We start from the raw sequence: 57671 nt of genomic DNA, 5'->3' as shown, positions 1-57671 counted from the left end.
GCGCTTACTAAAAGCTAATCATAGAGTTTTATTTTTTTCTATAGTTCACTTTATTTGCGCCAATTTACTTAATCTATGGGATAATGATACACTTAATTTATTATTTATTATCCTACTAGATATCCACTTAGAAAATATTGTTTAGTCATTAATTTTCCATCGCCAGGAGCCAACATAGTTAAATAATTCGTAATGACGCTCCTGCGTCGCTAACGCTGCGCTAACGTAATTCGTAATTCGTAATTCGTAATGGGCTTTGCCCCGCAACGCTTTCGTAAATTTTGTTTTGTAATGGGGATTTAACCCCAACACAAAACAAAATTTTTATTGAACCGGGGGACTTAAATCCACGGAACTAGTTAAAGATACTTAACCCTACAATCCTAAATTATGGTGACAGCATGACATTGGCACTAGGCATGATTGAAGTTTATGGAGTTCCCACAGCAGTGGAAGTCGGAGATGCCATGTGTAAAGCTGCCCGCGTCACTCTTGTTGGTTATGAAAATACTGATTTGGGAAGAATTACTGTGTTAATTCGGGGGGTTATAGGCGAAGTGAATGTGGCGGTGATAGCAGGATTAAAGGCGGTGCTGCGAGTTAACGGTGGCGAAGTGATTTCTTATCATATTATTCCCCGCCCCCACCAAAATTTAGAATATGTTTTACCGATTCATCGCAGCATTAATGTGGAGCAGTTCAGTGCAGATATCCGATTTCCTCCACCCCTATCAGTTTAGCTTTAAATTTCTGCTGGTAAAGGTTGCCAAATATCCCCATACTGATCCTTTAAAGTTTGCCAAGCCTCTACTTGACCGGGTTCATATTCGCCAGGTTTACCCCATTGCAAAAACAGGCTTAAGGCAGGTTCTTGTTTATCATCTAAAAACCGAATAGCATAGGTTGTAAAATTACCCCTCTTCGCTTCACCTGTTTCAAATTTCACCTGAGTAATTTTGTCCATATTCAAGTGAAACTCAAAGCCCTCGGTATGCATATTTGCATACTTCCCTTTAGGCAATTCTGCATAAAATAACTTTTCTATTTTGCCTCGTGCTTCTAATACAGCAGCGCTGCTAGTAACAATTAAACGCAAAGTTCCCAAAGTCTCACAAGCTGCTAAAAATTCTTTCAAAGTAGTAGTCATAAATTGCTATCCTTTCTCAGTTTTTTGACCAATAACAAATGACAAATGACCAATGACTAATGACTATTTTTCGTATTGTTCATAAGCAGCAACAATGCGCTGAACTAAAGGATGGCGCACGACATCTTTTTGGGAAAATTCGCAAAAGGCAATGCCTTCAACGTGTTTTAAAATTTGTAAAGCCACTCCTAAACCAGATTGTTGGTGAAGTGGCAAATCAGTTTGTGTCATGTCGCCTGTAATCACCATCCGAGAACGGAAGCCCAAACGAGTCAAAACCATTTTCATCTGAGCGGGTGTAGTATTTTGCGCTTCATCCACAATTACAAAGGCGTTATTGAGGGTGCGTCCCCGCATATAAGCGAGTGGTGCGACTTCAATCACACCGCGTTCCATTAAGCTGGGTACTTTTTCGGGGTCGATAAATTCATAAATAGCATCGTAAAGTGGGCGAAGATAAGGATTAACTTTCTGTTGTAAGTCTCCAGGCAAAAAACCGAGTTTTTCACCAGCTTCGACGGCAGGGCGAGTTAAAATTAGCTTTTCGAACTGGTTAGCAAGGAGTGCTTGCACGGCGACAACAACAGCGAGATAAGTCTTACCAGTACCAGCAGGCCCAATACCAAAGGTAAGATCACGTCTACGGAGTGCATCAATATATTGACGCTGGCGGAAGGTTTTGGCACGAACTTCTTCACCCCGGCGACTTTTGGCGAGGACATTTCGCTGTAAATCTTGCAGTTCCCCTTGCCGATCGCTATCTATGGCTTGACGAGCTGTTAAAATATCGGCACTGGAAATAGTATTGCCTTTAATCCAGAGGTCTTCAAGCGATCGCACTAATCGAGAAGCCAGATCAATTTGCCCTTCGGTACCAGAAATCACTAATTCCTGTCCGCGTAGCACTAAAGTGGCTCCTGTTTGCCGAGATAGGATTTTGAGATTTTCTTCTCCATCTCCTCCAAGAGCGATCGCACTGGGAATATTGGGCAGCTGAATTGTTAAGGCACCTGCCATAGTATTTCTTAATTGGTGAGGATCTGTGTTTGACAAAGGTTAATGTTTTTTCGCTCTTGGCGAAATTACGCTTTTATTACTTACATTTTGGAAAAATCTTTGCAACAAATGAATTGGCTGTAGGGGCATACAGTTGTCATGCGTGTCAACTTAACGTTAAAAGGGCGGTTATAAACCGCACGCCAGTTGCAACAAGAGTGGCTCGCCGCCCAACGCACTGGCTTGTCTACACGAGACTTTACCCACCTCCGTGGGTTAAAAATCTTTGATTTTGTATTAGTCCACGGAGGTGGACGAGAGTTTGTGTAGCCGCGAATTCCATTCGCCAAGGCAAAAGTTGACACCAATGTACAGTTGTACGCCCCTACTGGTCAAAAAGAGGAAAAGGGGCAGTTCTTGCGGGGAATAGGGGGGGAATCCCCATACATGAATGTAGGGCTGCTGAAAGTAAGGACGTATTATTTCTCATGTTACACATCTCGAAATAAATACTTTTACTTTTGGCATAAATAAATTTAGTTGCTCTCTAACCCTTGTGGCAGGGTAATTCCATTATTTTTCTCCCTGCCCCCTACCCCCTGCCCCCTGCCCCCTGCTCCCCTGCCTCTTCGGTGAAGAGTTCAAAAAAAGATCCAAAAATCTTTTTGCTACTTTCCATCTTTATAAAAATTCTGAGCGGAGGTAACCACAACCGCTCAGACTTGCTCCTAGTTTCAACCTAGCGGAGACGGGGTTTAACAATGGGTTTAGGCCCATCATTTCCACGCGGTTCTCTTCTAGTCGGCGGTGGCGATCGCTCTTCTGTCTCTTCATCAAAAGACATACCCTCGCGGCCCGGCGTAGTGCTGCCGTAGATATCCAGATATACTGATTGCCCAGTAGCGGCTGCGGCTGCGGCAATTACTGTACGAATCGCCTGAATATTGCGTCCCCCTCGACCAAACACTTTCCCTTTATCTGTGCTTTCAAAGGCGATGCGAATCCAAGCCCGGTTGAGGGCTTGAGAAATTTCACAATCGACGCTTAAAGTCTCTGGAGATTCCAAAAACGGCTGCACTAAAAACCGAACCAGCCCAACATAGTTGGGACTAGCTGTTGGGGATACTGTTCCGGAATTATGATGCGGCTGTAGGTGTGGCACTGACCTGTTCAAAAACATTGGCTTTTACTAAAATGCGACGGACGGTGTCAGTGGGTTGAGCGCCTTGTTGTAGTCGCTTGACGATGCCGGGAACGTCTAGTCGCACTTCATCGGTTCTGGGGTTATAGAATCCCAATTCTTCTAGGGGACGGCCATCGCGGCGAGCGAGGTTGTTAATGGCGACAATGCGGTAACTTGCTTCCCGCTTTTTACCGAATCGCTTCAAGCGCAGTTTGATCATGGTTGAAGAATCATTCTCCTAATTGGTAAGTATGCCGAAATGCTAATTTTAGCACTCGTCTAGCATTTGGTGCTATTAGTCGTTAGTCATTAGTCATTAGTCGTTAGTCATTAGTCATTAGTCATTAGTCATTAGTCATTAGCAAATTATCAATGCCCCATGCCCAATGCCCAATGACTAAAGATTACCGAAGCCTTTTTTCTTTTTATCTTTGGTTTTTTTCTTTTTCGTGCCTGTGGCATCACCGCCATAACCCCGCCATCCTGGGGCTGGGGGACGATTGCCTGCGCCTGCGAAGGCGTTGCCCATGCCGCCACCGCCGAACATTCCCGGCATTCCAGGGAAGCCACCTTGACTCATTTGCTGCATGAGCGATCGCATTTTTTGGAAATCACCTACCAGTTTAGTCACATCTGACTCTCTATAGCCGGAGCCAGCAGCAATCCGCCGCCGCCGACTGGGAGAACTGGCTAATAAATCAGGGTCGTGGCGTTCTTGGCGAGTCATGGAGTTAATCATCGCCTCACAGCGTTTCAGCTGGGTTTCTCCCTGCTTGAGCTGATCGTCTGAGAGCTTGTTCATCCCTGGAATCATCTTGATGAAGCCTCCCAGAGATCCCATGTTCTTCAGCATCCGCAACTGCTTGAGAAAGTCAGTAAAGTCAAACTTCGCTGACAAAATCTTCTCCTGCATTTTCTCAGCATCGGCTAAATCAAACTCTTCTTGGGCTTTTTCTACCAGGGTCAGCACATCGCCCATTCCCAGAATTCGGGATGCCATGCGATCGGGATAAAACGGTTGCAGTGCCTCGACTTTCTCACCCACGCCCACAAACTTAATCGGCGCTCCCGAAATCTTTCGCACCGAAAGCGCTGCACCACCACGGCTATCACCATCCATCTTAGTGAGAATCGCCCCAGTAATTCCGATTTGCTCATGGAAGGTGCGGGTAAGATTCGCTGCCTCTTGACCAGTCATCGCGTCCACCACCAACAGAGTTTCATGGGGTTGGACAGTTGCTTTGATGCGGGCTAATTCCGCCATCATATCTTCGTCAATTTGCAGGCGTCCAGCAGTATCAATAATTACTGTATTTACACCTTCTGCCTTGGCGCGTTCTACACCTTGCCTTGCAATTTCTACGGGATCTGCGTCGCTTCCTAGTTCAAATACTGGTACATCAATTTGCTTACCCAATGTCACCAACTGGTCGATCGCTGCTGGGCGATATACGTCTGTCGCCACCAACAAGCAGCTACGATCTAATTTTCTCAGATGTAAGGCTAACTTAGCGGTAGCTGTGGTTTTACCAGTACCTTGCAACCCAGCCATTAGCACAATAGTAGGCTGTTCCTGGGCTTCTGCGATGGGAACATTTTCGTCTCCCATCACCTGCACCAGTTCATCGTGAACAATTTTGATGAACTGTTGATCGGGTCGCACGCCGGTAATCACCTCGGCTCCCTGTGCCTTGGCTTCGACTTCGCTAATAAAATCTTTGACTACCTGGAGATTGACATCTGCTTCCAACAAGGCGCGGCGCACTTCGCGCAATGCATCTTGAATGTTGGATTGAGAAATTTTGTCCTGTCCCCGTAGTTTTTTCCAGGCGGCTTCTAAACGGTCAGATAGAGCATCAAACATAATGTAATTACAGGTAGTTCGCCAATGGGGAACTCTAAACCGCCGATGAATGCGATTCTGAATTTCCGCTAAAGTTTTAACGTGCTATTTACCAGCTTAGTATTTTTCACCCCGACTGTAGCAACCAGATACCTACCTTTATAGAAGATTGAGCTTAAAGTACAATGAGGGCAAGAAGGGCTATTGTACAGCGAGAACCAACATCACATAGTAATGTTCGACTGAATGGCGATCGCATTCTTGAGTTAATCCACGGGGAAGCAGCTAAAACTTGCAGCAGTGGCAGCTTTAGCAGAATACGAGCAGTTTGGCTGTCCCTAAGTCCCAACCTAGGTAGTGGAAGGCGAAAGGTTTTGGCGTAAAGATCGTGTTGATTGGGTCAATACGCTTGGGTTAAGCATTTTTTCTCTTCTCTCTGCTTCCTCTGCGCCTCTGCGGTAGCCTGCGGCAAGCCCTCCGGCTTGGTGCAGTCGCTCATGGGGGAAACCCCCATCGCCCTTGGCGTCTCCCCTTGGGAGAAGACCGCGCTGCTTCACCGCTTTGCGTCTACGTTAAAAATTTGACTTTGATAAAGAGTTTTAGCCTTAACCCAAACGTATTGGTTGATTGGGTTACTGAAAAGGTAAAACAATTATGTAATACTGTCGTCACCAAAACAGTAGTGAGTGCTGAGTAAAAAAGTGATAATTTTTCCCGTGAACGGGTAAAAAATCATCACTTTGCTTCCTTGCTTATTTCTGGTCTAACACCTTGATTTTAGCTACTGATTTTGTAGCTGTTACCTGACGAATCGGCAACTCAACCACAAACTCTGTACCTTTGCCAAGTTCAGATTGGCAGTATATCTTGCCGTTGTGTTTTTCTGTGACTATTTGATAGCTGATAGATAATCCCAGTCCTGTACCTTTACCGACAACCTTGGTAGTAAAAAATGGATCGAACAGTCGAGAAAGGACTTTTTCATCTATGCCGAGTCCGTTGTCGGCGATGCGAATTACAATCCAATCTTTATTGAGCAGGGAGGTAGAAATTAGGATTTTGCTGGGGTTTTTTGCGTTGGCGTAGCCCGCCTTTGGCATCGCTTCAGAAGATTCCTGCGTGGTTCGTTCTTCTAGAGCATCAATGGCATTGGACAGCAAATTCATAAATACCTGATTCAACTGACCGGGATAGCATTCTATTAGAGGTAAAGTACCATAATCTTTGCTCACATGAATGGTGAGGCTATCGGCTGAGGGCTTTAAGCGGTTTTGCAAAATCATCAATGTACTGTCGATGCCTTCGTGAATATTTGCTGGCTTGAAGTCAGCTTCATCTAGGCGTGAGAAGTTCCGCAAAGAGGTGACAATTTCGCAAATCCTTTCAGTACCGACCTGCATAGACTGAAATAATTTAGGTAAGTCCTCGAATAAATACTCTATTTCAGCTTTATTAAAAAACTCTTGGATCTCTGGTGCGGCATCGGGATAATGATGCCAAAAAAGCTCTACATAACGAAGTAATTCTTGCGTATATTGGTGGGCGTGTTCCAAGTTGCCATGAATGAAATTAATCGGGTTATTAATTTCATGGGCAACTCCCGCCACCAGTTGACCCAAGCTGGCCATTTTTTCAGCGTGGATAATTTGCATTTGGGCTGTACGCAGCTCATTCAGTGTCTGGGCGAGTTGATTCGCTTCTTCACGAGTTTGACCCAACAAACTGGATTGTTGAAACAAGTTGGCTTGACGCAGCGCTACACTGAGTTGAGCCGCCACTTGGGTGACAAATTCCAATTCAGCCTCTTCCCAATTACGTGTATGGGTACATTGATGAATGCACAATAACCCCCACAGTTCATCACCTTCCATCAACGGCACAATAATCTGTGCTTTGACTTGGAATCGCTCAATCACATCAAGATGAGGTACTTTGGAGCCAACGCTGTTGACATCAGACATCACTTGCACTTGCCCTTGGCGATATTGCGGTGCGTATTGGTCACCGAAGCAATAGTCTTGCACCTTTACGGCGAGGGCAGAATCGAACTTGGGTAACACATCTTCAGCAATAAATTCACCACTGCAAAAACCGACATTAGGATCAAAGCGAAAGATGCCGACTCTATCTGTACTCAGCGATCGCCGCACTTCCTGTACTGTGGTATTAAGGATCGTCTCTAAATCCAACGATTCCCGAATTTTGACGACCAAATCAAATAAAATCCGGCGCTGTTCAGCCGATTTGTGTAGTTCATCAGCGCGAGTTTGGATTTGGGTCACCATTTGAGAACTTTGCAGCGCCACTCCGAGTTGACTGGCAACCTGTCCCAAAAATTCCACTTCCACACTATCCCACTGGCGCGGTGCAGAATGTTGATAGGCAGCCAGCAATCCCCACAGATTCCGTCCTACAAAAATTGGGGTCAAGGCATAGGCGCGAATCTTGAACTGCTCCAAAATATCTAGGTGACAACGTGAGTGTCCGGCTTGGTAGATGTCATTTACAGCAAAATTTTCGTTGTTGCGGTAGCGTCCGCCTTTGGTTTCTTGAAGGTGGGTATCTTCCCAAACGAGATTTTTGCCAAAAGGATTGATGCTGTCCCACTGTGCCTCAACCATGCCGAAATGACTGACGAATTCACCACTCCAGTCTGGATTAAAGCGATAAACGCCGACCCGCTCAACTCGCAGCAATTTACACACTTCCTGGCAAGTAGTTTTCAGGATTAAGTCAATATCCAGGGAGGAGCGAATTTTCCCGACAACTTCAGTTAGTGTTCGTTGCCGAGCGATCGCATCTTGTAAGGCGATCGCCTGTTGTTTTGACTGAGTTAAATTCTCGGCTTGCTGAATTGCAACCCCTAATTGTGCCCCTACCTGTCCGAGGAACTCAACTTCGTAATTTGCCCATTGCCGTGGCCCAGAGTGTTGATACGCCGATATCAGTCCCCACAGTTTTGGTCCAATGAAGATGGGCGCTAACATATACGCCCGAATCTTGAATTGCTCTAGAATGTCAATGTGACAACGCGAGTGACTAACTTGATAAATGTCGTTTACGGTAAAACTTTCGTTATTGCGGTAGCGCCCGCCTTTTGTCTCTTGGAGGTGGGTATCTTCCCAAACGAGATTTCTGCCAAATGGATTGATTCGCTCCCACTGCGCCTCTACCATACCGAATTGGCTAACAAATTCACCGCTCCAGTCTTCATTGAAGCGATAAACCGCCGCTCGCTCTAGCTTTAAGAGTTTGCAAAGTTCCTGACAGGCGGTATTCAGAATAATTTCGGTGTTCACAGACGAACGAATATTCCCTACCACTTCCGTCAAGGCGCGTTGCCGCGCAATTGCATCTTGCAGTTCTGCTGTGCGTTGTTTGGTTTGTTCTAGGTTTTCTGCCTGCTGCATTGCCACACCGAGATGGCTTGCAGCTTGCATTAAAAATTCAACTTCGTTAGGATGCCATTGTCTAGGAGTGGAGTGTTGATATGCTGCAAGCATTCCCCATAGTTTTGCACCAATGAAAATAGGCGCGATCGCATAGGCCCGAATTTGAAACTGTTCTAGTACCTCAATATGACACCGAGAATGTCCTGCATCATAAATGTCAGCCACGGCAAATGGCTCATTTTTGCGATATCGCCCTCCCTGAGTTTCTTGCAAATGTGAATCTTCCCACACTAAGCCCTGCCCAAAGGCGGTAAGTCTATCCCAAGGAGGTTCTGCAAAGCCAAAATGATTGATGAAACTACCGCTCCAGTCTGGGTTGAAGCGATAAATTCCAACTCGCTCAATCTTCAATTGCCGACAAATATCTTGACAAGAAGTCGAGCATAAAGATTCTAGGTTTACAGATGAGCGAATCTTAGCCAGAATTCTCCCCAAGATTTTTTGGTACTGAACCGTTAGCTGTAGCTGTTTGTGGCAATCTTGCAGGTCTAATAGGTTCGACTCATAACTGTTTGTTGTCATAAAGTATAGAGAAAATGAAATACCTCCTTTTAGTATTCCCTTCTTGATTTTTCAGATCACAGACAGTATGAACTAGATTGCCAATATTATGGGATCATACATACAGTAGAATTCAGAACTCAGAATTCAGGATTCTGGCTCCTGGCTCCTGAATTATTTTTATTAAAAATTGCTGTAATCACCCTTTTATGATTGAGTTGCTGCTGGTTTTGAGAGCTGTTGTTGATAAAAGCGGACAACTTTTTGTACATACTCAGCAGTGAAACCTTTGTTGCAGCCTGTATAGCTACCAGTCATCCACCAACAAGCTGCGCCACGCACAGATGCAATCTCATTATTGTTGGTAGCACGGAACTGATTGGTTAGCTCACGGCGCGTGATACAGGATACAACTTGGCGGGCGATCGCAGGGCTGTTTTCAAACTGCGTCGGTGTCAGTTCTCGTTTGAGACAAGTTCTTGACCAGCCTTTGAGGGTTTCTGGTTTAACTTGCCATTGGCTGTAAAGTCCATCGTTGGGATTTTTTGTCTGCGGTGCAGCTTGTCGCAATGCCTCTACCATCGCCGCAACTTGGGTATCAGAAATCGGCTGCTGTGCTTGAGCTAATAATGGTAATAGTCCTAAGCTGACAATAACTCCGTTGAGTAGTAATTTTATAGGTTTTGTGATCATAAGTTAACATCCTATGCTTTTACGCTATCAATTAGCAAGGCATGATGCACAGATTAACAACCTACTAAATTTTCTATAGTATCGGCATCATTTGGTAATGCGGCTGTTAAAACTTCGCTACCTTCTGCGGTAACTAAAACATCATCTTCGATGCGGATTCCGCGCACATCGGCAAATTCAGATAAACGCTGCCAATTCACTACATTCTGATATTTTGAGCGGACATTCGCATCATTTAAAATTGCTGGCACTTGATAAAACCCAGGTTCAATTGTGACTAGCATTCCTGGACGCAAAGGACGATTTAAACGCAGGTAGCCTAAGCCAAAGCGATCGCTCCTAGAACGTCCCTCTTCATACCCTGCTAAATCACCCAAATCTTCCATATCATGAACATCTAAACCCAGTAGATGACCGATACCATGAGGGAAAAACAGCGCGTGGGCATCCATCTCTACTAAATCTTGGGGATTTCCTTGTAAAATGCCTAACTCTACTAAACCTTCAGCTATAACCGTAGCAGCTAACAAATGAATGTCCCCATACTCTGCACCAGGGTGTATTTTGGCAATACAAGCATCATGGGCTGCAAGTACGACATTATAAATATCTCTCTGGGTAGATGAAAACTTACCAGAAACTGGCCATGTGCGAGTGACATCACCAGCCCAACCCATCTCAGTTTCAGCGCCAACATCGGCAAGTAATAAGTTACCTGGTTGTAGAGGATGGTGATACTGTTCGTTATGCAAAACTTCACCGTGAACGGTGACAATACTGTTGTAAGAGGTAGTCATATTATGAGCAATAATTACCCCTTCCATCGCTGCACGAACTTCTGCTTCTAGCTTGGCTTTAGGTGTTATTGCCATACCAGCTTTGTGCGCCTCAACAGTGACAGCAGCAGCTTTTCGCAACTGGGTTAATGCAGCTTCATCATGAGTGAGGCGTAGGGTAACGATCGCCTTAGCTAACTCCAAGTCAATTCCTTGGGGAGGACTTTGTGGTAAAACCCATCTATTTAATAGCTGCGATTGTTGCGTCCAAGTAGCTGCATCTTGTACAGCAAGTGTGGCGGCATCTTCTACCCAAGACTCTAATTCTGCCATTGGTCGAGCCACATCCGCCCCAATTTTCTGAGCTATTTCCTGGCGCGTTGGCATTTCTCCATGCCAAAGGGCGCTACTGGGTGATGGATCGTCTATAAATAGTTCTAGTTTGCCCGCTTCTAAACGAATTGCCGCCTTTGATAATGGTAGTCCGGCAAAATAGAGGAAATGACTGCTAGCGCGAAACGGAAAGGGATTTGCAGGGAAGTTGCGTGGACTGTTGCTACCTGACCAGAGAATTGCTGGAAAATCAATGAGGTTAGCTAATTGTTGCCTACGGAGGCGTAAAGTATCAATTAGGGAAGTAAAAGTTTGTTGGATCAGCATAAATGGAAACTCAAAGAGAAGGATAAAGGTTATAGCTTTGCCTTTATTTAGTCGTTATCGTCTTTATCATCCTTGCGATCGTCATTTTTGTCGTCGCCATTTTTGTCGTCATCATCTTCGTCGTTCTGGTTTGTCTGGTTAGGCTGTTGGTTAGGTTGTAGGACTGGTTTTTGTTGCTCAGTTGGAGCAAGTGGCTGCGGTACTTCAACACAACTAACTAATCCTCCAGAAATTAGCGCTAAATTGACAGCAGCAAAGATGCTTCTGAAGATTTTTATTCTCATGTTTCCGTTTTGCTTTAACATTGATTTTTGCGAAAATAAAAAGTCGAATTTACTTGAGATTGAATGTAGAGAGGCGTTAACAAAGCGAAAGTGCAATTTTGCTTCTCTAAAAGTTGCATTATCTACGAAAAGAAACCGCCGTGTGTGGGCAAAACCATATTCTAGACGATAGTGAAATTAGTGGCAGTCAACGTCGTGGTATTAATACCAGTCAGCGTTGCCAAAATTTCATTAGTGGCAGTGACGATGATGTTGTTACTAGAGAAACTTAATTGCTTGAAGGTCAAACCACCAGACAAGCCAATCAAGTCTGTGTACTTGCAGAAGTCGGTAATAGTATCAGTACCTTCTCCAGGGGCAAAGATAAATTTATCCTGACCATTGCCACCCGTGAGGATATCGCTACCAAAACCACCAGACAACCTATCGTTACCATTACCACCAACAAGGGTATCATTACCATTACCGCCACTAAAAGAGTCTTTGCCATTACCGCCACTAAGGAAGTCATTTCCAGGAGTGCCGTTGAGATGGTCGTTGCCGTTGCCACTAAAAAGGCGATCGCCTACTTGTACAGTAACCTTTGCAGTGCTGGTAAGTTGACCATCGCTAATGGTGTAGTTGAAGCTAGCCGCACCACTAAACCCGCAAGTTGGGGTAAACACGATGAAGTCATCTGCCGAGTTGTTAGCAGTGCCGTTATTTTTCAGCACCGCAGTACCGTTGGTTGTAGCGCTGACACCAGTTATCGTCAGGTTGGTGCTATCGATATCGCGATCGTTAGCCAGCAGGGTATTTGCTTGAATAGAAAAGGCAGTATTTTTGGCAGCGGTAGCAGTATCATTGACAGCAACTGGTGCGTCATTAACTGGCTTAACGTTCAGCTTAAAAGTACCAGCAATGGTGCCGCCATTACCGTCAGTGACAGTGTAGCTGAAACTGTCAGCGCCGTTGTAGTTGGCGTTGGGGGTGTAGATGAAGTAGTCATCACTGGCATTGCCAACAGTACCATTGTCGTTGAAGGTGAGTGTGCCGTTGGCAGGGTTGGTGAAGCCACTGATATTTAGGGTATCGCCATCAATGTCTGAATATCCCTTGAGAATGGTGCTGGCAAGGATGTTAACGGCGGTATCTTCTTGGGTGCTAGCTGTATTCGCAAAGCCGTAGATGACGTAGCTTTCTCCCTTTTTAAATGGGCCGTAGGGGCCTCGACTTGGTGCCCCAATAATCAAGTCATCGGAGCCATCACCGTTGAAGTCTCCGGCATTGCTAACGGAGCGCCCTGAGAAGTCACGTACATCAATGCCGTTGATCACAAAGCCGTTGCTGCCATCCAGGGACGAGAGGTCAAAGCTAGCTCCAAAGCCACTGCTGCTGCCAAACACTACATAGCTTTCCCCAGTAGCTCGGTTGTCGTTGCCGGAGGCATCTGGTGCTCCAATAATCACGTCGTCGAAGCCGTCACTGTTGATGTCTCCAGCACTGCTAACTGAGATGCCTACGCCATTCCCATTGATCGCGAAGCCGTTGCTACCGTCTAAGGATGAAAGGTTAAGAACCGAACCAAAGGCACTGCTCTTGCCAAATACTACGTAGATATTCGCAGAAGGACCGATGTCGACATCATTTATGTAGCGGGAACCGGATGCCCCGATAATTAGATCATCAATGCTATCACCGTTAAAGTCTCCAGCACTGCTGACAGAGGAGCCTAAGGAGTCATATTGATTAATGCCGTTGATCACGAAGCCATTGCTGCCGTTCAGGGATGAGAGATTGAGGCTAGCTCCAAAGCCGCTGCTCTTGCCAAACACGACGTAGCTCTCCCCAGCACGGAATTTGCCGTTGGGGGAGGCACTTCTTGCTCCGATAATCAGGTCGTTGAAGCCGTCACCGTTGATGTCCCCCGCATTGCTAACAAAGTCGCCTGAGAAGTCACCTGTATCAATGCCGTTGATCACAAAGCCGTTGCTGCCGTTCAGGGATGAGAGATTGAGGCTAGCTCCAAAGCCACTGCTGCTGCCAAACACAACGTAGCTCTCCCCAGCACGGGATTTGCCGTTGGGTTCGCCACGAGGTGCCCCGATAATTAGGTCATCAAAGCCGTCACCGTTGATGTCTCCCGCATTGCTGACAGACCAGCCTGAGAAGTCACCTGTATCAATGCCGTTGATCACAAAGCCGTTGCTGCCGTCTAGGGATGAGAGGTTGAGGCTAGCTCCAAAGCCACTGCTCTTGCCAAACACAACGTAGCTCTCCCCAGCACGGGATTTACCGTTGGGGCCGGCACCAGGTGCCCCGATAATCAAGTCATCGAAGCCGTCACCGTTGATGTCCCCCGCATTGCTGACAGAGTAGCCTGAGTAGTCACCTCCATCAGTGCCGTTGATCACAAAGCCGTTGCTGCCGTCCAGAGACGAGAAATCAAAGCTAGCGCCAAAGCCACTGCTGCTGCCAAACACTACGTAGCTCTGCCCAGCACGAAACTTGTCATCGTTATCGGAGGCATCTTGTGCTCCGATAATCAGGTCGTCGAAGCCGTCACCGTTGATGTCTCCGGCATTGCTAACGGAGGAGCCTAAGCGGTCATATGCAGGAAATTGATTAATAATGTTTTTGAGCAGGAAGCCGTTGCTGCCATTGAGGTCAGAGAGGTTGAAATCAGAAACAATCCTGGGTGCATCATTCACTCCGTTGATGGTCAGGTTGACGCTAGCTGTACTGGTGAAGCTGCCATCGCTGATTGTATAGGTAAAGCTGTCGCTGCCTGTTTCACCCACACCCAAAGTTTCAAATCGACCATTGGGGTTGTAAGTAAAAGTGCCATCAGCATTGAGAGTCAGTAAAGCGCCAGAACTCAAGGTAATAGGAGTGCCAACAGTTACACTACTACCGTTGACATTTGTCACTGTTAAGGGGTTGCTGTCTGGGTCGCTGTCATTGGCTAAGACCGAAATGTTAACGGCAGTGGCTTCGTTGGTGATAGCTGTGTCGCTAACTGCTACTGGAGGTTGATTAGGAGCTGTAGTAGTCGCAAAGCCATAAATGAAGTATCTCTCCTGAGAGGTTTGGACGTTTCGGGAAGAACTTGCCCCGACACTCAGGTCGTCAAAGCCGTCACCGTTGAAGTCTCCAGCACTGCTAACGGCGTAGCCTGATAGGTCATCCTTATCAATGCCGTTAATAATAAAGCCGTTGCTGCCGTTGAGGTCAGATAGGTTGAAGCTAGCTCCAAAGCCACTGCTGCTGCCAAACACCACGTAGCTCTCCCCAGCATCAAGCTGGCCGTTGGGGTCGGCATATCTTGCTCCGATAATCAGGTCGTCGAAGCCGTCACCGTTGAAGTCTCCAGCACTGCTAATGGAGTCGCCTGAAAAGTCATCCTGATCAATGCCGTTAATAATAAAGCCGTTGCTGCCGTTGAGATCGGAGAGGTTGAGGCTACCTCTAAAGCCGCTGCTGTTGCCAAACACCACGTAGCTCTCCCCAGCACGGGATTTGCCGTTGGGGTCGGCATTACTTGCCCCGATAATCAGGTCGTCGAAGCCGTCACCGTTGAAGTCTCCAGCACTGCTAATGGAGTCGCCTGAAAAGTCATCCTGATCAATGCCGTTAATAATAAAGCCGTTGCTGCCGTTGAGATCAAAGAGGTTGAGGCTAGCTCCAAAGCCGCTGCTGTTGCCAAACACCAGGTAGCTCTCCCCAGCACGGAATTTGCCGTTGGGGGATGCATTACTTGCCCCGATAATCAGGTCGTCGAAGCCGTCACCGTTGAAGTCTCCAGCACTGCTAATGGAGTCGCCTGATCGGTCATCCTGATCAATGCCGTTAATAATAAAGCCGTTGCTGCCGTTGAGGTCAGATAGGTTGAAGCTAGCTCCAAAGCCACTGCTGCTGCCAAACACCACGTAGCTCTCCCCAGCATTAAGCTGGCCCTTGAGGTCGGCACGTGGTGCTCCAATAATCAGGTCGTCGAAGCCGTCACCGTTGAAGTCTCCAGCACTGCTAACGGAGTAGCCTGATCGGTCATCCTTATCAATGCCGTTAATCACGAAGCCGTTGCTGCCGTTGAGATCAAAGAGGTTGAGGCTAGCTCCAAAGCCGCTGCTGTTGCCAAACACCACGTAGCTTTCCCCAGCATAATACTTGCCGTTGGGGGATGCATATCTTGCTCCGATAATCAGATCGTCGACGCCGTCACCGTTGATGTCTCCGGCACTGCTACTGCTGTTAGAGAAGAAGAAAGACCCAAAGATCGCAAAGCCGTTGTTACCGTTGAGGTCGGATAGGTTGAAGCTAGCTCCAAAGCCACTGCTGCTGCCAAACACAACGTCGTATTTGGCAGCACCGCCCTTGTCGTTACTTGCCCCGATAATTAGGTCGTCGATGCCGTCGCCGTTGAAGTCTCCGGCACTGCTATCGGGGACACCCAGGAAAGACCCAACGATCGCAAAACCATTATTGCCGTTCAGGTCAGACAGGTTGAAAACTGCTGGATTAGATGCCATTATTCTTGATTCCTCTTATTGCTTCGTAATCAGCTAATGAACATTTAGCGTTGTATAAAAGCAAAGATGGAGCCGCTTACTACCAGCCAATCATTTTGGAAAAATAAATGACGATTAATTTATACAATATACCAATATGTATGATTTCTGATTTTCTATTATATATCTGTCTCAAGATAGGCGATTTCATACATTACTAAAACTTGTGTAAAATTTATCTTTGGCAACCCTGAATCTCGTTTCAAGGATTTCCGAACAGCGACTAATACTACTTGAGAGTAATTTTATGGGACAAATCATTACTCAGGTTGATGCTTTCACTAATATACCGTTTGCAGGTAATCCTGCTGCTGTCTGTGTTTTGCCTACTCCCCAAGATGATGCTTGGATGCAAAACATAGCGCAGGAAATGAATTTATCTGAGACGGCTTTTCTAGTCAAACAAAACGATCGCTTTAATCTGCGGTGGTTTACGCCGACGGTGGAAGTACCGCTTTGTGGTCATGCAACTTTAGCTAGTGCCCATGTACTTTGGTCAGAGGGACATTTATCACCTGATGAAGTTGCGCGTTTCTATACCAAAAGTGGAGTACTCGTTGCCAAGTTACAAGATGAATGGATTGAGTTAGATTTTCCCGTGAATCACTCCAAAGCAACGATCGCTCCTCCAGAACTGGGCCAAGCTTTGGGTGTACCATATAAATCTGTTTGCCAAAATTCCCTTGGCTATTTAGTAGAATTGGAATCTGAAGAATTAGTACGGCAAATACAGCCAAATTTTCAAATATTGAAAACCTTGCCGATTTCTGAGATCATTGTCACCAGCCTCACTCACCCTGATTCCCAATATGATTTCGTCTCACGCTTCTTTGCACCGGGATTAGGTGTTAATGAAGACCCGGTGACTGGGGCTACTCATTGCTGTCTCGCTGCTTTTTGGCGCGATCGCTTGCACAAAAATGAGTTATTGGCTTATCAGGCATCCAGCCGTGGTGGGGTGGTGAAGGTGTATTATGACGGAGGCGATCGCGTCTTTCTCAGTGGACAAGCCGTAACTGTTATGCGAGGTGAGTTAATTACCGGATAAACCTAATAATTACAAATCAATCGCATCCGGTAAAAACTCATCATCAAGAACTTGGGGAATGGAATAAGGATACTCCATAAGAAAATTGATGAAGAAGAATAACTTGTCTGCACCGGAGTCTACAACTACAAGCTTGGAAGTACGCCGTTTCCGATTATCCTTTGTTTATGCCGTGCCAATTGGGCTGTTAGGAGGGCTGATTGGCTTAGGAGGTGCAGAGTTTCGGCTGCCAGTCCTTGCTGGAAAATTGGGCTATTCAGTGCGGCAGGCTGTGCCTCTGAACTTGGCTATCAGCTTGATTACGATTGCTGCATCCTTAGTAATCCGGGGCAGTACGCTTTCCTTCAGCCCCGTTATTCCATTATTTTATTTATTAATAATCAAAAAAATAGCGCCACCTTAATGACAGGCTGGCGCTATTTTTCGGATTTAATTCACAATAGTTAAATGAATTTTTTAAATTCCCCTTACTCCTTGTCTGCATTATTGCTTTTATACAGCACTGCGACGGGTTATTAAGTTCCACAAGAAAACCGCAACAATTGCACCAAGAACTGCTAGCGCAATACCAGGGATGCTAAGAGTAGGAGCTGCTAAAGTCAACGTTCCTGTACTGAAAAATACGCCTAAGCTACCGCCAACAAAAGCACCGATAATTCCTAGTAAGATTGTTCCCAGAATTCCGCCACCTTGATGACCGGGGTAGATAGCCTTAGCGATCGCACCAGCAATTAGACCTAAAACAATCCAAGCAAGAATATTCATTGTTATTAATTTGGTAAACGTTTTTCACTCACAAGTGCATATTATCAATCTTAATCTTTTGCTCCATCTACCATCAGAATTAATCATTAATAACCATAAGGAAGAGTTTAATTGCAACTAGGTTTTTTCATGTGTGCCCCATTGAGCTAGATAATCACTTAAAAAAAGCTCCTAGTTGGTCTTTAACTAGGGGCTTATCAAACTATTGCTTGGTAATTGCAGTATATGCATTTTTAAGTAGCTCTCTCCTCTACTAGAAGAATTAAGCTGAGTTTTTAATGACTGTCTCTAAAGTAATGTAAAGCAAGCAAAATTAGGCGATGTCTACCACGGGCGTAGTTGCTGCAACTTTATTACCAACATTCCAGGCTTGGGTATCGCCAGGATAACTGCCACGATGCATTTCTTCTCTACCAGACAGGAGGCGAACATTTCTAGTTTTTAATTGCTTATCCCAATTACTATCAATGACCAAATAATTACTAATTCGTAATTCGTAAATTTTGTTTTGCATTAGCGTTCGCGTAGCGTCTCTAAGAGGTTGTTTGAAAAGTCTAATTTATTACTAGCCCTGGCGACTGGAAGTCGCGGCTACACAAACAAAACCCACCTTTCCTGCGGAACGCTACGCGAACGTGGGTTAAAAACCTTTGATTTTTCCTTAGTCCACGGAGGTGAACTTCGTTTGTGTAGTAGCGAATTCTATTCGCCCAATACTTTTCAAACATCCTCCAAGAGTTGCGTTAGCGAGTCCGCGTTCGCTTTTAGCGTCTCTTCGAGAGCGTTTGGGGATTTTAACCCCACCGCAAAACTTGTCGCGATTTAGAAGCGAGGGACTTAGACCCCTCAAAAATGTTAATAATTAATTCATTAAGGATACAGAGCAACTTAATTTATTAATGGAATCAATAAATTCATTCCTTATTCAGAGCAAGCGACTGAAGTCGCTTGCTCTGAATAAGGAATTACTGTCTTCGCAGCGTTAGCGAGTCCTCGAACGTCATTATCAATTATGAATTATGTTGACTGGATGGTTGAGAAATGGGAACAGTCTGCGATAAGACCAATGCATACTTAGGAAAATCAGACTCACCAAGGTTAGCAATATAACCCCTAAAATCGTTCCGTATGCCTTAGTACGCCACCAAAATCCGTTTATTTGTACTGCACCTAGTCGGACAAGCTTCCGCAGTCTGCCTATATCCATGCTTTTGGAATCATGAATGGTAATTGGTAAATATCCTGCTGTGTTTTGTCGTGCAATTGTCATTTTAATTACTCCTTTAGTCCCAAAAGCTGAGGTATTTAATTTAAACTACGGTAAATCGATAGATTTAATGACATTTGTAATATCTCATAACTTGATACGAGAAGCAAGTTTGAGAGCCGATCGCTGTTATTATGTCAGGCTTGTATTGGGGAATGGGGACTGGTGAGTGGGAAAATTTGCTTGTATTAGCCCAATCCATAATCCCTAATCCCTAATACTTCGGTTCCTTTCGACTTACTTCGACTACGCTCAGTACAAGTCGCTCAAGGCAAGTTGCTCAGTACAAGTCTCCCATCTCTAATTCCCAGTGAAAATGCCTAATCAAATTTGGTTATCACAATTGCAAAAACATCGTGCGATCGCAGTCATCCGCGCTCCTAAAATCGAAGTGGGACAGCAAATGGCAATGGCTGTAGCATCTGGGGGAATGCAGTTAATTGAGATTACCTGGAATAGCTCGCGGGCTGGGGAATTAATCACTCAACTACGTTCGGAATTACCAGCCTGTACTATTGGCACTGGTACGCTATTCAATGTGCAACAGCTAGAAGAAGCGATCGCATCCGGGGCGCAATTCCTCTTCACACCCCACGTTGATCCAGCAATGATTCAAGCAGCACAAGAAGAAGATGTACCCATCATCCCAGGAGCTATGACTCCTACAGAAATTGTTACCGCCTGGAGTCAGGGTGCTAGTTGTGTAAAAGTGTTTCCCGTGCAAGCAGTGGGAGGGGCTGATTATATCAAAAGTTTGCAAGGGCCACTAGGTCAGATTCCCTTAATTCCTACTGGTGGCGTCACTGTGGAAAATGCCAAAGAATTTTTACAAGCCGGAGCGATCGCTGTAGGTTTGAGCGGTGAATTATTTCCCAAAAAGCTTGTCACAGAGGGGAATTGGGAAGCGATCGCATCTGGGGCAAGAAAGCTGATACAACAGTTAAGTTAACTTAGAATCAAATCATTAAAAGTTCACGTCTATTAAAGTAATAGATAGGAAAATAAAGGTGAAAACTGATAAGTTTTTCAAGACCCCATGATTTAAGTGTGAGTGTATCTCAAATGAAAAAACTGATTAATCCTGACTGGGTGCGTCGCTTACAAATACTCCTTACTGGTACAGCACTGTCCGTAAGTGTTTTTACTACTACTGGAACAAGTGAAGTTTGGGCGAATTCCAAAAATCAAGTAATTGCACAAACAATCCAGACATTACAAAAATCGGATAAGCGCTGGATTCAAATTGATCTTTCAAAGCAACGGTTAATAGCTTGGGAAGGTGACAGAGTGGTTTATGGAAGTGCCATTTCCTCTGGCAAAAAAGCTACTCCCACTCTGGTTGGTACTTTTAATATTCAATCCAAGTTCAAAACTACGCGGATGCGGGGAGAAAACTACAATGTTCCCAACGTTCCTCATGCGATGTTTTACCAAGGTAATTACGGTATTCACGGTGCTTACTGGCATAAAAGGTTTGGCACTCCAGTCAGCCACGGCTGTGTAAATCTCCCACCTAAACATGCTAAATGGCTATTTGAGTGGGCATCGGTAGGGACACCAGTAGTTATCCAGAAATAGTAGGTGAAGCAACCAAAAGGCAATTTAGAGAAAATCATTAATAACAACAAATCAAGACAATTGAGTGATTCCCAGCAATATTTTATGCTGGGAATCTTCGGAGTCGGAATTAGGGAATTTGAAATAAAATATAGAAGAGGGCATTTAACGATTTGCCCAAGAAAATAAGCGTAAATCCTGACAATTGCTGTGTGAAATTAAAAATGCAAATATAAATTTGGGGAAAGTTTGTATTTAGGCATTTAAATGACAGATTTTTTTTAAAGATGTCCTTTGTAGTTAGTCATTAGTCATTGGTCATTAGTTAGAACTCATCATTTGATTAAGGACAAATGACAAATGTGCAAATTGGATGCAGATTAGCTTAGGACTTGTTTTGAAAAGCATTAGCGGATGAATTGCGTAAATCCTCAACAGGAAGCGAGTAGTCGATCTGGAAATTTGTAGTTTTCTAGAAAATTACTTCACTTCATAATTTTTGCGTAGTTTAGAAGGTGAGGCATAATGCAATCTTGGATTCGCAGTGGTAGGATTCGTTCTTCAGGAACTTTTTGTACAGGCGTGGCGCTGATGGTGGCAACTCTATTTTCTTGGTCATCACCTTTAGCAGGTACACCCAACTTTACTACAGCAACAGCCGCGTCAGTGGATGAAAACAGCATCACTGCATCTAATATCAGGCAAACATCCCAACCTCGCTGGATTGAAATTGACTTGTCAGAGCAACGCTTACGGGCATGGGAAGGTAAAAGGCTTGTTTATTCATACCGCATTTCTGGAGGCAAGCGATCGACGCCCACACCCATAGGTAGATTTCGGATTAATTCTAAGTATCGCACTCACCGGATGCGAGGCAGAGGCTACAATATTCCTGATGTTCCTTACACAATGTATTTTTACAGAGGCTATGCCATCCACGGTGCTTACTGGCATAACCGTTTTGGGACTCCAGTCAGCCACGGTTGCGTGAATTTACCTGTTAAGCAAGCTCGCAATCTTTACAACTGGGCTAGCAATGGAACTTTAGTAGTGGTGCGGAAATAATTCGTAATTCGTAATTCGTAATTCGTAATTCGTAATTAAAAGTTCCAATTACAAATTATGGTGAGGATGAATTAATGCGGCAATTCTTACCTGTCCATAAATCCAGGTGAGAATTGCCGAGTGTAACGCACCGTACATCACAGCTAGACTAAAGACACATCTTTGAGGGATTTAGGAGCTATGAGCTACTCAACTACTCAACTACTTACCCTGGAGGAGTTTCTGAAGCTCCCAGAAACAAAGCCTGCGAGTGAATATATTAACGGTGAGATTATTCCTAAGCTAATGCCGAAAGGGAGACACAGCCGCTTGCAAGGCAAACTCGGTGCTGTTGTTAATGAAGTTACAGAAAACGAGAAGATTGCCTATGCATTTCCCGAATTACGGTGTAGCTTTGGGGAACGCTCAATTGTACCTGATGTAGCTGTATTTCAATGGGGACGCATACCGTTCACCGTTGATAATGAAGTACCTGATAATTTTGAACTTCCACCAGACTGGACGATTGAGATTCTTTCACCAGAACAAAAACCCAACAAAGTAATTGGCAACATTCTCTACTGTCTAAAGTATGGTAGCCGCCTTGGATGGTTTCTTGACCCTGATGATTTCAGTATTTTGGTATTTCTACCAGACCAACAACCAGTGTTACTCCAGGGAGAAGATTTTTTGCCTGTATTACCAGAAATTCAACTTGCACTAACCGTCAATCAAGTTTTTGGATGGTTAAAGATGAGTGGTTAGAAATCAATACGGTTCAGTTAAGGCTAAAAAATAAAACTGGTGTAGGTTGGGTTGAGGAACGAAACCCAACATTATCAAGGCTTTGTTGGGTAACACTAAAGTTCAACCCAACCTACGATTCTTCTTAACTGAACTGTATTGGGTTAGAAATAACTCGCCTGGAATGATAAAGTGCGAGGCCAAATAGCCCATCGTAGACATCGCTCTCTGGGGAAAACAAAATTATAGATATAAATTATGTCTATAATAGACATGATTATGAATAAAAGAGGTAGGAGAATGCACTGGAGAATTGCAGAAGCGAAACAGAGGTTCTCCGAACTAATTCATGCGGTAACTAAAGAACCGCAACTCATCTACAACCGAAATGAACTGGTGGCTGTTGTTGTTGAAGCTGAAATGTTTGAGGAATTCTTGACGTGGCGCAAGCAACGCGAAAAGTTTTCTTTAGCTGATGCCTTCAAAGAACTACGTCAGATAGCTGCTGAAGAAGATTATATTCTCGAAGTACCCTCCCGCCAAGACCGTCCTAACCCTTTTGCTGATGCCATCGATGACTTTTCTCTGTGACACTAACATTATCAGCGAATTAGTAAGACTGCAACCTAACTCTGGTGTACTGAAATGGGCAGAAAAAGTTTCCTCAATAGTTCTGAGTGCAATCACCGTTGAAGAAATATTTTACGGACTGACATCCAAGCCTAACCCCAGAATTCAAATATGGTTTGAGAGCTTTTTGGAAAATAACTGTCAAGTATTGCCCATCACCATTGAAATTGCCAAGCGCTCCGGTGAATTGCGAGGTCAACTAAGATTAAGTGGGAAAACACACACCCAAGCAGATATGATGATTGCTGCTACTGCTCAAATTCATCAATTGACCTTAGTAACGCGCAACATCCGGGATTTTGACGGCTGCGGTATCCCACTTTTGAATCCTTTTAGTTAATTAACTCAACTGTGCCACAAGTTGATTTTCCAACAGCGTATCATTTGTCAACAAATCTTCAACGGTGATTCGCAAAAAGCGTTGTTCATCAACTTGAAAGAGAATTTTGATGCGATCGCTTCCAGGATATCCGGCTGGTGTCAGTTGGGCAATTGTCCTCGCGCCTTCTTGATCGTTGAGAGGTTTGACGCTGGTTTCACTATTGTCCATACGGCGAGTAATTAAGCGATCGCCATCAAAATAAACTTCAGTACTACCCGTATCTGCTCCCAATTCTCCCATAATTAGTTCAATGCTGGGCTGATTTTCCACTGAAGCGCCTAAGACTAATTCCACTGGCTGACTCATTGGATATGCCTGTCCAGCTTTAATCAGAGAATGCCATTTGTGACGGTGATTGCGGCGATCCCAGTAGCGGATACCATAACTATGGTAGAGAAAGTCTTTGATTTGTACGCCTTGAGCTAACTGTAATGCTCCTTGAGCGATCGCTTCAAAGGGACGTTCACAACGGATTTTTCCTGGCTCAAAATACTGTTTGATCCATGTCTGCACTGCTGGTAATTGCACTGTCCCACCAACTAACAAAACTGCATTAATATCTGGAAGTTCTATTCCTTGGCGTCTTGCTTGCTGCAACAGTGTCGTCATCGACTCATCTAGTAACTCAAAAAATGCATGTTCTTTGAGGATATTTTCAAAAGTGTCGCGGTTTAGTTCCAGTTCATAACTTTCAAATGTCTCGTCGTCAAAATAAACTTCACTAGCTTGGTTTTGAGTTGATAGCTGAATTTTTACCCGTTCTGCCAATCTTGTTGTCAACGGACTTATCGCCAATTCTTGAGTTTTGGCAAAGTAATCTACTAACCAATTATCAATATCAGTACCGCCCAAATTTTGCCCAGCTTTCGCCAGGACACGGGCTGTTTTGACTTTTTGTTTTGAATCTTCAGCTAGGGACTTATTACCCCACTTGAGGAGAAATCCGAGCGGTTTTGTGGTTGCTTGCACGCCTTGATCCAACCGGACAAGGGATAAATCCAAAGTGCCGCCGCCAAAGTCTATCACCAAGAGAATTTCTTGATCTGCCAAGCCATAACCCAAGGCGGCGGCTGTGGGTTCATCTAGCATCCGCACCTGTTCGACGGGGAGGGCTTGACAAACTTTCCCCAACCAGTGACGATAAGCTTCAAAACTGTCTACGGGTACGGTTAACACTAAAGAGTCTAACCCTCCTTCCAGGGGTGCTAGTTCTTCAATTACTTTGGTGAGGAACCATTGCCCTACTTGCTCAAAGGTGACAATTTGCCCATCTAGTTCAGGTAAGAAACCTTGGATATCTGCACCAATACCCCGCTTGAAGCTGCGGAAAAATCGCGTTTCGCCCTTGAGGTCAAGACCGCGATCGCGTACTTGTTGTCCTACTAAGACTTGATTTTGGGTTGCGTCTTCAACATAAACTAAGCTGGGAATCAGTGGCGGATTGAGACTTTGTTTAATTGATAAACCTGGTAGAGTCAGGGTTTCTGGCTGTTGGGTTACAGGGTTCCAACGAGCAATGACTGTGTTGCTAGTACCAAAATCGATTGCGATCGCCATATTTTATATTTATTATCTCGCACGAAGACACTAAAGCTGCTTTATCTGTGATTATTCTCTATAAGGCATCAAGAATGCAAATGCACCCAGATGCTTGCTTCTTTGCATCCCAACCCAGATATCGATTCAGTCCGTTGCAGCTAACACTTCGCTGGATGAGAAGTCCCAATTCTCATACAAAATAAGATATTAACTAATGCTTCCGTTCAGTGCAGCTAGTTTTTAGGTGTCCTCTGATGTCAAAACTAGTTCAGTCTGGCTTGTTTTGAAATCCGTCTAGTTATTTCAATTTCTTGCTTGATTTTATCTGCTTCGTCTTGACATTCCTCTGCTAGTCCTTCAAGATTATTCGCTATTGACAATACCTCTTGTGCTAACTGTTTCGTCTGTGCTGATTTCTGATCGTATTTTTGAGAGGCTTCTGTAATTTCATAAAAAATATCTTTGTATTCTTCAGGTGGATTTTCCAACCACTCCTCAAACTCAGTTTGCGGTTTTTGAAGAATAGCAATAGTTTTTTCCCAGGAGGTTTTAAGACGCAAATCTAACGTCTTAATCTCCTGATTTTTTGCCTTGAGTTGTTTGGTATTATTTACTCCAGCTAACTCATAGACTTTAGCTTTTAGCTCTTGAAGTTTCATGATTTCTATCGAGCGTCCCCAAATTAGAGCATTTTATCGATCCACTTATTTTAATTTCTGATAAAGTCTTTCATTCTCTTCACGAAGGCGCTGACTCTCTTGAAATAATGTAGCAATTTGCTGTTTCTGCTGTTCAACTAAAGCTATTGCTTCATCTCTTTGCTGCTTATATCTTTTAGTATGGGCAACTCTTCCACCTAAACTCTTATTATTTTGAGCTAATTCCTGTCTTCGCTTTTCAACTTCATTATATTTCTTTTTAAGCTGCTCTAGTTCTTTAACCAATTCCACCTGAGCTTTACTATTCTCGGCTTCAGATCGGAAGGCTTCATTTTCCGCTTCTAGCGAGGCAATTCGTGCTTCTAATCTCTTAATTTCTTTGTCTTTGCCAAACAGTTTCTCTTGCAATGCCTTGATCAGACCCAAAAGCTTGGATTTTTGTTGATCTTGTTCATGACAAGCTGCTTCAAGCTCATTAGCGCGATCGCGGAGACGACCAGCCCGATTCTGTAGAACTTTAGCTGTACATTCGTACTTAATAATAGCAATAACCCTGCTACGATCTGGTTCTCCTAGTTGTTGAACTTCAGGGCTACGCCAAAGATCATCGTAGTTGGTACAATCATGGCGTAGATCCTGGGTTTTAACGTGTCCAGGATCTGCAATTAACTCAGAGTTTTTCAACCGAACTCGGTCATGCCAGTAGTCAAACAATGCCTTGCTGTCGTCCATGATTGTGCGATCGCTTGTGAAATAGCTATTTATCTTTAAACATAGAGTAACTGAAAGCTCAATAGGAGCCGTATTTACTCTGAACTGCTGTAAAAAATCTTCACTTTGTTGGGTAATTTGCTATCTTCGCCATGATTTAGACGGTATTTGATAAATGCTTACCCTGTAATTGAACTAGGAATTCTATTTTTGGGGGACGAGTTTAGGCAATACGTGCTCAAAGATTCGTTTTTGACCATTAGGGGTGAGAGCAACTTCATCCTCTGCAACAGGTCGAATATCCTTACTTTTGATTAGCCTAGATATAGCTACATTAACGTTTTGAGGGTTCTGGCTGACAGCATGTTCACGTAGTTCAGCGCGACTTAAGCGATTATTGGCGGCATGATACAGCAACAACAGAACTTCATCCGTTGCATAAATATCCCTTGCCAGAACTAGAGGTTTTCCGTCCAATTCATGAATTACTGAATGTTCTAGTTGAACAATTTGGGCAATGGTTTCTGCAACAACCTTTCGATCTCGATTCCAAACTAGGCGGAGAAATTCTGCAAAAATCCATTTGCTTGCATGAAGCACCAGCATTGAATCCATATAGTTTGCGGTGTACTCAGTTGATATGTGAACAGCACCGCGATCGGAGCGAAATCCATATACAACCTCAATCACTTTAGCCAAATGATAACGATCCTTCGAGCCAAGTTGATGAGGAATGTTTTTGTTTAATAAATCCTCACGAACCTTACCAGGCAATTTTCGATGATCAATCTTTCCGGTATCCATTTGAAGCAAGCAACGCGAAATTGCTTCACAAAACCGCCCACCGTCTAGTTCTGTTGGTTGCCAGTCGCCAGCTAGAAATCGTTGCTGCATTTCGACGTAGCATTCAACCACTGCATGGGCAAAGTGAGAGTCAACAATTGTCGAAAGTTCCTGAATTAATTGCTCAGATGTCCTCCTCATGGTTACACCTCACCAAAATTTTCAGAAGATTCATCGGTAGATGCCTTACTTTGTGTAGAGCCTGTCAATCTCTCAACCTCAGCCAAGCCTGGAGGTAGTAGTTGGAAACCACCCTGCACTTTAATCAAGCTTCCTTGTCCTGAAGTTGCTTGTAAGCGCCGTTCTAAATTACGCTCATTTACCTTGATGCCAAGTCCGAAGTATAGAAACTGCTGTAGCTTGTAGCTCGAAACCACTATCTCAGGGTTGCTTGTGGCCTTACCAATTGCCCACAGACCAAACAAGCCCTTTTGAATGACTGTGCAATCTTTAATGGCTGCATGAAAATCAATATTCGAGGCAAATAATTTCCAACTCGCTACCCAAGGCTCCACTTCTTTGGAAAATCCATTACTCTTGCGCTTGCCATTCTTTGTGGAATTCTCTGAATCCTCCTCACTTTTGGCACTAGACTTCGAGCTTCGTGAAGTTGCACCTGTAGCTAAATTCCACTTACCCTTTATCTTGTCATCAAGTACCTCTGTGAGAACTTTTCGCGCTTGCTCTTGTCCCGACAGTCGCAGCCCAACCATATCTCTCTCAACAATCAATTCAGGACTTTTGCCAATCCATGTGATGGCATTGTTGTCATACAATCCAACTCTTTTAAGAATGTCATTCAATTCATTACGAGGAATTTCCTCTCGTCCATCGACATTCAATGAGTACAGGAGAACCAGATAGGTTAACCGACGTGCAGCATCTAGCCTGTTTGCAGCTTTGAGCCGCGTTTCCATTAGCTGTAGTTGTTCGCCGTTGTGCCGGAAAATCTGTTTTAACTTGTCGGTATCGCCTTCATGAGCAGCAGGAAGTTGAGCAACTACATCAATTGTAGATTTATTGTTCTCGTCGCTGGATTCGTCGTTGAATAAGGAAAGTTGTTGAGGTTCGGCATTACTTAAATCACGAATCACAGGACGACCATTAGGTGGTTTTCCAGGTGTCATTTGTCCACCAACGATCGCCGCGATCGCAGCACCACCCCAGCTAATACCTACTTCGTTGGTGAGGGCAAGCTGAATCTCAAGTGAATGACCCTTGCTGGTTTCCACGAATTTTAACGTATTCATTACGGCAGGTAGACTACCGCCATTGCTTGATGCTGACCCATTATGCTCTTCACCTATTGGGGTTCCACACATTACACATCCTTTTGCGCCAGGAAGAAGTATTTCACGGCAGTTTTTACACCGAATTTGCTGAGGACAGTTTGAGCAGTAAAACCCAATGGTGGGTAAGGGATGTTGGCAAGCAGGACAGGTCTGCATATTATTTAGTCTCCAAAACTCTATTTGAACTGCATCTTACAAAGAGGTTTAGATAGAGTACGACTATTTGGCAGTATTGGAGGCTATAGAGTGAAATCTCTAGGAGCTATACTTAGCAAAAGTTTTAAACTTTTTAAAAATTACAGACTAATACTTTATTATTATTGACATTTCTGAGTGAAATATAGTTTATGAAGCATTCTTATGCCACTCTTCCTGCCTTCGAGCGACTTTTACTTTTAATTGCTACGTTTCTCCGCTACCCAGGAGTTGGTTATATTGATTCCATGCAATCTGACTTTGAGAAATCTCATCATAAATTCCAAATAGTACAATTGTACCTCCAGAAAGTAGCAAGTGAATTGAATGTAGAGCTACCCCTTTATTCGCGTCATACCATCCAAAGTGATTTGAAGACTCTTCGCCGCTATGGGCTTTTAGATCGGCGACCTTACCGATGGGGTTACTATGTTGGCACAGCAGCAATGAATCAAGAGGAATTACAAGTTGCGCTTAACGCCCTACACTCTCAGGCAAAGTATCAGGAAGACCCTCAAATTAACCAGATTTATCAAAGACTAACGCAGCGATTACGGGGGTTAAACCTGAAAGATGAGATGTTTTATCCAGTGAGAACCCAATTAGACCGAGTTATTGTCTACACCGATCCAAAAGAAATGATGGCCAAGGGCAAATATCGAAGCCGAGGTACGCTATTTGAAAAACTAGATGCACTTGAAGCCGCAATCGTTAAAGGACAAGCAGTTGAGCTTTATCGCTGCCGTAATCCGTACAATCCTGAAAAAATCGGATATGAGCAAGTTTATCCCTTGCAACTGATTTATGCAGACATTGCCTGGTATTTGTTGCAGGAGAACTACAAGGATGGTCATCTTGTAGTATCACGTATTGATCGCTTTAGCGATCACTTTAAGCTGCTGGATAGCAAAGGCCGAGGGTCTAATATCCAATGGAAAAGCTTGCATATCGCTCATCGGCTCTTAAAAGCAGGTTGGGGGTTGAAGTTGGGTTCAAGAGAAGATCAGCGACGGGAGATTTGTGGAAAACTAGAGCTTGTGCAAGTGCAAGTTCGATTTTTTCCTGAAGTTATGGAATTTATTCAAGAAGGCGAGAAACGACATCCTAAGCAAGATATCAAACTAGGGCCAAAGGGAAAAAATGGCAAATCTGCTTACGTAGATTACATTGTTAAATTGCCTAAGCGATCGCTGGAGGAGTTTTGTCGCTGGGTGTACCGCTTCATGGGCAATGCTCAGTTTATCTCTCCTCAACATCTAGCTGAACAACATCAGAAATTTGCTCGTGCATTAATAGATCGGTATTCTTCCAAAGCCACATAAATCAGGATGATCGACCGCCCAACTTCAACACAAACTAATCTAACCCGGAGTACCGGGTTAGTGGTAGATAGTTTACGCTCAATCTTCATGCCGTAACTGCCATGCTGCACCGAAAGCGGCCCCAGCCCCAGCTAACAATCCGGTACTCATTCCTTGGATAGTTTTTTGGATCGGATCTTGGGTTAAACACTCACTTGTAACCTTACTGTCTTCCAGGCAGAGGCTACTTTCTGCCCAACCGGCAGTACCTCCTAAAACTACACCAGTTATACTACAGCAAACAACTAGCAGCAAAAGACGTTGGGTTTTTCTAACCATAGATAGATGTGTCAAAAATTAGATATAGTGAGTGACTCTCAATTACTTTACACATACTTGCTAGCAAATGTCAGCTGGTTTCAAGATAACTTGCTGATATCAAAACTTAGACAACTATTAAAAAATCTGATTAGGCATTGCATTTAAAAAAAATAACCTCTGGGGAAGGGATATCACCAGAAGTTTTTAATAAAGACATTAGAATAGGGAACTATAGCGATTCTCACTTGGGTGCAACACAGTCATAACCTCACCCCGTATTTGATATTGCAAACACTCCCCTCTCCAAAGCATCGGAGAGGGGTTGGGGGTGAGGTTTAAAAATGTACTTCATGCAAACGAGAACCGCTATATTATAAAAATAAATTTATCTTTTTGCCAACACTATTTTCTCCTTCCTAAAAACAGATCAAAGTTAATTTTGTCTGTAATTAAGGATACAAATTGGACTTATCAATTGCATAAATCATATTTTTACCTCTTTTGAGGCACTAATACAGGCAGTTGACGGGCACCGGCTACGGATTTGGCGTGTTGTGCAACAGTCAAAACATTAAACTGACTGGATATAAGTTCCAAACTTTTGTTCACTATTGCCAGCTTCTTGTAGGTGGGAAGGCTCATTCCAGGGAAGAATGATAGCTCTGGCACATCCTCTTGACTTACAAAGTCTGTAGGATGGAATAGCAAAGAAGGCTGGACATGGGTAAGTTTACACAACCACAGGGCAATTCTCAGGTAGAGTAACGCCACTTCTGAAGAAAATGTACTCAGATACATAATGTAGCTGAAGTGAATTGGCACCTTGAAAATTGGCATCGTGGTAACAGGAATTTCAGTGAGTCTATACTTACCCATGTGCCACTGGTAGGGTTTCAGAGGCTGCAAACCCTCTTTGAAACCGCCAAATAAGGCTTCCCGTTTCTTGCGTTCTTCCTTGCTCAGTTTACAAGTCATCAAATAATATGCTCGTGCGATGGGCCCCAAAAATGTGGGGAAAGTCGAAGCATCATATTCGTATCCCCGTCGTGCTAGGACTTTCAATACCGCAGGGGAGAAACTGTATCCAGGCCCTCGGAAGCCGATAGGATGTTGATGGGTGACGCGCTTGATATGTTGTTCGGCTAAGGCCACCTCTTGTTCAATCTCATCCTCTGAATATAGATGTAGCCAAGGATCATGGTAAAATGAATGATTGCCAATTTCATGATTGGCGTTGGCGATCGCTTGTAATGCTTTGGTATTCTTTTCCAACGCTGCATCCTGACCCACAATGAAGACTGTGATTGTCAAATCCCATTGCTGAAAAATTTCTAAGAAACGAGGCACTGCAATATCTAAGTAAGAGGGGAAAGTCTCCCAACCCGGAGCGCCCTGATTTTTTAGAAAAGACCAAACATTATCCAAGTCCAAAGAAAGACTCGCTATTGGTTTGTTTGCTTGTCTTTTGATTTTCATTATTAGTTCAGGTATTTGGACGATTTTAAGCGTAACGTAAATATAATCTTAGGTTTGGGCTTTATCGATCAAGAGTGATTTTAAGAGCAGCATTCCAACGCCGAATAGCCCGTTATAGGCATCGCCTAGATTGAACACTAATAAGTGTCCCATATTTGTAAACAAATTCTGCTTGTTTACAAGATACTTCCGGTGAATTAGATAATGGGTTTTCAGCGCTCCTTTAATCTCGACTTGATCAGCCTTGCGGACAACTTTTTACCCTGATATATAATTGCTGGTCATCAATATATCATAACCAAGACACATTTAAACGTATAAGAACCTATCCCACTAATAATATCTGTGCTACAAAGCTTAACCTTATTGAGAACTGAAAACGAAAAATTAAGGTTTTCAAGCACATTTTACGAAAAAAAGTAGGGATTTTTAGAATAGTGGGATAGGTTCAAGTAAGTTTTAGCGATCGCACTAGATATAAAAGTAATTGATGATTTGGATGCTCAATTTATATCATTACTTCCAATCAAAAGCGATCATACAAAAAATCTTTTACACATCCTATATATTTATTTGCTGCCTCTGGGTAAAACACATTGCAATTCCCTTTTCGTAATAAGCTGCCTCATTTATAAAAATCGGCCAAACGGTAGATGCACCATCATAAAAAATTATTTTATCATCAAAGGTTATAAAAATTGGATCTCCTGGGTTTAAGGCTTCATAATCCTTATCCTGAAGCTCTGGATGAATCATCCCAAATATTGTACCATCCGGTTTTTTTGGATAGTCCACAACTGATAAATGGTCATACAGAATCAATGTTTCGTTAGTTGATGGAATTCCACCCTGGTTAAAGTGTTCTATATAGTCCATAACCGCATAAACAAGTTCCTCTGTTTGTTGGAACAGCGTTGCTTTTAAGAGTCCTTGGGCAATAGGGCCAACCTCGATCGCAAAGCCTAATTCGCACAGAGAATTTACAAATGGATTTTCTTCAATTGATTTAAAAGAGCAGCGATAAACCCTAACTAAAGGATTAATCTGGCTCAAATAAGCAGCCAATTTCAAGTTTAAGGAATGACTATTTACCAAAATAATTGTCAAACCCATATTAGCTGTACTGCTGTGCAAGTCTAGGATAAAATCTGCTTGTTTATCCCTATTTGATGCTAGGGTGTGCTGGATTGATTTAGCTTGCAATTCTTCGTAACTGCTCAGAGTCGGATCTTGTAAATCTTGCTTGAGAAAACAACGATTTAAATCTTTCTCTACATATCGCCTCCCCGCCGCAAAAGCGTTAGGATTTGCTAACAGAGTAACTGTTTCAAAACTTTGTCTAGTAATCAAGTCGGGAAACTGGGCAAATTTTTGAATTAAGTAGGCTCCCGTAAACTCATTGCCATGAGTTCCACCAACAATTGCAACTCGATTAATCTGGTTCACAATTACACCAACTCCAGAATGCAGCCATCGAGTGAAGAGGCAGGGGGAAGGGGGCAGGGAGCAGGGGGGGAAATCACTTCTTCCTCCAGACACAGAGCAGAGCGGAACATGAGTCTGAGTCCCCTACTTTTTGGCTTGTGTTCTCGTAAAGAGCAGGAAGCTAACGCAATAGGCAAGGTCGAATTCCCACCGGAACCATCCCCCTTGCTCCCTGCTCCCTTGCCTCTTTTTCAATGTACCTTATGAAGCCTTCACTGTGCCGATGCGATCGCGCCCATGTGGTTGATAAAGATAAGACATATCAGGCCCATCGGGAATAATCCCACCCGGATTGAGTGGGAATAGGTTCCCGTAGTAGTCCCGCTTCACACTCTCTACATCGCAGGTGTCAGCTACACCTGGAAGCTGATATAAATCGCGTAAGTAAGCTCCCAAGTTCTGATAGTCTCGAATTCGCTGCCTATTGCACTTAAACAACCCATAGTAGGCACTATCAAACCGAAATAACGTCGTGAATAAACGGACATCTGCAAGGGTGAGATTGTCCCCACACAGATATCTACTAGTCTGCAATGCAATGTCAATCTCATCGAGAGTTGCAAACAGTTCATTACAGGCTTGATTGTATGCTTCTTGGCTTTGGGCAAAGCCGCAGCGATATACACCGTTATTTACCGCGTGATAAATCTTTTCATTCCACCAGTCAATTTTTTCTTTGAGTACTTCTGGGTAAAGATTTAGCGTCGGATTGTTGGCGAACTCGTTAAACTCAGAGTTCAGCATGACGATAATCTCTGAACTCTCATTGTTGACGATGGTTTTTGTTTGGTTATCCCATAGTATTGGAACTGTAGAGCGTCCACTGTAACCAGGTTCTGCCAGCTGATAAAATTCAGCCAGTGTGCGACTACCTTCTTCTTCCTCGTTGAATATCCAACCGCCTTCAATGGGAGAAGGAGAGACGATGCATACTGATATTACCGCTTCGAGTTTTTTGAGCGATCGCACAACTAGGGTTCGGTGCGCCCAAGGACAGCCCAGCCCAACATAGAGTTTGTAGCGCCCTGCTGCTGGTGGGTACGGATTCCCTTCTTCTGTGCCAATGAACTTCCGAAACTGGCTATTAGGACGAATATAAGCTCCCGACTGATTGCTAGGAGCAAGCTTTGACATCATGATTTGCCACATAGTCGTCCAGACAAACTTTCCCAGCCAGATGATCAGCTTGGGAGGGAGCGTCCTGCCCTTTTTCTTGGGAACATTCTTCTTGTCATCCATTGGAGTTGAGTTGCTCATGGCGACAATCTTGCTTTGAGAGCGATTGATGTTACCACTGTTTCTACTAAGTAGGTTTCGATTTTTACAACCCACTCTGAGCTTTACTACATTATTTTACTACGCTTTGGCTGTGCTTTGTATCATGCCCATGGCGGAAAATCTTTTAGCTTTGAGCTAATCGTCTCAAACTTGCGTAGGCAAAGCCCACCGTTCGCGTAGCGTCTCGCAAAGAAGGTATCGCAGCCAAAAGCGATCGTCGAAAACGGAGTCTAAGCATTGCTTCCTAAAAAACCTACTTACTTTTTCCAGTTGAATTCATCCATCCCCTGTAAGAAATTGCCAATCTATTTCGCAAAAGGCTAAAAGCTGATTCGCAAAGAAAATCTTAAGGATATCCAATTGATTCCTGGGCAAGACTTTCACAGAATAAATGCTTGATTGGCTCAAATTCTTGAAACTCTTACGAATCAAAAACTTTACTCTAGTTTACAAATTAGCTCTAATGGGAATGTCGCGATCCTCTTAATTCTATCAACTATGTAATATGTATTGTATTATACCTGTAATTTAAATTTAAGCTATTTATTTTTTTCCCATAAAAAAATAAACTAAAAATATTTTAATTTGCATCCTCCAAAAAACAAATCTCTTGTGGAGTGGGCATTTTGCCCGCCCTAGCTGTGCAAATTAAATGCGCGACATCTGAGTGTTTAAAATTAGTCACAAATATAAGGTCAAAAACACAATTTTTTCCCAGGAATGCCCAATGACAAGAACTGAAAAGTATACGTATCATATTTAAAAACATGGTTGATCCTTTCCGAAAAAACACAGTACAAGGCTTAATTAGATACTCAATAGCAGGGAAAATTGACCGCGTAATTACTAATGAAAAAACGGTATTTACCTAATCTTGTTATAAAAACATCACATCTTAACATTAGATAAGCCTAAAAAAGTATAGATATAATTTTAGGTATAAGTTACTGAAACAAAAAACAAAAACATAAAACCTACGTAGGAATAATTGTAAATAAAGTGACTCAAGTTGATAACAATGCTAACCTCCAAGAGGAAACGGATTTAGGGACTTTCATCGCTCAGGCTACTACCACAGACAAATGGGAAGTATTGCCGTACAGTGCGCCAATCATCCCTATACATGCCGCTTTACTTCGTACTGGTAAAGTATTCTTTTTCTGCGGTTCAGGTAATGATCCCAGTCGGTTAAATACTCCCTATGACAGTGTGGTTTGGGATGTGATTAAAGGAACCTTTAGCAGTCAAAAGGCTCCATTGGATAGTAATAATCAACCTATTGATCTTTTTTGCGCTGGCCACTCCTTCCGTCCTGATGGTAGGTTATTGGTTGCAGGTGGAACTTTGCGCTATGACCCATTTTATGGTTCACCCTCAGCTCTGATGTTTGATCCTATTGGGGAGAAATGGGTCAAGATACCACCAATGAATAATGGCCGCTGGTATCCTACTGTGTTAACACTAGGCAGCGGTCGGATCTTTGCAATATCTGGGCCAGATAAAGATGGCAAGCTCAACAGACAACCAGAAATTTATTCTGCTTTCTTTCCAAATGGTTGGAACGCTTTTCCAATAACTCGTCCCTACGCGCCATACTTACATCTGTTTCTACTCGATAGTGGAAAAATGTTTTATTCAGGTGCCCAGATGGGCGGCAACATTGGAATAGCGCCAGCTATACTAACCCTACCAGAGACATTTACCGAACCCATTACAGAAAAAGTGGTGCCAGGGCTGCAAGACTCAGCTTTTGGAAATCAAGCTACCAGCGTGCTTTTACCACCTGCACAAGACCAAAAAGTGATGATTATGGGTGGAGGTAGTGGTAATAAGGCAACAAACAGGGTCAATATTGTAAATTTAAAAGCTACTAACCCAACTTACGTACCAGCACAGCCTCTAAACTATGCTCGGATGCATCACAGCGCAGTTTTGTTACCCGATCGCACAGTGTTTGTTTGCAATGGTAGCAAAATGAATGAGGACACAGCACAATCAATGCTGCCAGCAGAAATCTACAATCCAGCTACAAATACCTGGACAGTAGTAGCTAAACAAAATGTCCCCCGCGTATATCACTCAGTGGCCTTGCTCCTACCAGATGGTAGGGTAGTCACAGCTGGGGGTAACCCTCAACGGAAGGTCAATGAACTGCGATTAGAAATCTACAGTCCTGCATATATGTCGCGATCGCGCCCAATTATTCAGAGCGCTCCTCAAGAATTGAACTACGCACGGCAATTTACAATTCAGACACCCCAGGCTGCGAATATTAAATGGGTTAGTCTGATTAGACCAATGGCAACCACTCATTCCTGTGATACAGAACAAAGGTTACTGGATGTGCCGATTAATTTTAGGAACGCTAATTCTCTCAATGTCACGCTAACAAGCAATCGAAACATAGCAGTACCAGGCTGGTACATGCTTTTTATTAGTGACAACAATGGAACACCCTCAGTAGCAACCTGGATTCGAATATTATAGCCTTACCCGTTTATGTTCAATACACTGCCACCTAATAATAAGTCATTAATTCTAGGAGTGGAAATATGAGTTACAAGCTATCACGCCGGCAGTTTGGCCAGTTGGTACTTGGTGCAACTATAGTATCTGGGCTTGGTTATCTAGGCAACAAAACTTTGGCGCAAACTCCAAGTTTCAAAATTCTAGGTATAGGTTCTGGCTCTATCATCAACACTGACCAAACGGCTATTCCAGAGGTAAATACCACTGAATTAAATAGCATTGCCCCAAACATTGTACCCACAGATATTAAGCCTGTAGGGCTAGGACTTGTTTTGGAATCCTTTGTTTTGCAAGCTTTAAATACAGGAAAGGTTCAGCTTCTAAGTCCACAAATAATCTCTCAGATACTTGCCGAGCGCGGTACAGCTTTAGTACAGTCTAATCAGACGTTGAGTAGCTTCGCTGTTTTAAACGATGGCACACTTGCCAATCTCGATACAGCTTTAGGAGACGTTAATGATATATTGAGTAGCCTCACTTCTTTAGGGAATGGCACAGTTGCCGATCCGGTTACACCTTTAGTAGAGACTAATGAGACATTGAGTGGCTTCACTTCTTTAAGCGATGGGACGCTTGTTGTAGCCGCTACTCCTATCACCATTGATAGGAAACAGGCTACACCGACTCGCATTACATTTTTAGGTACGCCTATAAAAACTTTGATAATCTCAGGACTTAAACAGAATCAACAGCTTGGGAGCTTGCTAGGCACTAGTGATGGGCGACTCATCGGTCTAGTAGGTAAAAAGAACGGTACACCACCGATCACATTAGTAGATATTAACCTTCAAACAGGAGAGATCAGTTCTATTAGTAAGATTAAATTCCCGAACGATGAGCGAGCCAGCAATCTAGCTCAGTGCCCAGATGGAAAACTTTATACCTCTTTAGTTGGATTAAATGGCGATACAACTTTGGTGCAGCTAGACTCAAATCAAAAAAACCCGATCAGACTGGCACAATTGAAATTTAATGGTCAAGCATGGAATAATGGCTTACAAAGCTTAGTTTGCTCTGCAACAGGTCAACTCCTAGCATTTGGAGCTATGAGGTATGAGACACCTAATGCTGTGTATAGCATAGATAAGAACAGTGGAAACATGACTCGGCTACAAGACTTTGACGCTGCCCAGATTACCCTTGCTCGCGAGTAGAAGAGATTAAGCCGATATCTAGCAAAAAAATGCCAAGCCCTCATCTTACCTTGAGGGCTTTGTATTAACATTGATTGGTACACCTTATTACTGTGCGTTCGCTTATTTTGAAAGTCGAAGCGGAATTAAAGGCTTAATGCAAAAGGAAAACGACTACTTTTAAGTAAATCATTACTTGTAAGTAAAATTTATGACCATCACAGAAGGCTCTCAGAGGCGATTATTTAAGGCACAGGGATAGGATAAATCATAAAATGGCAAAAGCTCTATGCAAGACAAAAATGCCTGAATCCATTGAATCGCCTGAATTACACGCACTGTAAGGCAAAATTTAAATCTTGTATATCAAAAATGAGCGAACGTACAGTTATTATTAAAAATATTTTGAGTATTTTAATTGATTGACAAAAGCCGCTTTATTCTAACCCCTCACAGATGTATCTCCCTAAGGGACTTCCAAATAAAAAAATGTTCCAAAACTGACGCAAAAACTCTCTCTATTTCTCCTCTCTCTGTGTTCTCTGTGTCTGGAGTGGTTCGTTTATTTGGATAATTTATTTCTTGGAAGTCCCTAATCTTCCCTACTCTTCACTGCCCTTTCCCTAAGAAATGCATCAAATGTAAACCTATCCGGTAGTGAAGTTTGTGCGCCTGGTTTTGTCGTCGCCAAAGCACCGGCGGCGGCACCCCAAACAACTGCCTGATGTAAAGAAAGTCCTTCAACAAGTGCCGCCGTCAAGCCGCCATTAAAAGCATCGCCAGCAGCTACTGTGTCAACTGCATCAACTGGAAACGCGGGTACAAAAAACTTTTCCTCAGCAGTGGCACAAAAAACACCTTTAGCTCCCAGTTTAATGATCGCACATTTCACACCCCGTTCTAATAAAACTCCAGCTGCTTTGGCTGCAAGTTCTTCTCCATCCACAGCAAAACCCACTAACTGCGCTGCTTCAACTTCATTCGGTGTAATAATGTCCACTAATGGGTAAAGTTCATCTGGCAAATCAGATTGTGCGGGTGCAGGATCGAGAATTACCGTTATTTTAGTTTTTCTTGCTGCTTTAGCTGCTGCAATCACCGCAGCAATCGGAATTTCTAATTGTAAAAGCAGTGCTGTTGCTTCTGGTAATAAATAGGACAATCGTTCTACATCTTCTTGATTGACACACCCATTTGCACCAGGAATTACAATAATTTGATTTTCACCAGCATGATTTACAGCGATGATGGCGACTCCAGAACTAACAGTCTCATCCACGAAAATATTGCCAATCTGCACACCAGATGCTTGTAAATTTTTGACAAGTTCCACACCAAAATCGTCTGCACCTACACGCCCCACCATTTGGGTATGAATTCCCAATTTTGCTAACGCTACCGCTTGATTAGCTCCTTTACCTCCCGAAACTTTAAAAAAGTCTTCTCCTAGCAACGTTTCTCCCGCGACTGGCAAACGGGGTGCTGTTGCTACCAAGTCTATATTTATGCTGCCGAAGACGATAATACTCATGATGTTTATTTTGGTTGATAAGTAGTTGTGCAAAATTAAATATACATTTGTCATTGCGAGTGGAGCAAAGCGAAACGTTCGCGGAGCGTCTCTTAGAGTTGCAATTCGCTTGCGGCTTTGGATTGCTTCACTTCGTACCCTTCTCTTCTTAGGCTGCGCCAACGGGAACGCTAAGAGCGAACGCAATGACATAAATAATTTTGCGTAACCACTTATTAAAGTGATTCAGCCTAATATTACAGGAAGCGATCGCTCGAACAAATTACAGTAGATAGAACTACAATTGCATTCGCCCATCTTCAGACTCAAGACTCAGAACTTTTTTCCGTGGTAATATCAGTTGCACGAAACCGCAAAAAGCCGTGGCTACTGTATTAAAATCTCATCGGGCATCAAGAAGGCGTAAACATTCAACGCATCCTCTCCAGCGCTTGCTTGAGTATGGACACCAGTATCGTAAACAAATTTGGCTGGCGACTACTTATTCTACCCTCAATAAATTTTTCGACTTAGCACCACCCGGCTTAATTGGCGTCGCGGTGGATGTGGTAGTCAAGCAGCAGGATTCCATAATTGCCCAGTTAGGGGTACGCGATGTCTTTCAACAATTTTTGATTATTTCCTTCCTGACTGTGATCATTTGGATACTAGAATCTGTTTTTGAGTACGCCTACGCTCGACTTTGGCGTAATTTGGCTCAAAATATTCAGCATGACTTGCGTTTGGATGCATACAAACATTTGCAAGAGTTGGAATTGGCTTATTTTGAAGAACGCAGCACTGGCGGTTTAATGTCTATCCTCAGTGATGATATTAACCAATTAGAGCGCTTTTTGGATGGAGGAGCGAATGATATTATCCAAGTTTCCGCAACTGTTCTAATTATTGGCGCTGCTTTCTTTATTTTGGCTCCAAGTGTAGCGTGGATGGCTTTGTCACCGATGCCATTTATCCTCTGGGGTTCCTTTGCTTATCAACGACTACTTGCACCTCGCTACGCCGAAGTCCGAGAAAAGGTAGGTTTCCTGAATTCGCGTTTGTCAAACAATATTAGCGGAATTACTACTATTAAAAGTTTCACCGCCGAAGCTTATGAAGCCTATCGTCTGGAATTAGATAGTGAAGCTTATCGCCGGAGTAACTCTAAAGCAATTACTCTTTCTGCTGCTTTTGTACCGTTAATTCGGATGCTAATCTTAGTGGGTTTCACGGCATTACTGTTGTATGGCGGGATGGCAGCAGTTTCTGGAACAATGTCTGTAGGTACTTACAGCGTATTAGTCTTTTTAATCCAGCGATTGCTGTGGCCTTTAACTAGATTAGGCGAAACATTTGACCAATATCAAAGGGCAATGGCTTCTACTAATCGAGTCATGAATTTGTTGGATACTCCCATCGCTATTCATACAGGTGATGTATCGTTACCTGTGAATGAAGTGCGCGGTGAAGTCCAATTTAAAAATGTTTATTTTGCCTATAAAGATAGATTTCCAGTAATTAAAAATCTGTCTTTGGATATTCCGGCGGGGAAAACTATTGCAATTGTTGGTTCAACGGGTTCTGGTAAAAGCACTTTAGTCAAACTTTTGTTGCGGTTATACGAAGTGCAAACGGGAAGCATTACTCTCGATGGCATTGATTTGCAAAGTTTGAATTTGCAAGATTTACGCCGTTGCATTGGTTTGGTGAGTCAAGATGTCTTTCTCTTTCATGGCACTGTAGCAGAGAATATTGCTTATGGTAGCTTTGAGAATACAGAGCCAGAAATCATCACGGCGGCGAAGATAGCCGAGGCGCACGAATTTATTATTGAATTGCCCCAAGGTTATGAGACAATTGTGGGGGAAAGAGGACAAAAGTTATCTGGTGGACAAAGACAACGGATTGCGATCGCCCGTGCAGTTCTCAAAAATCCGCCCATTCTGATTTTAGATGAAGCGACCTCAGCAGTGGATAATGAGACAGAAGCGGCAATCCAGCGATCGCTCGACCGGATTACAGTAGATAGAACTACAATTGCGATCGCTCATCGTCTTTCCACCATCCGCAATGCTAATTGCATTTATGTCATGGAACATGGGAAATTAGTAGAATCCGGAACCCATGAGCAACTGTTGGAGAAAGATGGGATTTATTCCAGCCTCTGGCGTGTACAATCAGGCTTGAGGTGAGTCTCACTCATTCTTTGTAAATTACGAATTACGAATTACGAATTACGAATTATTTATGTTTTTTGGTAATAGTCAACCAGAATCAGGTGATAACAAGTGGCGTCGCCAGTTAGATAAATTTGTCAAAGCAAATCAGCAGGAATTGGCGGCGCTGTTTTGGGGATTGTGGTTAGCAAATGGTGACAGTCAAGGTACTGTTGGTATTGATTTGCAACCAACGCCGCATTTTGTTTATTGTCCGAAAGAGCAGATAGAGAATTTAAATATTAGAGTTGAGAATCGGCTTCAGGAAATTTTGGGAATTGTGGAGAATCATAAACCGGAAGTGGAAGTTGTGATGATTGGGATTGGTAAGGGTGAAATTAAGTTAATTCAGTTTGCACCGGAACCAGCACCACCGATTTGTTTTGAGCAAGTTGGTAAGGATGTTGATGGGTTATTGGATGTGCTGGAAGAGAGGATGAGTCAAGAGATTGTTTTTAACGCAGAGGAACGCTAAGGAAAGCGCAGAGGAACGCAAAGGAAGATAAGAACTTTGCGCTTGTTGTTTAGTCCATTGCTTTGTGGAAATCTGGGTAAGTTAGATTTTCGGCACAATGCCAGATGATGTTAAATACAGCCTCGTAGCGATATGAATTGCTTTTGTGGAACTGTTTACTTAGATAGTCTTTTAGAATTATGACTAGCAGTTCTTCCTAAAAAGTGATGGGTTGCTCCCACGCTTCGCTATTGCAAAACTTAATTACGAATTACGAATTACGAATTACGAATTATTTAATACCAATGCACTGGCTTTAAAATCTAAAATTGGTTTTACTTACGCACTTGGCCGCTAAATCCGGCTGCTTTAAACTGCTTCAGCTTCAACGGAGTAGGCTGATTCGCAGGTACAGAAATTCTCAATTCAAAATCGCTAATACCTGGTGGAACCTCAGCAATAGAACCTAAGCGAGTGCGGTTTTGCATTACCGAATCATTGTTGGCATCATAGATGCGTCCAAAAATATCTGCGTCGTAGACTGTTTTATAAGTGCCATTTTCTGCCTTGCCAACGACAAGAAAACAATTGGCAGCCGCGCTACCACTACTTGTAACAGCCCCTTGTGCTAGTTCTGGTGGACAATCTTTATAGGAAACATCAAATAATCTAATCTGTGTCAGCGCTACAGCAGGGGGAATGCTCACCCACGATAGAAAGGTGATGAGACAGGAAATAAAAACGACCGTGAGTGAGCGCAAGCGCATAAAAGACTCCGTGACTTAATCTAACAATATGTAACTTATAACCTCAGCTTACCTGAATTTCACTACAAGGGATTGAAGACTTTAATTTAACCTTTGTAATAATTAGGGAAATAACCCTCAATTGCTATTAAATTATGACTCCAGATGAGATTGAAGCATCCATGCTCGCAGCCTTTAATGATTGTGATGCAGCAAGCTGTCCTCTCACTGACATGCAAAAAGAGATATTACTGCAAGTCGTCGAGCAAATTCAGGGAAATTCTACCTCTAGAGCATCAGCTATGGCTAATCCCTTAGACGAACTTACCCCAGAGGAGTTAGAAGCATTTTTACAATTTGTTAAGGATGAAGAACAACGCAACCGCACTTGGAAAGTGCAATTACTCAACGACTGGCTACTGCAAAATGACTCTGGAACAGTACAATTTATCCGGCAACGCTATGGTTTACAGTGGCTGAATCGTGTAGAGTCATATCATTTTGATAAGTATTCTTATTTTGAGGATGCACTAAAGCTAAGAGTAGGCGATCGCATTGAAGTTTCCAATGCACTATGGGAATGGGTGCAAGAAGATGGGCCTTGTAAGCGCGAATGGTTTCCCTGTATAGCGATCAAAGTCGAGGAAATTAGCAACGGTGATGATACCTCTACTAACTGCGTCGTCCGCTTCTTCAACGGCGCTGAGTATGAAATTCAAGGCATCTACGAATGGAATCGCTATAACTGGCGCTGGCCTCAAAAGTAGTAGGAGTGCTGAGTGCTAATTAAATTTCATTGAGTTTTTGATACTCATTAATCAGGCTCAGAACTCCATTCATCCACCTTTGATACTCGTTCATCCACCTTTGATACTCGTTCATCCACCTTTGATACTCGTTCATCCACCTTTGATACTCGTTCATCCACCTTTGATACTCGTTCATCCACCTTTGATACTCGTTCATCCACCTTTGATACTCGTTTCATCCATCTCAGAACTCCGTTGATGAGTCTTTGATACTCGTGAATGAGTCTTTATGCTTTGACTGCTGCTGTAAGTTAATGAAATTATTCCTTGAACAACGCCCAAGCCAAAAATCTCTCGGTATAATATAACGCTAATTGATTGCTCACACCGTTGAAAACGGCATCAAAAGCGTGTTCTGCCCAAGGAATCTCTAGAAAAACCGCAGTATTACCAGAATCATGTAAACGTTCATACATTTGTTTGCCAAATCGCGCTTCTACCAAATGGTCACGACTGCCGTAAATTAATAAAGTTGGTGGTAAAGGGTGCGTCAGATAATTTATCGGTGAAGCAATTTCATACTGATTAGGCAATTCTTCTAAAGAACCACCGAGAAATGCTTTTAAAACAGCGCGAGTGTTAATAGGATCGGGATTTGGTGGTGTTTTGTATCCTTCAGTTAAATTAACAGTCCCGTAATAGTTCACCACACCACGAATAGGTGGTGCATCCGGTTGATAAGCCGCTAACATTGCTAGGTGCGCTCCCGCAGAACGCCCTAAAAGTACCATACGTTCTGGATCGGCTTCATATTCTGGTGCATGTTTGCGAATAAAATTTAGGGCTGTACGCACGTCATCTAACTGAACTGGAAACCGATATTTAGGTGCGTGTCGATAGGCGATCGCAAATACCGTATATCCCTGATGAGCGATATATTGATTAAACTCGGAGTTTGCATGAGGATTGCCATATTGCCAAGCTCCACCATAAATTACTACCACTGCTGGATATTTCCCTACCTCTGAGGGTTGGTAAACTTCCATTTTTAAGGGCACTCCCGCAGGCGAAGCAAAGAGAATATCTTTTTTATGACGGGTTTTACCTAATGCAATACCCCCGAAGAAATTAACTAAATCAAAGGGATGGGTTTGCATTTTAGCCCTTACTTGGGCTGGAATTTGCTCTAGATAATTTGCTCCCAATCCTTGTTTCATCGCTTTAGCCATCTGCATTTGAGTTAGTGGGATATTCACTAGCACCGATGCACAAATTAGCAATCCTATTAAGCTGAAAATACAAGCTAAACGTTGTAATTTACGGCGACGGATGTAGAAAAAAGCAAGTGATAAAGAGAGCAAATTTAATAACAATAACCAAGGACTGACTTCTGGCGCTCCTACTGCTAGGGTGAGTAAAAACATATTTGAAGCCGGAAGAATAATCCAATAACTAAGAAATAGACTTACAAAACTGAGTAAGAATGCAAGCCATGATAAAAGTATTTTGGGTTTAGCAAACATAGATTAAAGTGCGGTAATAACGACTTAAAGAAGTCCAATCTATCCGCCAATGCTACATTTTGCAATAGTAAAATAAGGAAGTAGGGAAAAGTGGAAAAATTGTGCTGGATCAGAAATTAGGCTTTCTGACTACTGAATCATTAAACACTAAAGCACTGGGAAAATTTTGCTGAACCTGTTCAGATGTGGAAAATTGATTAATTCCTTAGCGAATACATTTAGCTAAAGCTCCATTGGTGAAGCTGAAGGTTACTAGTTTCTTCCCCGGCTGATAAGTAAGCGCCTGTATTATCCCATGATTCTTGAAGAGCGATCGCTTTCGGAGCATAATTAGCATCTCCTCGACAAAGATTTTGCAAAGTCTGATTATTGTCTCGGTAAAAGACAGTGTAGAGATAAGTTTCCTGCTCTGGGTCTTTGGGGTCAACTTCCGCATCACGGATTTCAAAACTCAGCTGTCGCCCTTCGTCTTAAAAACTAAAAAGTAAAAAGATAATCCCCATAAATAAATTTAGGGGATTTGATTGCTATTTGGGGCTAAATATTCTCTTACACCTGCTTGAAAGTAATTAAGTACTAGGTATGCTTCATCTTAACAGGTAGTCATGACTAAACATAGATGAACTGGTCGGCGCTCGTCAGACTCAAATCTGACGCATTGACATTTTGAACAATGCTAATTAAGCCACCGGCAAAGCTAATTCCTGTACCTGAAATACCGTCAACAGTTACATTTGATAATGAATAGTTTCCTGCACTGCCTACTAGCTGGATCTGATCGCTAACACCTAAGCGGTCAAAGTCGCTAATTACTGCATAATCTGCATTACCTTGATTGCTGTAATAGACCTTTCCACCGCCGCTGCTTCTTTCCGCAAGGATAAAGATATCCGTATCTAATAGGCTATCGCTTCGTAAAGAATCTCGCTCACCATTGCCTCCTAGAGAAAAGTTGGTGCCGACGAGGCGGTCATTGCCTTCCCCTCCAACCAGAGTGTCATTTCCGGCATCCCCAATCAAAACGTCATTGCCTCCCAACCCTCGGATAGTATCATTGCCATCATCTCCCACGAGGGTGTTGAGGGCATTGTTACCAGTAATAACGTTGTTGAGGTTGTTACCCAAGCCGGCAATATTGCTGCTACCAGTTAAGACCAAGTTCTCCTGATTGTCACCTAGTCTGCTGTTAACTGAAGACTCTACTGTATCTATACCTCCATCAGCCAATTCAATAACTTTGTCTAAAGAACTATCGACAATGTAAAGGTCATTGCCAAAGCCGCCATTAAGGGTGTCATCACCTTTGCCCCCATTGAGCGTATCATTGGTGCTAAGACCAGTGAGACTATCATTACCGTCCAGCCCATTAATGCTATCAGGACGATCAAGAAAAAGTGGGCTGAAATCAACTCTACCAACCAGTGTGTCATTATTATTAGTACCGTTAATGACTGCCATAGTGAGCGTCTCCTTAAATTAGAGGATAAAGAAATTACTTCATCGCTTTCTCGTGAGGAAGCGAAAAGGAAAAATGGAGAGACAGTTGAACCAGACCTGAGTGGAGCAGGTCTTTGCGGTCTAGTCTGAAGATTTGAGAAGCACTGCATACATCGATGATGTTGACCTTAAAATTGTGCCAACGGTCATGTTGAATGTTTGTGCGTTATATCTTTGCTGTTTAGCTTAGGTTTAAGCTTGTCTGTCGTAGATTTCGGAATTCGTCTAAGAGGTTGTTTGAAAAGTGTTTCACTGTGACTATAGGCACTTTTAGATCCCCCCTAGCCTTAAAAAGGGGGGAACCGGAGTCAAAGTTCCCCAATTTATCGGGGAACCAGTGCGGTCTTCTCCCAAAGGGAGAGGCTAGCGCCAAGGGGGTTTCCCCCATGAGCAACTGGCGTGGATTTAGAGGGATCTAGAACTTTTAATACCGACAAGAAGACTTTTCAAACATCGTCTAAGGGAAGACTAGACGCGATGCCTACGGCGGTAAACTACGCACTTCGGCTGAAGTGTCAGGTTGTCTTTGACAGCTGATCGTGTCTATTCATCACAGAGCGATACCTTCTCTACGAGACGCTACGCGAACGGTGAGCTTCTCTTCGAGACGCTGCACGAACGCTAACGCAAAATTTTTCGGTCTACTGAATGTTATTTCTACGTGACAGGGCAATTTTGGAGTTGCGATCGCAATGTTATTTTTAGGTTTAGCAACCTCAAAGAGAAAGAGGGAGCAGTAAACTTAGTTTGCATCTTCCTCGACTGTTCGATGATCCTTAATTAGAAGATCATGTCAATTTTTAGTTTCTGTTAGAAAATCAAGCCTCGAACCTGGATTAAATCAAAGTCTCAAAATTTGGCTTTGATTATTGTTTTGCGAGAATGACAAAACAGGAATTATACGAACACAAACTGAGTTGTTTCAGTTAGCCTTAATTGCCCAAAACCATTGCCTGCGGTAACTCCTTGGACAAGACCAATCAGATCGTCATCAGATATAGTGCTGGTTGACTTTTTGTCAAAAATACCCACTCCTAAAAATCCTCCTGCGCTAACATTATCTGCTAACCGATAATCAGCTGCTGCCCCTGTAAGCTGGATTCGATCTACCTCATTTGCTGGTTCCCTTCCAAAACTAATGAGGTCAAAATCAGTAATTAGAGCGAAATCAGCATTGCCTACAGAGCTATAGAAGATCGAGCGAAAAAAACCTCCAGTGCCCAGTACGAAGGTATCTTGATCGCTGTCACTACCGCTCGTCAAGACATCGATTTGAGTGCGTGTAGGGACAGGGCGGAAAAAGGAGATATTATTGCCTGCGAGGATATCGTTGCCCTCACCGCCGTTAAGCGAGTCGTTGCCCGCACCGCCGTTAAGCTCGTCGTCGCCCACGCCACCGTTAAGGGTGTCATTGCCAAATGCACCAATAAGGGTGTCATTGCCAAATGCACCAATAAGGGCGTCATTGCCATCGCCACCATTAAGGATGCCACTACCATTAAGGATGTCATCGCCATTGTCACCATTAAGGGTGCCACCACCATCAAGGGTGTCATTGCCATCGCCACCATTAAGGGTGCCACCACCATCAAGGGTGTCATTGCCATCGCCACCATTAAGGATGCCATCACCATTAAGGGTGTCATTGCCATCGCCACCATTAAGGGTGTCTCCACCAACAAAGATGTCCCCGATCAAACTAACACCATTAAGGATGTCATTGCCATCTAACCCCCAGAGGACATTTTCACTACCAGTACCAGTGATCACGTTGTCTTGAGCGTTACCTGTGCCGCTAAATGCAGCCCCTGTCAACCTTAGGTTCTCCAGGTTCGCGCTTAGGGTATAGGTAACTGAAGACAGTACAGTGTCTACTCCGGCCCTAGTATCACCTAGTACCTCGGCAGCAACATCTAGAACGTTGTCTACGATGTAGAGGTCATCGTTGTCACCACCATCCAGGATGTCAGCACCTATGCCCCCGTTGAGGGTATCATTCCCACCTTGACCTCTCAGCGTGTCATCACCTGTGCCCCCATTGAGGCTATCATTGGTGTCAAGACCTGTGAGACTATCTTTACCGTCCAGCCCATTAATGGTATCAGGACGATCAAGAAAAAGTGGGCCGAAATCAACTCTACCAACCAGTGTGTCATTATTATTAGTACCGTTAATGACTGCCATAGTGAGCGTCTCCTTAAATTAGAGGATAAAGAAATTACCTCATCGCTTCCTCACGAGAAAGCGAAAAGGAAAAATGAAAAGACAGTTGAACCAGACCTGATTAGAGCAGGTCTTTGCGGTCAAGTCTGAAGATTTGAGAAGCACTGGATACATCAATGATGTTGGCCTTAAAATTGTGCCAACGATCATGTTGAATGTTTGTGCGTTATATCTTTGCTGTTTCGAGTACTACGCTGCTGTTTAGCTTAGGTTTAAGCTTGTCTGTCGTAGATTTCGGAATTCGTCTAAGGGAGAACTAGACGCGATGCCTACGGCGGTAAACTACGCACTTCGGCTGAAATTACAGCTTGTCTTTGACCGCTCATAATGTCACTATCTAGGATTGCATCACCATTGAATTCCTAGAAAAGTCAACCTTTGGGATTTACTAAATATTGGCGGATCTGGCTGAGGATTAAATCCGCCTACAATTTTTTTTGCTTCTTCCTCGGTTAATTCAATGATTTCGTTAAATAATAATTCGCTTTTTTTTGAAGTTACGGAATTTGTTTGAGTAGACATATTGTTTTTCCTTGTTTAAGAGACTAGGTTTTGACGCGATGCCTATGGCGGTAAACTACGCACTTTAGCTGAAGTTTCAGCTTGTCTTTGACCGCTCATAATGTCAGTATCTTGGATAATTCAATTAAATAGTTGAGTTAAATTCAGGAGTATAAGAAAGAAATAGAATTCAGGTAAATTCAGGTAAATTCAGGTGGGTATTACCTCAGATTTCTGTAATTACAGCGATCGCCTCAGAAAAATTACGTAATAAAATACAAAAAACTACTACGGATAAATTACGCAAATATTTTATAAATAGCTCTGGCAACCTTTATTTATGTGTTTGTCTGGAGATTGGATCGAGGTGTATCCGATCGCAAAGATGGCGATCGCTCTCCTTCACCCCAGCATTCGTCCGTAAATAATCACCTACCCAATTGCAACCATAAGCCAATAAGTCGAGATTGAGAACCTGCTCCAAATTCCAGAGAATGATACTCTTATCTAAAGAAGCCGAGGCAAGTGTTTTCCCATCGGGACTAAAATCAACCCCAGAAACCCCAGAGCTATGAAGATTTAAAGTACGCAGCAATGTACCATCTAATTGCCAAAGTTTAACTGTCTTGTCCAGACTTGCCGTGGCAATCATTTTACTGTCGGGGCTGAAGGCAATTTCGTATACCGCACCGTTATGACCTTTGAGCGAGCGAAGCAACTTGCCATCAGCAGCGTTCCAGAGTGTGACAGTGTTGACACTTCCTGAAGCAATAGTCTTGCCGTCAGGGCTGAAGGCAACTCCCCAAACCCAATCTCCGTAACCCTGCGTTAGGGTACGAACTAACTTGCCATCAGCAGTGTTCCAGAGTTTGACGGTGTTGTTTTGGCTCGCCGAGGCAATAGTTTTGCCGTCAGGGCTGAAAGCAACTCCCCAAACCATAGTTTTATGACCAGTGAAGGTGCGAAGTAACTTGCCGTCAGCAACGTTCCAGAGTTTAACTGTCTTGTCCACGCTTGATGAGGCAATAGTCTTGTTGTCGGGGCTGAAAGCAACTCTCCAAGCTCCATCACTATGACCTGTTAGGGTACGAAGCAACTTACCGTCTGAAGCGTTCCAGAGTTTTACCGTTTTGTCCAGACTCGCCGAGGCAATAGTTTTGCCGTCGGGGCTGAAGGCAACTCCCCAAATCTCAGAACGATGACCTGTTAAAGTGCGAAGCAATGTACCGTCTGTTTTCCAGAGTTTAACTGTTCCATCGACACTCGTTGAGACAATAAAAGACCCATCAGGGCTGAAAACGGCTCTTGTAAATGAATCAGTCTTTTGAGTTAGGGTGCGGAGCAAGGGGGTATTCTTCTTATAAAGTCTCACAGTTTTGTCGTAACTCGCTGAAGCGATCGCATTACTATCAAGAGCAATGGAAACTCCCCAAACTAAAGAGCTATGCCCTTCTAGCGTTTTTAGCAATCTCCCATCGGGACTCCAGAGTTTAGTGGTGTTGTCCACACTTCCTGAGGCAATAAAAGACCCATCAGGACTAAAATGTATCCCCCAAATCGGCCCACTGTGTCCCTCTAGGCTTTTGTAGGGATGGTTTTCAAACTCACCCGCGCTATTTCGTTTCCAGAGTTTAATCGTCTTGTCTTGTCCTGCTGAGGCAATTAAACTACTGTCGGGGCTGAAAGCAACAGCATAAATCGTACTGCCACTGATATGCCCTGTTAGGGTTTTATCAGCTATGTAAGACCTGTTCGCACCTTTTCGCCGCCAGAGTTTCACCGTTCCATCCACACTTGAGGAGGCAATCAAACGGCTATCGGGACTAATGGCAACTGCGACGACGCTATCGCGATGCCCTTTAAGAGTTTGCAGCAACGTGCCGTCCCTCTGCCAAACTTTCACCGTTCCATCTGCACTTGACGAGGCAATTAAACGACTATCATGGCTAAAAGAAATGCCCCAAACGGCAGCGCTATGACCCTTGCAGGTTTTCAGCAAAGTTCCATTGGACTTCCAGAGTTTAAAGGTGTTGTCTGAACTTCCTGAGGCAATGAGCTGACCATCGGGGCTGAAAGTAATGACGTAAATCTCAGATTCATGCCCTGTTAGAGTTTTTAGTAAAGTTCCATCGGACTTCCAGAGTTTAACTAGACTGTCCCCACCCCCCGAAGCAATTAAATTTCCATCGGGGCTGAAATCAACAGCGTAAACCTCAACACTATGCCCTGACAAGCGGTTGTACTCAACTGCCCCATAGACTCCCTGCCGTAAAGATTTTTCTACCTGTTCGGTTAAATTTGCATCTGCCTTACCGAATGAAAGCAGTTTTTGCTTCGCCTTAATAGCTTCTACCAGTGCGTCTAAACGTTGATTGGAAACAAAGAGGGCTTCTGAGGATTGAGCGATCGCCCCAATCTCACTTTTAAGTGCTTTGCGATACTGCAAGAAAGCTGTCACCCCTAACCCGGAAGAAACTACTAAGGCAATACTGACTGCCCCTAGCACAAATCGCTGGAGTTTAGCCGTTTTTTCTTCAGCACTCAAACGGGCTTCCACTTCCGTGAGTCTTGCTGCTTCTAGAGCTTGTTGCACCTCTTGGCGATCGCAATCTTCGCTCTGTACCAAAAATTGATAATCCAAATCACTTAAACTTTTGCCCACTGACCAGCTTTGCGCTTCTTGCAATGCTTGACCCCGCAACAGGCGTGATTCATCCTGGTAATTTGACTCTAACCAAGCAGTAAGTCCTTCGGAGTAGGGGCGCAGAGAAGCTAATTGCTGCTCTACCCAATCATCATCGAAAACAATCCGATAAATACGGTTATAAACTTTGAGAATGCCTTGTTGCTTGACTACCAGCCCTGTGAGCCGCAATTCCATCTGTTCAGAACTGTCATCGGCGGCAACTTGCTGCTGTAATATTTGTTGATATAGTCCCAGTAGGCGACTAGCACGCAGCTCATTGCTAAGTAGGCGATCGCGGATGGTTCTGAGATGTTCTGGATTGTCTTGATATTCCCAATTGTCAATGAGATGCGATCGCACGATTTGCCCAATCAACTCGGCTTCACTGCCTGCGGCCAGGTAAACGGGAGAAACCAAAATCAGCCGACACAACTTTTGTGTGAGAAAGGGCTGTCCCCCTGTCCATTCCACAATTTCTTTCATCACCGTCTGCGGATTCTCTATTTTGTTCGCTAATCCTTGAACTAAGGGGGTAATTTCTGACCACTTAAACCCCTCTAGCTGAATCCCATGACCAATATTAAATGGAGTGCGGCTCTTATCTGCAATAAGATCCCCAGGCGTTGCAACTCCCAATAATACAAAGGTTAGACGATTATAAACCAGATGATCAGCCCTTCGATTGTAACAGGCACGGATGAAGGCAAAGAAATCATCAGCTGGAAAGTTGAGGCTAATAACGCTATCAATTTCATCGATAAAGATAACAATGTTTTGCTCAATTTCTTTTAATAAAATTTCTTCAATAAAACCACTCAATCGTTGCAGAGGTGATAAACAGTCTTCTTGATGCCACCACGCCGACAATTTACCCCGTTGCGACAAAGAAACTGAAAAACAACTGGTCAGACTTTTGATAAATCCGAGATACCATTGTTCTGGGGTAATATTCTGACTACCAATTTCTGTTAAATCAATATCGGCACAAGCAAATCCTTCAGTTTGTAATCGCTGCATGATGCGTACCCGCAAGCTAGATTTGCCCATTTGTCGGGAGTTGAGAACATAACAGAATTGTCCCAATTTTAAGTTTTCATATAAAGATGCATCGGCTTGTCGCTGGATATATGTAAGTGCATCAGCCGGTAAACTTCCCCCAACTTGATAGAGTAGACCCTCCTTAATAAACATAAGGCATTCTTTTGGAGGTTGCGAGAAACCTACCAACTCCATACTAAGTCTAGAATTTTACCATATTAGAACTCGAAATACTCATTTGAAGCAGTCATTTCAAGTAAATTTGAGATCAAGTCAGGTAAAATTAAATTTTAAAGGTTATGGAGTCATTTATTCTTTTTTTACAAAATATTTAATATTAAGTTTTAATATGAAAAACTTTGACTTTCAAACAGCTATTAAAATTGCCAATCAAGCCTTTTTATTACAAACAAAAAGAAATTTGAATGATGTAGAAATTATTGTCATTCAAGGAGCATGGGATCGAGAAGAATATGATCAGATGGCAGCCAAACATCAATATGCAACCAGTTACATTAGTCAAGATGTTGCTCCAAAACTGTGGAAGACACTCTCAAAAGCATTGGGAGAAAAGGTGAGAAAAGGCAATTTCAAAGAAGCGTTAAAACGTTATTATGAACAACAGCTTCTATCCGAAAGCGAAAAAAATAATCAAACTTTGAGTGATAGCGAACAACCAACAGAAATTGGGCCAAGACTCCTCCAAACAAAGATTAACGCTACCACCTTAGACGCGTTAATTCCCGATTGCTATATTGAACGACCTCCCATTGAATCTATCTGCTATGAAACTCTTTTGCAACCTGGTTCTCTGATTCGGATTAAAGCCCCCAATTTGATGGGAAAAACCTCCTTAATTAACCGAATATTAACTCAAGTTGCTGCTCACAACTATCAGACCGTGAGTCTAAGCTTGGAACTCGCTGATCGCAAAACCCATTTTAGTAATCTTGATAAATTCTTGCGCTGGTTTGGGATTAACCTCAGTCGAGAATTAGGCGTACCAAATCAGTTAGAAGACTATTGGGATGAGGCTGGAATGGGCAGTAAAGTCAGTTGTACCAGCTATTTTGAAGAATATCTCTTAGCTCAGGCAGACAGTCCTCTCGTCCTCTGTTTAGATGATGTTGATTTACTGTTTCCCTATCCGGAAATTTATGAGGACTTTTTTGGGCTATTGCGGTCTTGGTATGAGAAGGCAAGAAGTCGGCAAAACTGGAAGAAACTGCGCTTAGTTCTTGCCCATTCTACTGACGTTTATATCCGGCTCAATATTAATCAATCTCCGTTTAATGTTGGCTTGCTAATTGAACTATCAGAATTTACCCGTGAACAAGTACAAGACCTTGCTCAACAATATGGACTAGAAAACGAATCCACCTGGGTCGAGCTATTAATGAGTCTAGTAGGAGGGCATCCTTACCTCTTAAAGCAAGCGTTCGCCTATCTCAAAAGTCATCCCGATGTCACCAGAGAAGACCTTTTAGCCGCAGCAGCTACAGAGGCCGGAATTTATGGTAACCACTTGCGAGAATTTTGGTTAAATTTACAAGACCATCCAGCCTTAGCGATCGCATTTCAAAAAGTTATCACTTCCCCTAGCCGTGTGCAATTAGAACCTTTATCTGCTTATAAGTTACAGAGTATGGGATTGGTGCAACTGTCTGGCAATGAAGTCGAACCTCGCTGCCAATTATACCGCCAGTATTTCTCTGCGCGACTAGGGTTAGAGTCAGCAAAGGCAATGTAGGCTCAAGGAGATTGTTTGTCTATCAACTTAAACCTAAATGATTTTGCAATGTTTGGCGCATCACTTCTACAGGCACTATTTCCTGCTGCAACCAAATTTTTAAAGCTGCTACTCCTTGTTGAACTAGCATTTCTAAGCCATCGATCGCAATTGCACCTTGTTTTTCTGCTTGCTTGAGAAATTGCGTCGGTTTCGGAATATATATTAAATCGTAAGCGATCGCACCCTTGGGTAAATTTGCTATTTCCTCTACACTCAAAGGCGACTCATCAACCTTGGGATACATACCTATGGGAGTTGTGTTTACCAGCAGATTAGCTTGGGGAATTAGCTTTGGCAATTCTTCCCAATGATGAACTTGTAGATTTTCACTTATGGGTGAATTATTCCAACTATTGGCAAATTCTTGTAATCTCTGCACATTACGCCCAACAACATGAATTTTGGCAAAACCTAGTTGGTGACAACCTGCTACAACTGCCCTAGCTGCGCCACCATTGCCTAAAATTACTGCTACCTTCTGACTCCAATCTTGCTGATACGTCGTCTGCAAAGGAGCGATAAATCCTTCTATATCTGTGTTTGTCCCCACCCATTGATTATTTTGGCGACTAACAGTATTCACTGCGCCTATAGCTTGAGCAAGAGGAGTAATTTCTGATACGAGAGGCATTATTGCCTGTTTGTGGGGAATTGTCACATTAAAACCAATAACACCAATAGCCGCGAAACCTGCGATCGCTATTTCTAAATTCTCTGGTGCTATAGGAAAGGGAAGATAAACGTAATCTAATCCTAAATGAGCGATGTCTTCTCTACGAGAGGCTTCGCCAACGACGAGCTGCGCTAACGCTGCATTATGCATCACTGGCGATAGCGAATGTTCTACTGGATGTCCAATTACCCCTAGCAGTTTAGTTTTACCTGTAATTAATACCATTTGTCATTTGTCATTTGTTATTTGTCATTTGTCAAGCATCAGCCTCAAAGGCTCAACGTTGAGGTTCAAAGGCTCATCGTTGAGGTTCAAAGGCTCAACGTTGAGGTTCAAAGGCTCAACGTTGAGGTTCAAATGCTCATCGTCGAGGTTCAAAGGCTCATCGTTGAGGTTTAAAGGCTTATCGTTGAGGTTCAAATGCTCATCGTCGAGGTTCAAAGGCTCATCGTTGAGGTTTAAAGGCTCATCGTCGAGGTTCAAAGGCTCATCGTCGAGGTTCAAAGGCTGAAACTTCCGACTTTTTTGCTTCTTTATCTCCCTCATCTTCGTCTGACTCCTCTGCTTTCTCTGCCCCCTACGTTCTCGGACTATCCTACAATTATTAAAAGCTACTTAACATTTCTTGGAATTATGCAGGCAACTACAGCCTCCTCTACAACCCTAACTCCTGGTAAATATTGGCAGTGGCGAGGGCACAACGTTTATTATGTGCGTGCGGGAGAAAAACAATCGCAACGTCCGCCCTTGCTTTTGGTACATGGATTTGGTGCTTCTACAGACCACTGGCGCAAGAATATCACAGGATTGTGTCAAGATTTTGAAGTATTTGCGATCGATCTTTTAGGATTCGGGCGATCGGCAAAACCGAAATTGCAGTATAGCGCCGACTTGTGGCGCGACCAACTCCATGATTTTATCAGTGAAGTAATTGGTCAAAAAGCAGTATTAGCAGGTAATTCTCTTGGTGGCTACGCTAGCTTATGTGTTGCAGCCCAACGTCCCGATAGTGCGGCTGGTTTAGTTTTGCTCAATAGTGCAGGGCCTTTTAGCGAAAGCCAGCCGATATCTGAGCCTGAAGCTTTACAATCAGAAATTCAGCCTCCCAAACAACCCGCTACTTTGCAGAAACTTCTTGGTGACGGCACTAAGTGGATTTTTCAACAACCTTTAGCCCAGTCTTTGTTATTTCAATACGTGCGACAACGTTGGGTAATTCGCCAAACTCTAGAAAAAGTTTATCTTGACAAAAGTGCCATTACAGAGCAATTAGTAGAAGAAATTTCTCGCCCTGCTTACGATCCTGGTGCAATGGAAGTATTTGTGTCAGTCTTTAGCACCCCTCAAGGGGAAAAAGTTGATGTGCTACTAAAGCAATTAACTTGTCCATTGTTGATGTTGTGGGGAGAAGCTGACCCTTGGATGAATGCTAGAGAACGTTCCCAAAAATTTCGTCAATATTATCCTGAACTTAGAGAACATTTCTTAAGAGCCGGTCATTGTCCCCATGATGAAATACCCGATAGAGTAAACCAACTTTTAGGCGATTGGGTTTTGTCTATTACCAAGTGATAATATCATGTCCGCTTGATTGCTTATTAAACCCGAAGAACCCCACCCCGACAATCGTCGCTTCGTCTCCCCTCCCCGCAAGCGGGGAGCAGGGTGGTTTCATACGAAAAAAGAAAAATACATAAGTCTTGATTTCTCGTTTTGTGACATAGCTTTTTACCCCACTTCCATTCCTCTCCCCGAAGCGGAGAGAGGCTTTGAAACCCAGTT

At 43.4% G+C, this 57671-nt stretch carries 53 protein-coding genes; 18 read left to right on the top strand and 35 right to left on the bottom strand.

Features of this window, described 5'->3' with window-relative positions; translation table 11 throughout:
* Nucleotides 1–401 precede the first annotated feature (401 nt).
* Entirely contained in the window at nucleotides 402–740 is a 339-nt protein-coding gene (locus LC653_RS15335) for a carbon dioxide-concentrating mechanism protein CcmK (protein ID WP_229495287.1), read from the top strand.
* A 2-nt stretch (nucleotides 741–742) separates the two neighbouring features.
* Here the strand turns inward: LC653_RS15335 and LC653_RS15330 are convergent, their stop codons facing one another.
* The 5 genes from LC653_RS15330 to ffh all read right to left on the bottom strand — a co-directional run bounded on the left by LC653_RS15330 (nucleotide 743) and on the right by ffh (nucleotide 5190).
* Entirely contained in the window at nucleotides 743–1147 is a 405-nt protein-coding gene (locus LC653_RS15330; protein ID WP_229495286.1) for a ChuX/HutX family heme-like substrate-binding protein, read from the bottom strand.
* 63 nt (nucleotides 1148–1210) lie between these two features.
* Entirely contained in the window at nucleotides 1211–2164 is a 954-nt protein-coding gene (locus tag LC653_RS15325) for a PhoH family protein (protein WP_229495285.1), read from the bottom strand.
* Between the two features lie 718 nt (nucleotides 2165–2882).
* Entirely contained in the window at nucleotides 2883–3323 is a 441-nt protein-coding gene (locus LC653_RS15320; RefSeq protein ID WP_229495284.1) for a KH domain-containing protein, read from the bottom strand.
* On the bottom strand, nucleotides 3280–3546 hold the full coding sequence (rpsP, locus tag LC653_RS15315; RefSeq protein WP_229495283.1) for a 30S ribosomal protein S16: 267 nt from the start codon (nucleotides 3544–3546) through the stop codon (nucleotides 3280–3282). Before rpsP ends, LC653_RS15320 begins: the two co-directional genes overlap by 44 nt.
* A 177-nt stretch (nucleotides 3547–3723) precedes the next feature.
* The gene (gene ffh / locus LC653_RS15310) at nucleotides 3724–5190 is read right to left on the bottom strand and encodes a signal recognition particle protein (RefSeq protein WP_229495282.1); all 1467 of its coding nucleotides are present in this window, start codon (nucleotides 5188–5190) and stop codon (nucleotides 3724–3726) included.
* 164 nt (nucleotides 5191–5354) lie between these two features.
* Between ffh and LC653_RS15305 the strand changes: the two genes are divergently transcribed.
* Nucleotides 5355–5552, top strand: coding sequence for a hypothetical protein (locus LC653_RS15305; RefSeq protein WP_229495281.1), 198 nt, complete (start codon nucleotides 5355–5357; stop codon nucleotides 5550–5552).
* Between the two features lie 369 nt (nucleotides 5553–5921).
* On the opposite strand, the gene LC653_RS15300 is transcribed toward LC653_RS15305, so the two are convergent.
* The 5 genes from LC653_RS15300 to LC653_RS15280 all read right to left on the bottom strand — a co-directional run bounded on the left by LC653_RS15300 (nucleotide 5922) and on the right by LC653_RS15280 (nucleotide 16043).
* On the bottom strand, nucleotides 5922–9143 hold the full coding sequence (locus tag LC653_RS15300; protein ID WP_229495280.1) for a GAF domain-containing sensor histidine kinase: 3222 nt from the start codon (nucleotides 9141–9143) through the stop codon (nucleotides 5922–5924).
* A 186-nt stretch (nucleotides 9144–9329) separates the two neighbouring features.
* Complete coding sequence (locus tag LC653_RS15295; RefSeq protein WP_229495279.1) at nucleotides 9330–9815, bottom strand: hypothetical protein; 486 nt, start codon at nucleotides 9813–9815, stop codon at nucleotides 9330–9332.
* A 53-nt stretch (nucleotides 9816–9868) separates the two neighbouring features.
* Complete coding sequence (locus tag LC653_RS15290; protein ID WP_229495278.1) at nucleotides 9869–11251, bottom strand: aminopeptidase P family protein; 1383 nt, start codon at nucleotides 11249–11251, stop codon at nucleotides 9869–9871.
* A 47-nt stretch (nucleotides 11252–11298) separates the two neighbouring features.
* Entirely contained in the window at nucleotides 11299–11535 is a 237-nt protein-coding gene (locus LC653_RS15285) for a hypothetical protein (protein ID WP_229495277.1), read from the bottom strand.
* A 161-nt stretch (nucleotides 11536–11696) separates the two neighbouring features.
* On the bottom strand, nucleotides 11697–16043 hold the full coding sequence (locus LC653_RS15280) for a beta strand repeat-containing protein (RefSeq protein WP_229495276.1): 4347 nt from the start codon (nucleotides 16041–16043) through the stop codon (nucleotides 11697–11699).
* Between the two features lie 286 nt (nucleotides 16044–16329).
* On the opposite strand from LC653_RS15280, the gene LC653_RS15275 reads away from it, so the two are divergent.
* Together LC653_RS15275 and LC653_RS15270 are read left to right on the top strand one after the other, a co-directional pair.
* The gene (locus tag LC653_RS15275) at nucleotides 16330–17130 is read left to right on the top strand and encodes a PhzF family phenazine biosynthesis protein (RefSeq protein WP_229495275.1); all 801 of its coding nucleotides are present in this window, start codon (nucleotides 16330–16332) and stop codon (nucleotides 17128–17130) included.
* 88 nt (nucleotides 17131–17218) lie between these two features.
* Nucleotides 17219–17533, top strand: coding sequence for a hypothetical protein (locus tag LC653_RS15270; RefSeq protein WP_229495274.1), 315 nt, complete (start codon nucleotides 17219–17221; stop codon nucleotides 17531–17533).
* A gap of 89 nt (nucleotides 17534–17622) precedes the next feature.
* Here the strand turns inward: LC653_RS15270 and LC653_RS15265 are convergent, their stop codons facing one another.
* The 3 genes from LC653_RS15265 to LC653_RS15255 all read right to left on the bottom strand — a co-directional run bounded on the left by LC653_RS15265 (nucleotide 17623) and on the right by LC653_RS15255 (nucleotide 19165).
* On the bottom strand, nucleotides 17623–17895 hold the full coding sequence (locus tag LC653_RS15265) for a GlsB/YeaQ/YmgE family stress response membrane protein (RefSeq protein WP_100900051.1): 273 nt from the start codon (nucleotides 17893–17895) through the stop codon (nucleotides 17623–17625).
* A 313-nt stretch (nucleotides 17896–18208) separates the two neighbouring features.
* Nucleotides 18209–18409, bottom strand: coding sequence for a hypothetical protein (locus tag LC653_RS15260; protein ID WP_229495273.1), 201 nt, complete (start codon nucleotides 18407–18409; stop codon nucleotides 18209–18211).
* A gap of 492 nt (nucleotides 18410–18901) precedes the next feature.
* Nucleotides 18902–19165 carry a hypothetical protein gene (locus LC653_RS15255; RefSeq protein ID WP_229495272.1) on the bottom strand — a complete coding sequence of 88 codons (264 nt, stop codon included), beginning with the start codon at nucleotides 19163–19165 and terminating at the stop codon, nucleotides 18902–18904.
* Between the two features lie 313 nt (nucleotides 19166–19478).
* On the opposite strand from LC653_RS15255, the gene LC653_RS15250 reads away from it, so the two are divergent.
* The 6 genes from LC653_RS15250 (at nucleotide 19479) to LC653_RS15225 (ending at nucleotide 23477) form a co-directional block, all read left to right on the top strand.
* Complete coding sequence (locus LC653_RS15250) at nucleotides 19479–20111, top strand: bifunctional 4-hydroxy-2-oxoglutarate aldolase/2-dehydro-3-deoxy-phosphogluconate aldolase (protein ID WP_229495271.1); 633 nt, start codon at nucleotides 19479–19481, stop codon at nucleotides 20109–20111.
* A 113-nt stretch (nucleotides 20112–20224) separates the two neighbouring features.
* A complete protein-coding gene (locus LC653_RS15245; protein ID WP_229495270.1) occupies nucleotides 20225–20740 on the top strand; it encodes a L,D-transpeptidase in 516 nt (171 codons plus the stop codon).
* Between the two features lie 504 nt (nucleotides 20741–21244).
* Entirely contained in the window at nucleotides 21245–21784 is a 540-nt protein-coding gene (locus tag LC653_RS15240; protein WP_229495269.1) for a L,D-transpeptidase, read from the top strand.
* Nucleotides 21785–21964: 180 nt separating this feature from the next.
* Complete coding sequence (locus LC653_RS15235; RefSeq protein WP_229495268.1) at nucleotides 21965–22528, top strand: Uma2 family endonuclease; 564 nt, start codon at nucleotides 21965–21967, stop codon at nucleotides 22526–22528.
* 279 nt (nucleotides 22529–22807) lie between these two features.
* On the top strand, nucleotides 22808–23098 hold the full coding sequence (locus LC653_RS15230) for a type II toxin-antitoxin system prevent-host-death family antitoxin (protein WP_229483049.1): 291 nt from the start codon (nucleotides 22808–22810) through the stop codon (nucleotides 23096–23098).
* Entirely contained in the window at nucleotides 23082–23477 is a 396-nt protein-coding gene (locus LC653_RS15225; RefSeq protein ID WP_229483048.1) for a type II toxin-antitoxin system VapC family toxin, read from the top strand. The genes LC653_RS15230 and LC653_RS15225 overlap by 17 nt, the downstream gene beginning before the upstream one ends.
* On the opposite strand, the gene LC653_RS15220 is transcribed toward LC653_RS15225, so the two are convergent.
* From LC653_RS15220 to LC653_RS15200, 5 genes are all read right to left on the bottom strand, one after another.
* On the bottom strand, nucleotides 23478–25076 hold the full coding sequence (locus tag LC653_RS15220) for an Hsp70 family protein (RefSeq protein ID WP_229495267.1): 1599 nt from the start codon (nucleotides 25074–25076) through the stop codon (nucleotides 23478–23480).
* Nucleotides 25077–25321: 245 nt separating this feature from the next.
* Nucleotides 25322–25717, bottom strand: coding sequence for a hypothetical protein (locus LC653_RS15215; protein ID WP_229495266.1), 396 nt, complete (start codon nucleotides 25715–25717; stop codon nucleotides 25322–25324).
* Nucleotides 25718–25762: 45 nt separating this feature from the next.
* Nucleotides 25763–26449 carry a hypothetical protein gene (locus tag LC653_RS15210; protein ID WP_229495265.1) on the bottom strand — a complete coding sequence of 229 codons (687 nt, stop codon included), beginning with the start codon at nucleotides 26447–26449 and terminating at the stop codon, nucleotides 25763–25765.
* A gap of 183 nt (nucleotides 26450–26632) precedes the next feature.
* A complete protein-coding gene (locus LC653_RS15205; protein WP_229495264.1) occupies nucleotides 26633–27412 on the bottom strand; it encodes a hypothetical protein in 780 nt (259 codons plus the stop codon).
* Between the two features lie 2 nt (nucleotides 27413–27414).
* The gene (locus tag LC653_RS15200; RefSeq protein WP_229495263.1) at nucleotides 27415–28593 is read right to left on the bottom strand and encodes a hypothetical protein; all 1179 of its coding nucleotides are present in this window, start codon (nucleotides 28591–28593) and stop codon (nucleotides 27415–27417) included.
* Between the two features lie 317 nt (nucleotides 28594–28910).
* Between LC653_RS15200 and LC653_RS15195 the strand changes: the two genes are divergently transcribed.
* A complete protein-coding gene (locus tag LC653_RS15195) occupies nucleotides 28911–30080 on the top strand; it encodes a helix-turn-helix transcriptional regulator (RefSeq protein WP_229495262.1) in 1170 nt (389 codons plus the stop codon).
* 78 nt (nucleotides 30081–30158) lie between these two features.
* Here the strand turns inward: LC653_RS15195 and LC653_RS15190 are convergent, their stop codons facing one another.
* From LC653_RS15190 to LC653_RS15175, 4 genes are all read right to left on the bottom strand, one after another.
* A complete protein-coding gene (locus tag LC653_RS15190) occupies nucleotides 30159–30398 on the bottom strand; it encodes a hypothetical protein (RefSeq protein ID WP_229495261.1) in 240 nt (79 codons plus the stop codon).
* Between the two features lie 474 nt (nucleotides 30399–30872).
* On the bottom strand, nucleotides 30873–31856 hold the full coding sequence (locus LC653_RS15185) for a polysaccharide deacetylase family protein (RefSeq protein WP_229495260.1): 984 nt from the start codon (nucleotides 31854–31856) through the stop codon (nucleotides 30873–30875).
* Nucleotides 31857–32417: 561 nt separating this feature from the next.
* Nucleotides 32418–33302 carry an aspartoacylase gene (locus LC653_RS15180; RefSeq protein ID WP_229495259.1) on the bottom strand — a complete coding sequence of 295 codons (885 nt, stop codon included), beginning with the start codon at nucleotides 33300–33302 and terminating at the stop codon, nucleotides 32418–32420.
* 240 nt (nucleotides 33303–33542) lie between these two features.
* Complete coding sequence (locus LC653_RS15175; RefSeq protein ID WP_229495258.1) at nucleotides 33543–34598, bottom strand: glutathione S-transferase family protein; 1056 nt, start codon at nucleotides 34596–34598, stop codon at nucleotides 33543–33545.
* 1020 nt (nucleotides 34599–35618) lie between these two features.
* On the opposite strand from LC653_RS15175, the gene LC653_RS15170 reads away from it, so the two are divergent.
* Entirely contained in the window at nucleotides 35619–37106 is a 1488-nt protein-coding gene (locus tag LC653_RS15170; protein ID WP_229495257.1) for a galactose oxidase-like domain-containing protein, read from the top strand.
* Nucleotides 37107–37171: 65 nt separating this feature from the next.
* Complete coding sequence (locus tag LC653_RS15165) at nucleotides 37172–38302, top strand: hypothetical protein (protein WP_229495256.1); 1131 nt, start codon at nucleotides 37172–37174, stop codon at nucleotides 38300–38302.
* A gap of 571 nt (nucleotides 38303–38873) precedes the next feature.
* On the opposite strand, the gene rbsK is transcribed toward LC653_RS15165, so the two are convergent.
* The gene (gene rbsK / locus LC653_RS15160; RefSeq protein ID WP_229495255.1) at nucleotides 38874–39812 is read right to left on the bottom strand and encodes a ribokinase; all 939 of its coding nucleotides are present in this window, start codon (nucleotides 39810–39812) and stop codon (nucleotides 38874–38876) included.
* Between the two features lie 362 nt (nucleotides 39813–40174).
* Between rbsK and LC653_RS15155 the strand changes: the two genes are divergently transcribed.
* Nucleotides 40175–41983 (top strand): ABC transporter ATP-binding protein, encoded by a 1809-nt coding sequence (locus LC653_RS15155; protein ID WP_229495254.1) that lies wholly within the window; start codon nucleotides 40175–40177, stop codon nucleotides 41981–41983.
* Between the two features lie 55 nt (nucleotides 41984–42038).
* Complete coding sequence (gene ccmS / locus LC653_RS15150) at nucleotides 42039–42482, top strand: beta-carboxysome assembly chaperone CcmS (RefSeq protein ID WP_229495253.1); 444 nt, start codon at nucleotides 42039–42041, stop codon at nucleotides 42480–42482.
* Between the two features lie 49 nt (nucleotides 42483–42531).
* On the opposite strand, the gene LC653_RS47325 is transcribed toward ccmS, so the two are convergent.
* Complete coding sequence (locus LC653_RS47325; protein ID WP_372478179.1) at nucleotides 42532–42660, bottom strand: hypothetical protein; 129 nt, start codon at nucleotides 42658–42660, stop codon at nucleotides 42532–42534.
* A gap of 136 nt (nucleotides 42661–42796) precedes the next feature.
* Complete coding sequence (locus LC653_RS15145; RefSeq protein ID WP_229495252.1) at nucleotides 42797–43228, bottom strand: biotin carboxylase; 432 nt, start codon at nucleotides 43226–43228, stop codon at nucleotides 42797–42799.
* A 134-nt stretch (nucleotides 43229–43362) separates the two neighbouring features.
* On the opposite strand from LC653_RS15145, the gene LC653_RS15140 reads away from it, so the two are divergent.
* Nucleotides 43363–43974: a hypothetical protein gene (locus LC653_RS15140; RefSeq protein WP_229495251.1), complete on the top strand. Its 612-nt coding sequence runs from the start codon at nucleotides 43363–43365 to the stop codon at nucleotides 43972–43974.
* Nucleotides 43975–44021: 47 nt separating this feature from the next.
* On the opposite strand, the gene LC653_RS15135 is transcribed toward LC653_RS15140, so the two are convergent.
* From LC653_RS15135 to LC653_RS15100, 7 genes are all read right to left on the bottom strand, one after another.
* Nucleotides 44022–44195 carry a hypothetical protein gene (locus tag LC653_RS15135; protein WP_229495250.1) on the bottom strand — a complete coding sequence of 58 codons (174 nt, stop codon included), beginning with the start codon at nucleotides 44193–44195 and terminating at the stop codon, nucleotides 44022–44024.
* An 81-nt stretch (nucleotides 44196–44276) separates the two neighbouring features.
* Nucleotides 44277–45479, bottom strand: coding sequence for an alpha/beta hydrolase (locus LC653_RS15130; RefSeq protein ID WP_229495249.1), 1203 nt, complete (start codon nucleotides 45477–45479; stop codon nucleotides 44277–44279).
* A gap of 218 nt (nucleotides 45480–45697) precedes the next feature.
* Nucleotides 45698–45934: an ADYC domain-containing protein gene (locus tag LC653_RS15125; protein WP_233718270.1), complete on the bottom strand. Its 237-nt coding sequence runs from the start codon at nucleotides 45932–45934 to the stop codon at nucleotides 45698–45700.
* Nucleotides 45935–46088: 154 nt separating this feature from the next.
* Nucleotides 46089–46937 carry a calcium-binding protein gene (locus tag LC653_RS15120; protein WP_229495248.1) on the bottom strand — a complete coding sequence of 283 codons (849 nt, stop codon included), beginning with the start codon at nucleotides 46935–46937 and terminating at the stop codon, nucleotides 46089–46091.
* A gap of 936 nt (nucleotides 46938–47873) precedes the next feature.
* Nucleotides 47874–49160, bottom strand: coding sequence for a calcium-binding protein (locus tag LC653_RS46830; RefSeq protein ID WP_308189089.1), 1287 nt, complete (start codon nucleotides 49158–49160; stop codon nucleotides 47874–47876).
* Nucleotides 49161–49547: 387 nt separating this feature from the next.
* Nucleotides 49548–49721, bottom strand: coding sequence for a hypothetical protein (locus LC653_RS15105; RefSeq protein WP_229495247.1), 174 nt, complete (start codon nucleotides 49719–49721; stop codon nucleotides 49548–49550).
* A 313-nt stretch (nucleotides 49722–50034) separates the two neighbouring features.
* On the bottom strand, nucleotides 50035–53577 hold the full coding sequence (locus LC653_RS15100) for an AAA-like domain-containing protein (RefSeq protein WP_229495246.1): 3543 nt from the start codon (nucleotides 53575–53577) through the stop codon (nucleotides 50035–50037).
* Between the two features lie 196 nt (nucleotides 53578–53773).
* Between LC653_RS15100 and LC653_RS15095 the strand changes: the two genes are divergently transcribed.
* Nucleotides 53774–55174: an AAA-like domain-containing protein gene (locus LC653_RS15095; protein ID WP_229495245.1), complete on the top strand. Its 1401-nt coding sequence runs from the start codon at nucleotides 53774–53776 to the stop codon at nucleotides 55172–55174.
* Nucleotides 55175–55196: 22 nt separating this feature from the next.
* On the opposite strand, the gene LC653_RS15090 is transcribed toward LC653_RS15095, so the two are convergent.
* The gene (locus LC653_RS15090; RefSeq protein ID WP_229495244.1) at nucleotides 55197–56114 is read right to left on the bottom strand and encodes a shikimate dehydrogenase; all 918 of its coding nucleotides are present in this window, start codon (nucleotides 56112–56114) and stop codon (nucleotides 55197–55199) included.
* 24 nt (nucleotides 56115–56138) lie between these two features.
* Nucleotides 56139–56435 (bottom strand): hypothetical protein, encoded by a 297-nt coding sequence (locus tag LC653_RS15085; RefSeq protein WP_229495243.1) that lies wholly within the window; start codon nucleotides 56433–56435, stop codon nucleotides 56139–56141.
* 87 nt (nucleotides 56436–56522) lie between these two features.
* Between LC653_RS15085 and LC653_RS15080 the strand changes: the two genes are divergently transcribed.
* Nucleotides 56523–57461, top strand: a complete 939-nt coding sequence (locus LC653_RS15080) for an alpha/beta fold hydrolase (RefSeq protein WP_229495242.1) — start codon at nucleotides 56523–56525, stop codon at nucleotides 57459–57461.
* On the opposite strand, the gene LC653_RS15075 is transcribed toward LC653_RS15080, so the two are convergent.
* The coding region (locus LC653_RS15075; protein ID WP_229495241.1) for a hypothetical protein at nucleotides 57451–57671 on the bottom strand (221 nt) is incomplete at its 5' end. The two genes, LC653_RS15080 and LC653_RS15075, sit on opposite strands and share 11 nt — an antisense overlap.

The sequence above is a fragment of the Nostoc mirabile CHAB5784 genome, from assembly GCF_020829645.1.
Lineage (GTDB): Bacteria > Cyanobacteriota > Cyanobacteriia > Cyanobacteriales > Nostocaceae > Nostoc > Nostoc mirabile.
The sequence above is the reverse complement of the archived record's forward strand: the minus strand, read 5'-3'. Positions and strand labels throughout refer to the sequence as shown.

Bases quoted from the DNA above. Each gene is read 5' to 3' on its own strand.
- rpsP (WP_229495283.1), bottom strand. From the start codon at position 3,546: ATGATCAAACTGCGCTTGAAGCGATTCGGTAAAAAGCGGGAAGCAAGT.
- LC653_RS15220 (WP_229495267.1), bottom strand. From the start codon at position 25,076: ATGGCGATCGCAATCGATTTTGGTACTAGCAACACAGTCATTGCTCGT.
- LC653_RS46830 (WP_308189089.1), bottom strand. From the start codon at position 49,160: ATGGCAGTCATTAACGGTACTAATAATAATGACACACTGGTTGGTAGA.
- LC653_RS15320 (WP_229495284.1), bottom strand. From the start codon at position 3,323: ATGTTTTTGAACAGGTCAGTGCCACACCTACAGCCGCATCATAATTCC.
- LC653_RS15225 (WP_229483048.1), top strand. From the start codon at position 23,082: ATGACTTTTCTCTGTGACACTAACATTATCAGCGAATTAGTAAGACTG.
- LC653_RS15105 (WP_229495247.1), bottom strand. From the start codon at position 49,721: ATGTCTACTCAAACAAATTCCGTAACTTCAAAAAAAAGCGAATTATTA.
- LC653_RS15090 (WP_229495244.1), bottom strand. From the start codon at position 56,114: ATGGTATTAATTACAGGTAAAACTAAACTGCTAGGGGTAATTGGACAT.
- LC653_RS15250 (WP_229495271.1), top strand. From the start codon at position 19,479: ATGCCTAATCAAATTTGGTTATCACAATTGCAAAAACATCGTGCGATC.
- LC653_RS15280 (WP_229495276.1), bottom strand. From the start codon at position 16,043: ATGGCATCTAATCCAGCAGTTTTCAACCTGTCTGACCTGAACGGCAAT.
- LC653_RS15190 (WP_229495261.1), bottom strand. From the start codon at position 30,398: ATGGTTAGAAAAACCCAACGTCTTTTGCTGCTAGTTGTTTGCTGTAGT.
- LC653_RS15245 (WP_229495270.1), top strand. From the start codon at position 20,225: ATGAAAAAACTGATTAATCCTGACTGGGTGCGTCGCTTACAAATACTC.
- LC653_RS15305 (WP_229495281.1), top strand. From the start codon at position 5,355: ATGAGGGCAAGAAGGGCTATTGTACAGCGAGAACCAACATCACATAGT.
- LC653_RS15330 (WP_229495286.1), bottom strand. From the start codon at position 1,147: ATGACTACTACTTTGAAAGAATTTTTAGCAGCTTGTGAGACTTTGGGA.
- LC653_RS15295 (WP_229495279.1), bottom strand. From the start codon at position 9,815: ATGATCACAAAACCTATAAAATTACTACTCAACGGAGTTATTGTCAGC.
- LC653_RS15255 (WP_229495272.1), bottom strand. From the start codon at position 19,165: ATGACAATTGCACGACAAAACACAGCAGGATATTTACCAATTACCATT.
- LC653_RS15140 (WP_229495251.1), top strand. From the start codon at position 43,363: ATGACTCCAGATGAGATTGAAGCATCCATGCTCGCAGCCTTTAATGAT.
- LC653_RS15325 (WP_229495285.1), bottom strand. From the start codon at position 2,164: ATGGCAGGTGCCTTAACAATTCAGCTGCCCAATATTCCCAGTGCGATC.
- LC653_RS15210 (WP_229495265.1), bottom strand. From the start codon at position 26,449: ATGGACGACAGCAAGGCATTGTTTGACTACTGGCATGACCGAGTTCGG.
- LC653_RS15275 (WP_229495275.1), top strand. From the start codon at position 16,330: ATGGGACAAATCATTACTCAGGTTGATGCTTTCACTAATATACCGTTT.
- LC653_RS15195 (WP_229495262.1), top strand. From the start codon at position 28,911: ATGAAGCATTCTTATGCCACTCTTCCTGCCTTCGAGCGACTTTTACTT.
- LC653_RS15165 (WP_229495256.1), top strand. From the start codon at position 37,172: ATGAGTTACAAGCTATCACGCCGGCAGTTTGGCCAGTTGGTACTTGGT.
- LC653_RS15300 (WP_229495280.1), bottom strand. From the start codon at position 9,143: ATGACAACAAACAGTTATGAGTCGAACCTATTAGACCTGCAAGATTGC.
- LC653_RS15260 (WP_229495273.1), bottom strand. From the start codon at position 18,409: ATGCAAAACAAAATTTACGAATTACGAATTAGTAATTATTTGGTCATT.
- LC653_RS15230 (WP_229483049.1), top strand. From the start codon at position 22,808: ATGCACTGGAGAATTGCAGAAGCGAAACAGAGGTTCTCCGAACTAATT.
- ffh (WP_229495282.1), bottom strand. From the start codon at position 5,190: ATGTTTGATGCTCTATCTGACCGTTTAGAAGCCGCCTGGAAAAAACTA.
- ccmS (WP_229495253.1), top strand. From the start codon at position 42,039: ATGTTTTTTGGTAATAGTCAACCAGAATCAGGTGATAACAAGTGGCGT.
- LC653_RS15185 (WP_229495260.1), bottom strand. From the start codon at position 31,856: ATGAAAATCAAAAGACAAGCAAACAAACCAATAGCGAGTCTTTCTTTG.
- LC653_RS15135 (WP_229495250.1), bottom strand. From the start codon at position 44,195: ATGAAACGAGTATCAAAGGTGGATGAACGAGTATCAAAGGTGGATGAA.
- LC653_RS15080 (WP_229495242.1), top strand. From the start codon at position 56,523: ATGCAGGCAACTACAGCCTCCTCTACAACCCTAACTCCTGGTAAATAT.
- LC653_RS15175 (WP_229495258.1), bottom strand. From the start codon at position 34,598: ATGAGCAACTCAACTCCAATGGATGACAAGAAGAATGTTCCCAAGAAA.
- LC653_RS15145 (WP_229495252.1), bottom strand. From the start codon at position 43,228: ATGCGCTTGCGCTCACTCACGGTCGTTTTTATTTCCTGTCTCATCACC.
- LC653_RS15100 (WP_229495246.1), bottom strand. From the start codon at position 53,577: ATGTTTATTAAGGAGGGTCTACTCTATCAAGTTGGGGGAAGTTTACCG.
- LC653_RS15235 (WP_229495268.1), top strand. From the start codon at position 21,965: ATGAGCTACTCAACTACTCAACTACTTACCCTGGAGGAGTTTCTGAAG.
- LC653_RS15240 (WP_229495269.1), top strand. From the start codon at position 21,245: ATGCAATCTTGGATTCGCAGTGGTAGGATTCGTTCTTCAGGAACTTTT.
- LC653_RS15205 (WP_229495264.1), bottom strand. From the start codon at position 27,412: ATGAGGAGGACATCTGAGCAATTAATTCAGGAACTTTCGACAATTGTT.
- rbsK (WP_229495255.1), bottom strand. From the start codon at position 39,812: ATGAGTATTATCGTCTTCGGCAGCATAAATATAGACTTGGTAGCAACA.
- LC653_RS15095 (WP_229495245.1), top strand. From the start codon at position 53,774: ATGAAAAACTTTGACTTTCAAACAGCTATTAAAATTGCCAATCAAGCC.
- LC653_RS15200 (WP_229495263.1), bottom strand. From the start codon at position 28,593: ATGTGTGGAACCCCAATAGGTGAAGAGCATAATGGGTCAGCATCAAGC.
- LC653_RS15120 (WP_229495248.1), bottom strand. From the start codon at position 46,937: ATGGCAGTCATTAACGGTACTAATAATAATGACACACTGGTTGGTAGA.
- LC653_RS15335 (WP_229495287.1), top strand. From the start codon at position 402: ATGACATTGGCACTAGGCATGATTGAAGTTTATGGAGTTCCCACAGCA.
- LC653_RS15085 (WP_229495243.1), bottom strand. From the start codon at position 56,435: ATGAGGGAGATAAAGAAGCAAAAAAGTCGGAAGTTTCAGCCTTTGAAC.
- LC653_RS15130 (WP_229495249.1), bottom strand. From the start codon at position 45,479: ATGTTTGCTAAACCCAAAATACTTTTATCATGGCTTGCATTCTTACTC.
- LC653_RS15215 (WP_229495266.1), bottom strand. From the start codon at position 25,717: ATGAAACTTCAAGAGCTAAAAGCTAAAGTCTATGAGTTAGCTGGAGTA.
- LC653_RS15265 (WP_100900051.1), bottom strand. From the start codon at position 17,895: ATGAATATTCTTGCTTGGATTGTTTTAGGTCTAATTGCTGGTGCGATC.
- LC653_RS15290 (WP_229495278.1), bottom strand. From the start codon at position 11,251: ATGCTGATCCAACAAACTTTTACTTCCCTAATTGATACTTTACGCCTC.
- LC653_RS15285 (WP_229495277.1), bottom strand. From the start codon at position 11,535: ATGAGAATAAAAATCTTCAGAAGCATCTTTGCTGCTGTCAATTTAGCG.
- LC653_RS15270 (WP_229495274.1), top strand. From the start codon at position 17,219: ATGAAGAAGAATAACTTGTCTGCACCGGAGTCTACAACTACAAGCTTG.